The 57,671-nt window shown below is 33.1% G+C and carries 46 protein-coding genes and 7 pseudogenes (1 of these 53 only partly in view); 36 read left to right on the top strand and 17 right to left on the bottom strand.

The genetic code is table 11. The features are described 5' to 3' along the window. Positions 1-147: 147 nt before the first annotated feature. A complete protein-coding gene (locus P5P87_RS07405; RefSeq protein ID WP_278022111.1) occupies positions 148-459 on the top strand; it encodes a hypothetical protein in 312 nt (103 codons plus the stop codon). 71 nt (positions 460-530) lie between these two features. Here P5P87_RS07405 and P5P87_RS07410 read toward each other — a convergent pair. Both P5P87_RS07410 and P5P87_RS07415 read right to left on the bottom strand, forming a co-directional pair. Then, positions 531-1,572 (bottom strand): annotated as a pseudogene (locus P5P87_RS07410) (RluA family pseudouridine synthase). Continuing rightward, complete coding sequence (locus P5P87_RS07415) at positions 1,562-2,179, bottom strand: PASTA domain-containing protein (protein ID WP_198856172.1); 618 nt, start codon at positions 2,177-2,179, stop codon at positions 1,562-1,564. Before P5P87_RS07415 ends, P5P87_RS07410 begins: the two are co-directional and overlap by 11 nt. A 280-nt stretch (positions 2,180-2,459) precedes the next feature. Between P5P87_RS07415 and P5P87_RS07420 the strand changes: the two genes are divergently transcribed. The 5 genes from P5P87_RS07420 to P5P87_RS07440 all read left to right on the top strand — a co-directional run bounded on the left by P5P87_RS07420 (position 2,460) and on the right by P5P87_RS07440 (position 5,510). Next, on the top strand, positions 2,460-3,431 hold the full coding sequence (locus P5P87_RS07420) for a D-alanine--D-alanine ligase (protein ID WP_278022112.1): 972 nt from the start codon (positions 2,460-2,462) through the stop codon (positions 3,429-3,431). Positions 3,432-3,561: 130 nt separating this feature from the next. Then, positions 3,562-3,888, top strand: a complete 327-nt coding sequence (locus P5P87_RS07425) for a DUF421 domain-containing protein (RefSeq protein ID WP_278022113.1) — start codon at positions 3,562-3,564, stop codon at positions 3,886-3,888. 10 nt (positions 3,889-3,898) lie between these two features. After that, positions 3,899-4,255, top strand: a complete 357-nt coding sequence (locus tag P5P87_RS07430; protein WP_278022114.1) for a YetF domain-containing protein — start codon at positions 3,899-3,901, stop codon at positions 4,253-4,255. Positions 4,256-4,363: 108 nt separating this feature from the next. Then, positions 4,364-4,825, top strand: coding sequence for a pantetheine-phosphate adenylyltransferase (gene coaD, locus P5P87_RS07435; RefSeq protein WP_198856175.1), 462 nt, complete (start codon positions 4,364-4,366; stop codon positions 4,823-4,825). Positions 4,826-4,931: 106 nt separating this feature from the next. Then, entirely contained in the window at positions 4,932-5,510 is a 579-nt protein-coding gene (locus tag P5P87_RS07440; protein WP_278022115.1) for a PhnA domain-containing protein, read from the top strand. Positions 5,511-5,786: 276 nt separating this feature from the next. Here the strand turns inward: P5P87_RS07440 and P5P87_RS07445 are convergent, their stop codons facing one another. Next, entirely contained in the window at positions 5,787-6,230 is a 444-nt protein-coding gene (locus P5P87_RS07445) for a hypothetical protein (protein WP_198856177.1), read from the bottom strand. Positions 6,231-6,423: 193 nt separating this feature from the next. Further along, positions 6,424-7,786, bottom strand: a pseudogene (locus P5P87_RS07455) (DEAD/DEAH box helicase). A 226-nt stretch (positions 7,787-8,012) separates the two neighbouring features. On the opposite strand from P5P87_RS07455, the gene P5P87_RS07460 reads away from it, so the two are divergent. From P5P87_RS07460 to P5P87_RS07470, 3 genes are all read left to right on the top strand, one after another. Beyond that, complete coding sequence (locus P5P87_RS07460; protein ID WP_278022118.1) at positions 8,013-9,740, top strand: M14 family metallopeptidase; 1,728 nt, start codon at positions 8,013-8,015, stop codon at positions 9,738-9,740. Between the two features lie 224 nt (positions 9,741-9,964). After that, positions 9,965-10,927: a hypothetical protein gene (locus P5P87_RS07465; protein ID WP_278022119.1), complete on the top strand. Its 963-nt coding sequence runs from the start codon at positions 9,965-9,967 to the stop codon at positions 10,925-10,927. Further along, positions 10,924-11,199 carry a hypothetical protein gene (locus P5P87_RS07470; protein WP_278022120.1) on the top strand — a complete coding sequence of 92 codons (276 nt, stop codon included), beginning with the start codon at positions 10,924-10,926 and terminating at the stop codon, positions 11,197-11,199. Before P5P87_RS07465 ends, P5P87_RS07470 begins: the two co-directional genes overlap by 4 nt. 580 nt (positions 11,200-11,779) lie before the next feature. Here P5P87_RS07470 and P5P87_RS07475 read toward each other — a convergent pair. After that, positions 11,780-12,200, bottom strand: a pseudogene (locus P5P87_RS07475) (helix-turn-helix domain-containing protein). A gap of 228 nt (positions 12,201-12,428) precedes the next feature. Between P5P87_RS07475 and P5P87_RS07480 the strand changes: the two are divergent. From P5P87_RS07480 to P5P87_RS07500, 5 genes are all read left to right on the top strand, one after another. Next, on the top strand, positions 12,429-13,580 hold the full coding sequence (locus P5P87_RS07480) for a hypothetical protein (RefSeq protein WP_278022121.1): 1,152 nt from the start codon (positions 12,429-12,431) through the stop codon (positions 13,578-13,580). A 4-nt stretch (positions 13,581-13,584) separates the two neighbouring features. Beyond that, positions 13,585-13,914 carry a hypothetical protein gene (locus tag P5P87_RS07485; RefSeq protein WP_278022122.1) on the top strand — a complete coding sequence of 110 codons (330 nt, stop codon included), beginning with the start codon at positions 13,585-13,587 and terminating at the stop codon, positions 13,912-13,914. 2 nt (positions 13,915-13,916) lie between these two features. Beyond that, entirely contained in the window at positions 13,917-14,138 is a 222-nt protein-coding gene (locus P5P87_RS07490; protein ID WP_278022123.1) for a hypothetical protein, read from the top strand. A 348-nt stretch (positions 14,139-14,486) separates the two neighbouring features. Continuing rightward, entirely contained in the window at positions 14,487-14,876 is a 390-nt protein-coding gene (locus tag P5P87_RS07495) for a hypothetical protein (RefSeq protein WP_198857221.1), read from the top strand. Between the two features lie 283 nt (positions 14,877-15,159). Then, on the top strand, positions 15,160-15,675 hold the full coding sequence (locus tag P5P87_RS07500; protein WP_198857220.1) for a hypothetical protein: 516 nt from the start codon (positions 15,160-15,162) through the stop codon (positions 15,673-15,675). A 1,827-nt stretch (positions 15,676-17,502) separates the two neighbouring features. On the opposite strand, the gene P5P87_RS07505 is transcribed toward P5P87_RS07500, so the two are convergent. Further along, a complete protein-coding gene (locus tag P5P87_RS07505; RefSeq protein WP_278022124.1) occupies positions 17,503-18,174 on the bottom strand; it encodes a GLUG motif-containing protein in 672 nt (223 codons plus the stop codon). Then, a complete protein-coding gene (locus P5P87_RS07510; protein WP_278022125.1) occupies positions 18,116-19,027 on the bottom strand; it encodes a DUF5018 domain-containing protein in 912 nt (303 codons plus the stop codon). The genes P5P87_RS07505 and P5P87_RS07510 overlap by 59 nt, the downstream gene beginning before the upstream one ends. 312 nt (positions 19,028-19,339) lie before the next feature. Between P5P87_RS07510 and P5P87_RS07515 the strand changes: the two genes are divergently transcribed. Next, complete coding sequence (locus P5P87_RS07515) at positions 19,340-20,080, top strand: DUF6882 domain-containing protein (RefSeq protein WP_198857218.1); 741 nt, start codon at positions 19,340-19,342, stop codon at positions 20,078-20,080. A gap of 192 nt (positions 20,081-20,272) precedes the next feature. Here P5P87_RS07515 and P5P87_RS07520 read toward each other — a convergent pair whose 3' ends face one another. Further along, the gene (locus P5P87_RS07520; protein WP_198857217.1) at positions 20,273-20,935 is read right to left on the bottom strand and encodes an NUDIX hydrolase; all 663 of its coding nucleotides are present in this window, start codon (positions 20,933-20,935) and stop codon (positions 20,273-20,275) included. Between the two features lie 7 nt (positions 20,936-20,942). Between P5P87_RS07520 and pyrE the strand changes: the two genes are divergently transcribed. Continuing rightward, positions 20,943-21,587 carry an orotate phosphoribosyltransferase gene (gene pyrE, locus P5P87_RS07525; protein ID WP_035648398.1) on the top strand — a complete coding sequence of 215 codons (645 nt, stop codon included), beginning with the start codon at positions 20,943-20,945 and terminating at the stop codon, positions 21,585-21,587. Positions 21,588-21,680: 93 nt separating this feature from the next. Then, positions 21,681-22,073 carry an SRPBCC family protein gene (locus P5P87_RS07530; RefSeq protein ID WP_278022126.1) on the top strand — a complete coding sequence of 131 codons (393 nt, stop codon included), beginning with the start codon at positions 21,681-21,683 and terminating at the stop codon, positions 22,071-22,073. Between the two features lie 235 nt (positions 22,074-22,308). On the opposite strand, the gene P5P87_RS07535 is transcribed toward P5P87_RS07530, so the two are convergent. Continuing rightward, a complete protein-coding gene (locus P5P87_RS07535) occupies positions 22,309-23,037 on the bottom strand; it encodes a biotin--[acetyl-CoA-carboxylase] ligase (RefSeq protein WP_278022127.1) in 729 nt (242 codons plus the stop codon). A 92-nt stretch (positions 23,038-23,129) separates the two neighbouring features. On the opposite strand from P5P87_RS07535, the gene rsfS reads away from it, so the two are divergent. From rsfS to P5P87_RS07575, 8 genes and pseudogenes are all read left to right on the top strand, one after another. Next, the gene (gene rsfS, locus P5P87_RS07540) at positions 23,130-23,501 is read left to right on the top strand and encodes a ribosome silencing factor (protein WP_177210090.1); all 372 of its coding nucleotides are present in this window, start codon (positions 23,130-23,132) and stop codon (positions 23,499-23,501) included. A gap of 15 nt (positions 23,502-23,516) precedes the next feature. Continuing rightward, positions 23,517-25,443, top strand: a pseudogene (gene ftsH / locus P5P87_RS07545) (ATP-dependent zinc metalloprotease FtsH). Between the two features lie 116 nt (positions 25,444-25,559). Beyond that, a complete protein-coding gene (locus P5P87_RS07550; protein WP_198857213.1) occupies positions 25,560-26,165 on the top strand; it encodes a lactate utilization protein B/C in 606 nt (201 codons plus the stop codon). Position 26,166: 1 nt separating this feature from the next. Beyond that, positions 26,167-27,057 (top strand): phosphatidate cytidylyltransferase, encoded by an 891-nt coding sequence (locus tag P5P87_RS07555; protein WP_278022128.1) that lies wholly within the window; start codon positions 26,167-26,169, stop codon positions 27,055-27,057. Further along, entirely contained in the window at positions 27,047-27,700 is a 654-nt protein-coding gene (locus tag P5P87_RS07560; protein ID WP_198857211.1) for a phosphatidylserine decarboxylase family protein, read from the top strand. The genes P5P87_RS07555 and P5P87_RS07560 overlap by 11 nt, the downstream gene beginning before the upstream one ends. Beyond that, positions 27,701-27,970, top strand: a complete 270-nt coding sequence (locus P5P87_RS07565; protein ID WP_278022129.1) for an acyl-CoA-binding protein — start codon at positions 27,701-27,703, stop codon at positions 27,968-27,970. It abuts the gene before it with no gap. Between the two features lie 6 nt (positions 27,971-27,976). After that, a complete protein-coding gene (locus P5P87_RS07570) occupies positions 27,977-28,756 on the top strand; it encodes a superoxide dismutase (RefSeq protein ID WP_278022130.1) in 780 nt (259 codons plus the stop codon). A gap of 64 nt (positions 28,757-28,820) precedes the next feature. Then, positions 28,821-29,879 (top strand): glycoside hydrolase family 130 protein, encoded by a 1,059-nt coding sequence (locus P5P87_RS07575; RefSeq protein ID WP_278022131.1) that lies wholly within the window; start codon positions 28,821-28,823, stop codon positions 29,877-29,879. A gap of 66 nt (positions 29,880-29,945) precedes the next feature. On the opposite strand, the gene P5P87_RS07580 is transcribed toward P5P87_RS07575, so the two are convergent. Further along, the gene (locus tag P5P87_RS07580) at positions 29,946-31,817 is read right to left on the bottom strand and encodes an alpha-amylase family protein (RefSeq protein WP_278022132.1); all 1,872 of its coding nucleotides are present in this window, start codon (positions 31,815-31,817) and stop codon (positions 29,946-29,948) included. A gap of 287 nt (positions 31,818-32,104) precedes the next feature. On the opposite strand from P5P87_RS07580, the gene P5P87_RS07585 reads away from it, so the two are divergent. The 7 genes from P5P87_RS07585 to P5P87_RS07615 all read left to right on the top strand — a co-directional run bounded on the left by P5P87_RS07585 (position 32,105) and on the right by P5P87_RS07615 (position 41,325). Beyond that, positions 32,105-33,793 (top strand): OstA-like protein, encoded by a 1,689-nt coding sequence (locus P5P87_RS07585; RefSeq protein WP_278022133.1) that lies wholly within the window; start codon positions 32,105-32,107, stop codon positions 33,791-33,793. A gap of 142 nt (positions 33,794-33,935) precedes the next feature. Continuing rightward, the gene (locus P5P87_RS07590) at positions 33,936-35,129 is read left to right on the top strand and encodes an aspartate aminotransferase family protein (RefSeq protein ID WP_198857206.1); all 1,194 of its coding nucleotides are present in this window, start codon (positions 33,936-33,938) and stop codon (positions 35,127-35,129) included. Between the two features lie 263 nt (positions 35,130-35,392). Beyond that, on the top strand, positions 35,393-36,787 hold the full coding sequence (locus P5P87_RS07595; RefSeq protein ID WP_278022134.1) for a tetratricopeptide repeat protein: 1,395 nt from the start codon (positions 35,393-35,395) through the stop codon (positions 36,785-36,787). A gap of 2 nt (positions 36,788-36,789) precedes the next feature. Then, the gene (locus P5P87_RS07600) at positions 36,790-37,542 is read left to right on the top strand and encodes a shikimate dehydrogenase family protein (protein ID WP_278022135.1); all 753 of its coding nucleotides are present in this window, start codon (positions 36,790-36,792) and stop codon (positions 37,540-37,542) included. 109 nt (positions 37,543-37,651) lie between these two features. Further along, positions 37,652-38,350 carry a lipid A phosphoethanolamine transferase gene (locus P5P87_RS07605; protein WP_278022136.1) on the top strand — a complete coding sequence of 233 codons (699 nt, stop codon included), beginning with the start codon at positions 37,652-37,654 and terminating at the stop codon, positions 38,348-38,350. A gap of 251 nt (positions 38,351-38,601) precedes the next feature. Next, positions 38,602-40,575 (top strand): DUF349 domain-containing protein, encoded by a 1,974-nt coding sequence (locus tag P5P87_RS07610; RefSeq protein ID WP_278022137.1) that lies wholly within the window; start codon positions 38,602-38,604, stop codon positions 40,573-40,575. Positions 40,576-40,905: 330 nt separating this feature from the next. After that, the gene (locus P5P87_RS07615) at positions 40,906-41,325 is read left to right on the top strand and encodes an OsmC family protein (RefSeq protein WP_278022138.1); all 420 of its coding nucleotides are present in this window, start codon (positions 40,906-40,908) and stop codon (positions 41,323-41,325) included. A gap of 61 nt (positions 41,326-41,386) precedes the next feature. Here P5P87_RS07615 and P5P87_RS07620 read toward each other — a convergent pair whose 3' ends face one another. Further along, the gene (locus P5P87_RS07620) at positions 41,387-42,655 is read right to left on the bottom strand and encodes a tetratricopeptide repeat protein (protein WP_278022139.1); all 1,269 of its coding nucleotides are present in this window, start codon (positions 42,653-42,655) and stop codon (positions 41,387-41,389) included. 36 nt (positions 42,656-42,691) lie between these two features. Next, positions 42,692-45,337, bottom strand: coding sequence for a DNA gyrase subunit A (gene gyrA / locus P5P87_RS07625; RefSeq protein WP_278022140.1), 2,646 nt, complete (start codon positions 45,335-45,337; stop codon positions 42,692-42,694). A 257-nt stretch (positions 45,338-45,594) separates the two neighbouring features. Between gyrA and P5P87_RS07630 the strand changes: the two are divergent. From P5P87_RS07630 to P5P87_RS07640, 3 genes and pseudogenes are all read left to right on the top strand, one after another. Further along, a pseudogene (locus P5P87_RS07630) lies at positions 45,595-48,142 on the top strand (ATP-dependent Clp protease ATP-binding subunit). Positions 48,143-48,283: 141 nt separating this feature from the next. Beyond that, a complete protein-coding gene (gene rimK / locus P5P87_RS07635; protein WP_198857198.1) occupies positions 48,284-49,651 on the top strand; it encodes a 30S ribosomal protein S6--L-glutamate ligase in 1,368 nt (455 codons plus the stop codon). Between the two features lie 315 nt (positions 49,652-49,966). After that, positions 49,967-50,485: pseudogene (locus tag P5P87_RS07640) on the top strand (DUF421 domain-containing protein). Positions 50,486-50,488: 3 nt separating this feature from the next. Here P5P87_RS07640 and P5P87_RS07645 read toward each other — a convergent pair. The 5 genes and pseudogenes from P5P87_RS07645 to hutH form a co-directional block, all read right to left on the bottom strand. Then, entirely contained in the window at positions 50,489-51,172 is a 684-nt protein-coding gene (locus P5P87_RS07645) for a WG repeat-containing protein (protein ID WP_278022141.1), read from the bottom strand. A 98-nt stretch (positions 51,173-51,270) separates the two neighbouring features. Further along, complete coding sequence (locus tag P5P87_RS07650; RefSeq protein WP_278022142.1) at positions 51,271-51,483, bottom strand: WG repeat-containing protein; 213 nt, start codon at positions 51,481-51,483, stop codon at positions 51,271-51,273. 187 nt (positions 51,484-51,670) lie between these two features. Continuing rightward, positions 51,671-53,013: pseudogene (locus P5P87_RS07655) on the bottom strand (inorganic phosphate transporter). A 30-nt stretch (positions 53,014-53,043) separates the two neighbouring features. Then, on the bottom strand, positions 53,044-53,688 hold the full coding sequence (locus tag P5P87_RS07660) for a DUF47 domain-containing protein (protein ID WP_008462731.1): 645 nt from the start codon (positions 53,686-53,688) through the stop codon (positions 53,044-53,046). Between the two features lie 49 nt (positions 53,689-53,737). Further along, positions 53,738-55,252: a histidine ammonia-lyase gene (gene hutH, locus P5P87_RS07665; RefSeq protein WP_278022143.1), complete on the bottom strand. Its 1,515-nt coding sequence runs from the start codon at positions 55,250-55,252 to the stop codon at positions 53,738-53,740. Between the two features lie 644 nt (positions 55,253-55,896). Here hutH and thrA point away from each other — a divergent pair. Next, on the top strand, positions 55,897-57,671 hold the 5' portion of the coding sequence (gene thrA, locus P5P87_RS07670; protein ID WP_278022144.1) for a bifunctional aspartate kinase/homoserine dehydrogenase I. It continues 673 nt past the right edge of the window; 1,775 of the gene's 2,448 nt are visible here — the first part of the coding sequence; the start codon lies at positions 55,897-55,899; the stop codon falls past the right edge of the window.

The following is a 57,671-nucleotide window of genomic DNA, read 5'->3' on the forward strand; positions in this document are numbered from 1 at the left end:
GGTGATAACGAAATGACTATTTCATTTTATTTCAATAAAAAATCACTGATTGTTCCTTGGATAATTTTCTTTTCAATATTGCTATTAATTGTAAGCAAGTTAAACCCTGACCTAATCGCTGAAACCTTTATCTCAATAATCATTGCAATGTCAGCACTCACATATGTACTGTTTAATGATTATTTTGAATGGTACAAAAACAAATTTCATGTGTTTAGCATTAGAGATGAAGATTTGTATATCAATAATAAATTTCACTGCAAATTGTACAAATTACAATCTGTAAATGTAGTTTATCTCAACGGGAAATACAGTTTAGGCTGGAAAGTATACTTGGATGTTTTTCCTATTTCATCAAATGACTACATCATAAAAAAACATTTATTAGAAAAAGACGCACACGAAATAGCAGAAAAAATTTCAATATTTCTAAACAGAAATGTAAAAATAGAATCATAAAAAAAGCTCCCAAAAGGAGCTTTTTTTTATTAGTCTACATTATCTAATTTTCTAATTGACAAATTATCTAATTATTCCTCATCAACATTATGTGACTTCACATAATTCTGCCATTTTTCAATACAATCTTTAAAATCCTGAGGAAGTTCAGTATCAAAACGCATCATTTCGCCAGTAGTCGGATGAACAAAACCAAGCGTTTTAGCATGCAATGCCTGACGTGGTAACGCTTTAAAACAATTCTCTATAAACTGTTTGTATTTGGTAAAAGTAGTTCCTTTCAAAATCAAATGCCCGCCGTAACGTTCATCATTAAATAAAGGATGTCCGATGTGTTTCATATGCGCACGAATCTGATGTGTTCTTCCTGTTTCCAGTTTACAAGAAATAAGAGTTACATAACCAAAACGTTCCAAAACTTTATAATGCGTAATTGCAGGTTTACCAATTTCTGGATCATCAAAAACTGCCATTTGCATACGATCTTTTAGATGTCTTGCAAGATTTCCTTCAATTGTACCGCTATCTGCCACAACATTTCCCCAAACTAGAGCAATATACTCACGTTCGGTAGTTTTAGCTTCAAACTGCTTTGCTAGATGCGTCATAGCGGCTTCCGTTTTGGCTACAACCAAAAGACCAGAAGTATCTTTATCAATTCTATGAACCAAACCTGGACGTTCAGCTGCTATTCATTGGCAAATTATCAAAATGATGCGCCAAAGCATTTACCAAAGTTCCAGTATAGTTTCCGTGACCAGGATGCACAACCATTCCAGGCTCTTTATTAATCAATAAAAGAGCATCGTCTTCATAAACAATATTCAACGGAATATCTTCAGGAAGAATATGATTTTCAAACGGAGGATGCGACAACATTACCGTTATCACATCAAAAGGTTTTACTTTGTAATTTGATTTTACTGGAACATCATTTACAAAGATATTTCCGTTAGTTGCCGCATTCTGAATTTTATTTCGTGTGGCATTCGGAATCAAATACATTAAATATTTGTCAATACGCAAAAACGCTTGACCTTTTGGGACTTCAAATCTATAATGTTCGAATAATTCGTCTTCTAGATCTAAATTTTCTTCAATATTATTGTTCATCTGCTGGGGTTTCTACAGGCACTGCAGTACTGTCTGCCTGACTATCATCTACATAACTTGCTTTTCCGTCTCCTAAAACCAAATCAATTTTAGAAGCCTTAAGCACGCGATCTCCTACTTTTAAGTTTCTTCCTTTATAACGCATTTCCAATACCATATCTTTTCCAAGATTTGGAATATACGTAATCGTTCCTGGCTCAAGACCTAACGCTTTTAACGTTGGTACAGCTTCACGATATGTTTTCTCGATTAAATCTGGAATTTTCACAGAAGAAAAACCAGAAGCATTAATCTTGATATAAATTTTTCTACCCACTTTTACCATTGTTCCTGGCAACGGATCTTGCTCAACAACACTATATTTTGGGTATTCACTTCTGTAATCAACACTGTCCAAAAGAACGTAATCTAAATCCAACTCGTCCAGTTTTTGTTCTACTTGCTCTTCAGTCAATTTAGACAAATTCGGCACCGCAATTTCGTGTCCGTGATCTGTTGTAAAAGTTAACCAATGCATAAATAAATAACCAATAACCGCAATAATAGCTGCGGCAGCAAGCAATTGCAAGAAAAAAACTCGGCTTGTTAAATACTGACGTAAACTCATAAATTTATTTTTATTAGCGACAAAGATAAAGTATTTCGTTTCAAAAAAAATGATAATTTTGTTTAAAACAAGAAAGTGCCATTATTGTCATTCTGAGCGTCGCGATCCCGAAGCTTTAGAACCGAGAAGGATTTACATAAAGTAACATTGACAATTTTTGCGGAGCTACTTGCGGAGATTTCTCCTTTTTCGAAATGACAATATTGGGAAAAATCATTTTTATCTGCGGAAGAAACTTGAAAACATTAAACTTAAAACAATTAAAAAATAAAAATATACAATGAAAAACATTGCCATCATCATGGGCGGCTATTCTAGCGAATACAAGATTTCTTTAATCAGCGGGAATGTCGTTTATCAATATCTTGACAAAACAAAATACAACGGATTCCGTATTCACATTTTTAAAGAAAAATGGGTTTATGTAGACCAAAATGATGCCGAATTCCCAATCGATAGAAATGATTTTTCAGTTACTGTAAACGGCGAAAAAATCACATTTGATTGTGTTTTCAACGCTATTCATGGAACTCCAGGAGAAGACGGATTAATGCAAGCGTATTTCGAATTAATTGGAATGCCACAATCTTCTTGCGATTATTACCAATCTGCTCTAACATTCAATAAAAGAGATTTATTATCTGTTTTAAAACCATACGGAATCAAAACAGCGATTTCTTATTATTTAAATAAAGGAGATAAAATTAATACACAAGAAATTATAGAAAAAGTTGGACTTCCTTGTTTTGTAAAACCAAACAAAGCAGGTTCAAGTTTCGGAATCTCAAAAGTAAAAACAGAAGCCGAACTTCCAATTGCAATTGAAGTAGCTTACAAAGAAGACAACGAAATTATTATTGAAAGCTTCCTTGACGGAACTGAAGTATCTGTAGGTGTAATTAACTACCAAGGAGAAATCAAAGTACTGCCAATTACAGAAATTGTATCAGACAATGATTTCTTCGATTATGAAGCGAAATACGAAGGAAAATCACAAGAAATAACGCCAGCGAGAATCTCTGACGAAATGACTAGAAAAGTTGGAGAAACAGCAAAACGTGCTTACGAAGTTTTAAAAATGAAAGGTTTCTCAAGAAGCGAATTCATCATTGTAAACGACGAACCACATATGTTAGAAATGAATACTATTCCTGGCTTAACTACAGAAAGTTTGATTCCGCAACAAGCAAAAGTTGCAGGAATTTCTCTAGAAGATTTATTCACAAATGCAATTGAACTAGCTTTAAAATAGTTGCTAAGATTTTAAGGTGCTAAGATCCTAAGATTTTAGCACCTTATTTTTTAACCTTATTGTCAGACTGAACCAAGTCAAAGTCAACCTTTGTCACTTTTGTTACTCTGCATCTTTGAACCTCAAAAAAATGAAAGAAATCTTTGAATGGAATAGGTTATTCTACAACAATCTCCCAGAAACCTTTATTCTGGAAGTGATATTTCGTTCAACGGTAATGTTTACCATTTTACTTCTTACATTAAAGTTAGCAGGAAAAAGAGGCGTAAAACAATTATCTGTTTTTGAAACCGTAATTATCATTGCATTGGGTTCTGCCGCTGGCGATCCGATGTTTTATGAAGATGTCGGAATAATTCCTGCGAGCAATCGTATTTTTAAGCATTATAATTCTTTATCGTTCTGTTACTTGGCTCACAGGAAAAAGCAAAAAATTCGAAGAGTTCATAGAAGGTAAAACCGAATGCTTGATTAACGACGGAAAATTTTCTATATCGAGTTTTAAAAAAGAAAGTTTGGCGCAAGATGAGTTTTTTGCTGAATTACGCATCAAATCGATTGAACATTTGGGGCAAGTAAAACATGCATTTATAGAAACAAGTGGCGAAATCAGTGTTTTTTATTATGAAGACAAAGATGTTGGATACGGATTGCCGATTCTGCCTTTGCTTTTTGAGAAAAAAAATAGAAGTATCCCAGAAGACGGAGTATATTCCTGCTCTTTTTGTGGTAATACTGAAAAATTAAAAAAAGGAACTTCAACTTGTAAAGACTGCAATAAAGACGAATGGGTTCCTTCAATCAATACCAAGAGAATAACATAGAAAAAATTCCAAATTCAAAAAAAGAAAAAGAAAAAGAAAAACTAAGATTCACCACAATCCTAATAACTTAGAATCTTAGCATTTCAGAACCTTAGAACCTTAAAAGAAATGCGAAAAGCCATATTCCCAGGATCATTTGACCCAATTACATTAGGACACGAAGACATCATCAAAAGAGGAATTCCTTTATTTGACGAAATTGTAATAGCAATTGGTGTCAATGCCGAAAAAAAATACATGTTTTCATTAGAAGAAAGAAAACGTTTTATCGAGGAAACCTTCAAAGACGAACCAAAAGTTACGGTTATCACTTATGAAGGATTAACAATCGATTTGGCAAAAAAAGAAAAAGCCAACTTCATTTTGAGAGGTCTTCGCAACCCAGCCGATTTTGAGTTTGAAAAAGCCATTGCACACACGAATAGAAAACTTTCTAAAATAGAAACCGTTTTCCTATTGACAGCTGCAAGTACATCATTTATCAGTTCAAGCATTGTACGCGATGTATTGCGTCATGGTGGCGAATATGAACAATTGGTTCCAAAAGCTGTTAGGATAAAAGAAAAATAAGGCAAAAAATCAATCAACCGATTTAAAGAACATCCAAACCTTGACATAAACTTGCAATCCAAACAAATTATAAGTAATTTCGCATTTTTAAAATAAAACCCAAATAATGAGCATCGAAAGAGAATTAAGCAAAAGAAGTGGCGCTAAATGCGAACTTTGTGGAGCTGAAGAAAATTTAAAAGTTTATCAAGTCCTTCCAACTAAAAAAGGAGGTATTGATGAAGCCGTATTTGCCTGTAACACTTGTATTGACCAAATTGAAAATCCAGATAATGTAGATTTAAATCACTGGAAATGCCTTAACGACAGTATGTGGAATGAAAATATTCCGGTACAAGTTGTGGCTTGGAGAATGTTAAGCCGTATGCGCGCTGCGGGATGGCCACAAGAGTTGCTTGATATGATGTACTTAGACGAAGATACTCTAGAATGGGCAAAAGCAACGGGAGAAGGCGAAGATGATGAAAATAAATTAGTTCACCGCGACAGTAACGGCGTAGTACTACAACACGGAGATTCTGTAGTTTTAATCAAAGATCTTAAAGTAAAAGGATCTAGCATGGTTGCCAAACAAGGAACTGCCGTTAGAAACATCCGTTTAGACCACGAAAACGCTGAATACATTGAGGGAAAAGTAGACGGCCAGCAAATTGTGATTATTACACAATACGTGAAGAAAATTTAAAAAAAGGTGCTGAGGTTCTGAGATGCTAAGATTCTAAGCTTTTTTTTAGAATACTAATAATTTAACCGCAAAGCACACAAAAAAAACGCAAAGTTCGCAAAGTTTTATCCACAAAGCTTTGCGAACTTTTTACTTTTATAAAGTCTTTAAAATTAAAAAACTTAGCGTGCTTTGCGTTAAAATTAAAGACAAAGTTTATCAGCTTGAAACCTGAAACAAAAAAGCCCGTTCATAAAACTGAACGGGCTTTTTAAATATATTGTTTCTAACGAAAAATTATTTTTGGAATAATTTACTGATTTGATCTTTTACGAATGGCTCAGAAACGTTGTTTGTTGCTGCGTCTCTTTCTTTTCCAGAAACCATAAATTGAACTGTAGCTTTGTCTGGAACCACATTTCCTGTGTAGTGCAACCAAATGTAGTTGTTAGGTAACTCTAATTTGATGTCGTACAACGGAGAAGCTGTAAATCCGCCCATGATAATGTTGTATAAAGAGTTATAAGCATTATCAATGTTTTTGAATGAAAATTTTCTCAAAGTCGAATCATCATCACTTTGAACGATAGTGTAATACACAGTGTATTCGTCACCAATTTTCTGAATGTAATTATTATTTACTTTTCCTAATTTTTCTACAGGAACTGTTTCTAGTACCTTAACCTGTGCAAACGAAATAAAAGTAAAAAACAATGCGGCAAGAGTAATAATCTTTTTCATATAGTATTTGGGGTTACAATTTTACGAACACAAAAAAACATAGAAATATTGAAAAAACACCTATCAATTCGTTATTTTTTTAACATAAAATTGTAAAACTTAGTTACATAATCATAATTTACTGAATTACAAACACATAAATCATAAAAAACTCCAAAATACAAATCTAAATTAACGCTCTAAAATCTAAAATTTAATACTTTCCTCTCTTCTCCTCTTCTTCTTTCTTAATAACATTACGGGCAACTTCGATTTTAAACTTCTTGCCTTTCATTTTTTCATCTTTAACGTTTTTCAGAAGATCTTTTACTTTATTGTATTTTACTGTCGCAAACGAAACAAAATCTTTTACTTCAATTAATCCTAAATCGTCTTTTTCTAATTTTCCCTTTTGAGAAAAGAATCCTACGATATCAAATTTATTCAACTTGGTTTTCTTTCCACCGCTAATGTAAATAGTCTGAAATTGAGGCGGATTCGGAAGCGAAACTTTTCCTTCAACATCCAAAACCTTCATTTCATAATCTATATAATCCAATTGTTTTTCACTTTCGTGAATGATCACATACGCAGTTCCTGTCGCCTGCATACGCGCTGTACGTCCGTTTCTATGCGTAAACTCGTCTTCTTTTAAAGGCAGATGATAATGAATAACATGTTTCATTTCTGGAATATCCAAACCTCTTCGTCGCCAAATCGGTTGTTACCAAATACGTTACACTTCCATTTCTAAACTGAATCAAAGCACGCTCACGTTCTTCTTGATCCATTCCGCCATGATAATAAACCGAATAGATTCCTTTTTCGTTTAAAGTGTCACTAATACGCTCTGTCGCATCACGATGATTACAGAAAATAATAGCCGATTCTGATTTTAAAGAACAAATCAAGTTAAACAAACTCTGCAATTTATCTTTTGCTGGCGAAATCACCATTTTCATCGAAAGATTTGTCTTTTCTTCTTCCTCTGGAATAAAATCCAAAACAACTGGATTTATAACCCTAGTATATTTCGGAATCTCAATATCTGAAGTTGCCGAAACTAAAACATGTTTGTTTACTTTCGATAATCTTCCAATTATAAAAGACATTTGCTCATGAAAACCTAATTGCAACGATTTATCAAACTCGTCTAAAACTAAAGTCTGAATTTTATCGGTTCTAAAAGTTTCTCTCTCGATATGATCGGCAATTCTTCCAGGAGTTCCAATTAAAACCGCTGGCGGATTGCTTAAGTTTTTGATTTCAGTATCAATTGAATGTCCGCCATAACAAATATTGACTTTGTACTGCGTTCCCATTTTTTTCCAAACCTGTTCAATTTGAAGCCCTAATTCACGAGACGGAACCAAAATCAAACATTGAACAGAAAGTATTTCAGGCTGTAACAATTCTAAAATAGGAAGCAAAAACGCCAATGTTTTCCCAGATCCTGTTGGAGAAAGTAATAAAACGTTGTTTTCGTTTAAAATAGCATCGTGTGCCATTTCCTGCATTTCGTTTAGGCTCTGAATTCCTAAATTCGAAAGTATATCGTTGGAATGGTGTTTTTTCATGCTCGCAAAAGTAGGGAAAGTTTTTTAACCGCAAAGCACGCAAAGGTTTACGCAAAGTTCACAAAGTTTAAGTTCAAAGCTTTGCGAACTTTGCGTTTTTACAAAACCTGAAAGACAAAAAACTTTGCGTGCTTTGCGGTTAAAAAAACACAAAGTACATGAAACCTGAAACTTGAAACCTGAAACAAATAAAACTATTATATTTGACCATCAAAAACCCAAAACCATGAAACTTTTTACATTTCTCTTTTCACTTTTCACCATCACTATTTCCGCTCAAAACAATAAGAAATACGATACCTTTTTTGAGAAAGGAAACGGAAATCAATCGGCTTCGTATCAAGAAACTATTGCTTATTGGAAAATGCTTGTCGCCGATTTCCCTACTATTCAAATGAAAGAAATGGGACTGACAGATTCTGGCGAACCTTTACACATGATTACTTTCAATCCTGACAAGGAATTTGATTTTGATAAAATCCAGAAAACAAAAGCCGTTCTGTTTGTCAATAACGGAATCCATGCTGGAGAACCTGACGGAATAGATGCAACAATGCAATTCTATAGAGATTTAGCAACAGGAAAAATGAAAGCGCCTAAAAACACTGTTTTGGTTACCATTCCAGTTTATAATATTGGCGGTGCTTTAAACCGAAATTCGACAACTCGCGCCAACCAAGACGGGCCAGAGATTTATGGTTTTAGAGGAAATGCCAGAAACTACGATTTGAATCGTGATTTAATGAAATCGGATACTCGAAATACAAAAAGTTTTGTAGAGATTTTCCAGAAAATAAACGCCGATGTTTTTATCGATAATCACGTAAGTAACGGTTCTGATTATCAATACAAACTGACGTATATCATGACACAGCATAATAAATTGGGAACAGTTTTGGGCAATTTTATGAATAACGAAATGATGCCGGCTTTGGTAAAAGATCTTCAGAAAAAGAAAATCGAAACTACGCCTTATGTCGATTCGTTTAAAGACACGCCAGACAAAGGTTTTGGGCAGTTTGTTGATAGTCCGCGATATACAACGGGTTATACTTCGTTATTTAATACAATTGGTTTTGTAGTCGAAACGCACATGCTGAAAAAATATGCAGAACGCGTAAAAATGACGTACGAATACATGAAATCGACGATGGATTTTACCGATGCTAATTATCAAAAAATAAAAGATTTAAGAGTACAAAATTTAGAGCAATATCAGCCAAAGAAATCATACACTTTAAAATGGGAATTGGACAGTACAAAAGCAACTACTTTTTCGTTTTTAGGTTATGAAGCAGGCTACAAAAAAAGCGACGCTACAACTGGAAATCGTTTGTATTACGACCGAAGCAAACCGTATAAAAAAGACGTTCCGTACATTAAAGAATTTAAATCGGTTAAAGAAGTGGTGATTCCGACGGCTTATGTTGTTCCGAGAGGATATTGGAATATTATTGATCTTTTGAAAAACAATAATATCTCCTTTAAACAAATTAAAAACGATACCATTATAGAAGTCGAAAGTTATAGAATTGCCGATTTTAAAACCGTTCCGTCTGCTTACGAAGGGCATTATTTGCACAGAAACACAACCGTAATTTCTAAAATCGTTAAAATGGCTTTCGCTAAAGGAGATTACCTAGTTCCAACCAATCAAAAAGGCGTAAAATATATTCTAGAAGCTTTTGAACCTGAAGGTGTCGATTCGTTCTTTAATTGGAATTTCTTCGATGCAATTTTACAGCAAAAAGAGCATTACTCAGAATATATTTTTGAAGACACTGCCGCGCAGCTTTTAAAAGATACCCCAGCTTTAAAAACAGAATTGGAAACCATAAAACAAAACGACCGCGAATTTACAAAAAGCGCCGAAGCGCAACTAGACTGGATTTATAAGCATTCTGTTTATTATGAAAAAGCACATATGCAGTATCCTGTCTATCGCATTTTGTAGATTTTTTTAACCGCAAAGAGCCCCTAAGATTTTTGATTTTGATCAGATTTAGCAAATGCTAAGATCGCAAAGCTTTACATATAGAGCTCTGGCAAAGTTTGAATTAGTTTTTACCAATATAAAGAAATGTCTTATTTTAATATTTAAATATCTTTTTCAGGTAGTTGGATAGTTGACAGAAAAAATTAGTTTTAACAAACTATTAACCTTTAAATTATTTAATTATGAAAAAATTCACAAAACTAATAATGCTTTCTCTGTTTTTCGGCACTATTATCACAACTACAAGTTGCAACAATGAAGAAATTGACACAGATCAATTAACAAGTCAAGACACCAAAATTGGTAAGGCTAAAGATTGGTTTGATAGCTACAAATCAAATTCTACAACCAATAAGTCAGAAGAGGGAGAAATTAATAAAGCATTTAGAAATCTTGACTATTATTGGGAGAATGCCAAAGTAATCAAATTAGACAATAACGCTACGGGAATCAGTGTACCCGTTAAGGACAATCCCGAAAATCCTGAGTACAAAGGGCAGAAAATGTTATATTTGTATGAATCAGATTCAAAATATCAAGCTCTATTACAGGAGATATTTCTAGACTCGAAAGATAAAATTGATGATGAACAAAAAAAGCTAGGCTTTGGCGATCTAACTCTTTTTAGCGGTTACATTCTTAATTGGGATTTAAAGAAAGGCTTTTTAAAAGGTGCTAAATTAAAAGACGGAATCGTTATTGGCGATGTGCAAAATGTGATAACACTTCTTGACGAAGATATTAGAAACGGCACAGCATCAAAGATGATAGAAATGTTTGATGATAGTTCCAATTATGGTGGAGAACGTGATGATACATTACAGAAAGGCGGTACTGCGGCAATTCCGTTAAATAACGTTATCGTTGTACAGAAATCTCCTGCTCCTGCTCCTAGAGATTTTAGTATTGCTGGTGCATTTGGCGGAGATGGAGGTTCAAGTGGGTATTCTGGAACCCCTACGGGAGGAGGAAGTTCAGGCACCATAAACACAGTTACAGAAATATCTTCAATAAAAAGTGTAAATCAATTAAAAGCAACAATAAATAACACTGATATAAACGCAAAAGATCTTAAATTTGTTCAAAACAACAATGTAATTGTCTCAAGCGCTACAATAGGCCTGCTCCCTTGGCTAGATTTATGATATCTGTTACCCAAACAAAAGTTGGTCTAAAATATGTTATTAACAATGTAGTAAGCAATCCAATAGGTGTAAGTACAGGGGTTTCGTGGTCACAAACAGCTTATGGTCAAGTAACAAATGGGAACACTACAACTGTCACAATAGTTGGCCTTTTTTCAGTTAATCTTTTTGTAGAAGGTCTTGGTAGCATTGTTACAACACCTGTCTCGTATTCAGTAAATATTGATAACAGAAACGGAAAATTAATATCAGCTAAACGATTACCTTTATAAAATTTAGAATTATGAAACAAATAGGTGTAGACGATTTTAATATCATTTTATTAATTGGTCAATTAATTAATATTGTATTTTGGATAGGAATATTGTTCCTGTTGTATAAAATTTACAAAAAAGTCAAATAAATTCAGACAATATTTTAAAAAGAATAAAATATCTTGTTAACTCATTTACCCGAACCGTACCGACGGTCTTAATTGATAATCTCAAAAAATTTACGCGTATGATGTTCATACAATAGTATAACTTGATATTTATATAATTATGAAAGAAATAACAATTAATGACTTCTCAATATCATTGCTAATTTGGCAAATATTTTGTGTTTGTTTTTTGGCGACAATAGTATATTTATTGTATAAAATTTGCAAAAAAGTTAAATAAGTTTTGCTCTGTTAGCGTAAGCATCTCCCCGCCCCGCTAGCGCGAGCGTCCCGCTCGTGAACGCAATCTAACTCAAAACTAAAAGAGCACGAGCGAGACGCTCGCGCCAGCGACAATAAACCAAATTAAAAAGCCTAATAAAAAACAAATTTTATTAGGCTTTTCTATATTCCAAAAAGAATAAAAAAACTTATTTATCCTTCAATATTTTTTCTAAATACTCCACTTTATCTTTTTCAGCTTGAACCAAACGTTCGTAAAGCTTTTTATTTTCTTCGTAAGCTTCAACTAGCTTATCAAGCGGATTGAAATTACATACATTATTGGTTCCGAAATTAGTGCCATGACTTCCACTATTATCATAGAAATTATTAAAAAAATTAATTGCTTGCTTCGTCAGAAAAATTTTTAATAGCGTCAACACTTACTCCCAAAGCTTTTGCAATCTGTTTTAGCTTTTCTTCATCAATCGTTTCGCTGTTTTCTAAAATAGATATCGCCTGTTGGTTTGTTCCTAAAGCCTGAGCCAAAGCTTCTTGCTTCATATCACGAAGTTCACGAATTCGGCTAATTTTTCGCCCAATATGGCTTGGTTTTGTAAATGTGCTCATAATTCAAATATTGCTTATTAAACAAAAATACGATTTTTGAGACATGAAATTAAATAAGTTTTAAGTTTTTAGGTTTCTGAAATTCTAAAATGCTAAGTTTTGACAAAGTTAAACCAGATTTAAAAATGAAAGAAATGTCTTATTTTATTATTTAAATGTCTTTTTAGGAAGTTTAATGAAAAACATAAGGATTAGTTTTAAACATACTAACCTTATAACCATTTAATTATGAAAAGATTGAAAAAATCGCTAGTACTTTTTCTAGCGTTTGGCGCTGTCATTTTAACCAACAGTTGCAACAATGAAGAAGTTGACACAGGTCAATTAAGAACTCAAGATCCTAAAATTAATGAAGCCAAAGATTGGTTCGAAAGCTACAAATCAAATTCTACAACCAATAAATCAGAACAGGGAGAATTTACTGAGGCTTTTAGAAATCTTGATTATTATTGGGAAAATGCTCAAGTAATCAAATTGAGCAATAACGCTACAGGGATAACTGTACCCATTAAGGACAATCCCGAAGATCCTGAGTACAAAGGGCAGAAAATGTTATATTTGTATGAATCAGATTCAAAATATCAAGCATTAATTCAGGAGATTTTTCCAGAATCAGAAGATAAAATTGATGACGACCAAAAAAAGCTAGGTTTTGAGGACCTAACTTTATTTAGCGGTTATATCATCACTTGGGATTTAAAAAAAGGCTTTTTAAAAGGAGCCAAATTAAAAGATGGAATCGTTATTGGCGATGTACGAAATATAATAACGCTATATGACCAAGATGTAAAAAGTGACATGACATCAAAGATGATAGAAATGTTTGATGATAGTTCCAATTATGGCGGAGAACGTGATGATACATTACAAAGAGGTGGAACTGCGGCAATTCCGTTAAATAATGTTATTGTTGTACAAAAATCTCCTGCTCCTGCTCCTAGAGATTTTAGTATTGCTGGTGCTTTTGGAGATAGAAGTTCTAGTGGGAATTCGGGAACTCCTACGGGAGGTGGAGGAAGTGGAATAACAGCACCAACACCTGAAAAAATTATTGATGAACTTACTGGTAGGGCAAAATGTATTTTCGAAAAATTAAAAAACTCAAGCTCTGGATTTGAAAATGCAATTAAAAAATTTGACGGAGAATTTACAGTAAGCCACATGAAATTAAGTATTAATAATGCATTACCAGCAAATGTATATGGTCAAACTTTTTTACCTAATAATTTTGTAATAGAAGTTCAGATAAATAATAATCGTTTGAGCAATTTATCGGATTTAGGAAGTGCTACAGTATTTGCTCATGAAATTATTCATGCTGAGATATATCGAAAAATGTTGTCTGCTTGCTCAAATAGGAACTTTAATGCCAGACAGTAGCAATATGAATCCTCAACAACAGGTAAACTATGTTAACTCTCTAAAAAACAGCTTTCCAGGATTATACGACTATTATTACAAAAGATGGAAGCCAACATGGAATCACGAAATGATGGCTAATCATTACAGAAGTACTATTGCAAGTATTATTAAGCAATTTGACAACAATCGATTGCCCCTATCTACATATGAATCGATAGCGTGGCTTGGTTTAGGAAAACTAGATACAAATATTACCACAATTGCTTGGGATAATTTATCTTCAGAACAAAAAGCAATGACTACAAAATTAATCAATGAATATATTTATAAAGGTCCTTCAAATTGTAACTGATTATGAAAAAAACTATTTATCTCTTAGCATTTCTAACAATTAGTTTTATAAATGCGCAAACAAAAGAAAGTGATTATTTTACTATATACAAAGGAGGAGAAAAATATTTAAAGCCTTTAAAATATATCTTATTTGATGAAGTAAGAAATAGTGAATTTGAAAAAAAGAAAATAAAAATAAAATTTACTTTAACACAGAAGGAGAAAGTTTCATTTTTGATATAAAAAAACACAAAAAAGATACTTGCTCTATTGATATTTTAAAAAAACTTACACTTGAAAACACAACTAATTTAAAAAATGAGGCTTGCAAATTTTTCAAAAAGAAAAAAGAAGAAGTAGAAAAGAAAAAAAATATTACATTAATTTATCCTCCAGCGGGTTGCCAGTATTGCTTTAAGGTTTATATATTAGAAAAGATAGGCAATAATAAATTAATTAAGTATGAGGTAGAATGGGCGCATTCAAATTTATAAGAAACTCCAAACAAAACTATTTCTTGTTCCTAAATTGATTATTTCTTTAATAATAATTTATTGCTTATAAAAACCATACTATCCTTAAATCTTAATTATGAAAATAAATTTGTTATTAATATTTTTCTTGGTTGTTAATTTACAAGCTCAAGAAAAGCTGAAAGACACATTCTTTTTTAAATTGGACAACTCATATATTTATGAGTCAAAATCTATTGCCAATAAGTTTTTACTTAAAGACAAAAATAGTGACGAAGAGTTTTACTTTAAAGGGGTTGGAACCTTGAATAATTTAAAACCGAAAAAAATACTTTGTCTTAAAGACTTTATAAGAACTCCAAAATATTATAATAAAAGCAAGAAGCAAAAATTAAACAATTCCGAATTGGTAAACTTTTTTAGTTCTATAAAAGTCTATTTGGTTAAAAAAAAGGATACTGAAAACGAATACATTGAAGTAAATCCAATTCTTGTGTTCTATGATTAATACTTTCTAGAACTATCTAGCTCAATTTCAATATAAAACATAATCCAACACTTTAAAACTTCCAATTATCCATAACAAATTTGTAAATATTACTATTGACGATCTTTCTGAGAACTTTTCAGAAATAAGTGATTGTTTAAAGAAGTACTATCCAATAGGAATAACAAGAGAAGATAAAAATTACTTTTCTTACCCAGGAATTGCGGCATTAAATGAAATAATAAAGAAAAATAGTAAAAAAGATTATTATGAAAAAGAATGGAATATTGGTCTTTTAGAAAAATTGAAATTAGATTTTCATGACATATCTGGGAGCACAGCTGGATTAGTGCCAAATTTTTCGGGAGTTATAAGACTAAAAAATACGATAGAGAGTCGAACAGAGTTACACTTTTATAAAAGCTTGATTGGTAATTATTTTACAATTGAGATTTTAGAAAATATTCATCTTAAGGAAATTTCACATCCTGTTTTTGGCAAACGAAAATCTTGGGCTATTGAAAATATAATTGTTTCACCTGTTGGAGAATATGAAGAAGTTTTCCTTAAAGTATATCAATCAATTACCACAAAATATAAGGGAGTAAAATTTCTCCCTTATGTTTTTGATTTGTATAGAATAACCAATTTAGATGTCCCTTACAAGTCAAATAGCGAACAAGTAACAATTGCTGGAGCATTTTTTCAAAAATTTTCTTCTTACGATAAATCAATCACAATAATAGGAGATATTAATTATGAAATTGATAGATTAAAAAAAGATAGTGATAATGTTCAAAATGACGGCAAGTTCAGATAGAAATACTAGGTAGAAAGCAGAGATAGTAATTAGCAATTTGAGAGTCATTGTGCTCACTGCTCTACCTTGTATTCGTGCTTGATTTGGTTTAATCCAAAGACAGATCAAATAACACTTAAAACAAATAAATCATGTTCATAAATTTACGAGTTTCAAAGTTTATTGCAGTACTATCTTTTTTATTAACTTATGGCGTTCAAGAGAATGGAGTACCAAATTTTATTCTTTTAATTATATATTTCAGTCAGTTTTTGCACGACCTCTTTAATAACACGTCGTCAATACTTTGGCAAGGATTAATAGCCATTCCTATATCTGGTCTGCTTGTTTTATTTTTAAGAAGCAGAAATTATAAAATTTTGCTGAGCTGTTTTGTAATTTTATTGTTTATAATGTTTTACATTACAGGGCTAGTATACAATTATAAGAGAATAAATGATGCATTTACAATTCCAGCAATTTTATTCCTGATATCTTCCGTTTATACTATAACATTAGCAAAAAAAAGTAGTCGCTTAATATCAGATCTTCCTGAAAAAATAAAATGAAGAAGTTTTGTATTATAATATTCCTAGTTAGTTTTCAGGCCTTTTCTCAAAATCATCAAAATTTTGTTTTTGAATTTGATAAAAAAACAGATGAAATCGTTTTTAGAAAAAACATTGAAAAGAAAGAAATATCAGGTTTTAAGATTTTGACAAACAAAAGGAAAATGTTTTTTAGTTCAAACTCAATTGGCAACAATTCTAAATTAGAGATAAATACTAGCAGAGAACAGTTAAATACTATTTTGCAAAATGACAATGCAAATCAAACGTATCATTTTTTTGTTTATTTAAAAGACAAAAATAAATACTATTCTGTTGACCACATTGTTCGAAAAATTAGTTGCCAATAAGATAACCATGTCATTGATTATAGAATTATTATAAATGTTTAATGTTTTTTTAATAATCAAAATATATGAAAAAACTAACTAGAAATTATTTGTTCTTTTTTGCAATCTGTATTGTAATGCTTGTCTATTTTTACTTTGTTCAATACTTTTTTACAATTAATATTTACGATACTTATTACGTTGTAAGTTATTTTTATTTGATACCATTAATATTAATTATTGGCTCTCTTATTTATATTCAACAGATACTTGTTAAGAAATTGGAAAAAAGATAAAGAAATCCTCAGATAGTCGTCGTTTAAAATGGCTACTATATATTTTGTCACCGAATTCATACTTTAAACTAAACACATTAACTAGAAACTATTTAGCTTTTTTTATAGTCTGTTTTTGCTCGTGTATTTATTTATATGCGACCGAATGTTTTTATTTAGCAAATTTTAATGGTTCTTTTCAAATTATTAATTACTACTATTTTGTATTGCCTTTATTTGCAACTGGTAGTATTTATTACTGGAAAGTATCTCGAAAACTTAAGAAGTAATATAATGCTTTTTTAACGACAATAAAATTCAGATAATTATGGACATGATTGTAAAAGACTACAATTATTCGTTAATGGCTTGGCAAATTTTTTGCTTACTTTTCGGTTTATTTTTTTTGATCACAATATTTTATTTGCTGTACAAAATTTATAAAAAGTAAAATAAAATGCTTCCACGAGCAAAAACTCGAAATTTGAAACAAATTCATAACAATGTTTTGCTCTGTGTGAGGGATAGAGCCAAGCTACCGAAGTAGCGGCGAAAGCCCGACTGCAATTAAAAAAAGACCCAATGAACGCAACTTTCGTTGCCAAAGATATGTCGTAACAAAAAAACCTCGTAAGCAAATGTCTTACGAGGTTTTTTATTTATAGCTAATAATTTTTATTGACCGCCAAGTCCCACTAAAGTAGGATATTTTCCGCTTGTAAATTTCCAATTAGCAGAAGTCCAAGTGCTACTGTAAGGAGTTGCTGTTTTCATTTCGGCCGTTGTTTTTCCAACTGCTTTACCACCATCATCAGAAGTTGTTTGTCCTGTTGTCTCGATATCCCAAAAACAATCTGGCGCTGAACTCCAGTTAAAGTTGTAGCCAACTAGTCCGCCTCCAGTTTTAAGATTTCCTGTAGCATAACAATTAACGATTTCATATGCGTTTTTCCCCATAAGAGCTCCAGCATATTTATATGTACCAGATATTGAACCTGTCGCATAACAATTTTGCACATCGCACTCGTAATTATATCCTACTAACCCTCCAATTACCGAGTTAGATACTCCTGTAACATTAACTTTACTATAGCTATTTAAAAGTTTACCTGGCTTACCGTTAGCATCATTATTAATTCCTACCAAACCGCCAATTTCTGCCGAAAATCCTGTAGAACTAACAGAACCTGTAGTGTAACAATGAGAAATTGTTCCTCCTTGATTATTTCCAACCAAAGCACCAACAGTGCCTCCAGTAGTAATATTTACTGAGGTAAATCCAATATTCTTAACAACTGCTTTTGCCCCCATTATAGAAATAAATCCAACATAATCTGTGCTTGCCACCTTTAATGGTCAAATTTTTAACAACATGACCATCGCCATCTATAATTCCTTCGAAAGTATAAAAATCTCCAATAGGAGTCCAACCTCGAGTTGCATAGTTTTCACCAATTGGGTAATCGGTACCATTTACTTCTGGCATTGTAATATCATTCATCAATTTAAAACTTTCAGTAAGTTTTAAGGCTGGCGTTGCAAGCTGCTCTGGAGTGTAAATACCATAAGGATTTGTATTCTTGTCATAAGCAGGTATTTTAATGGTATAGGTCTTTTTTGTTTTACCATCTGCAGCTGTAATAGTAAAAGTAAAACCTGTAGAGTTATAATCGCTTTCTTGGTTATCTCCAGATTGTGTCATTTCTGCTCCAGCTGGTAAGATCGGAAATCCGCTAACAAAATCAAGATTAGCAGGAGCATTATTAAAAATATTTTCTCCTTCTTTAAGTGCAGGTAATTCCCAATATACATCAGAGAAACCTCCTTCAAAAGCAAAGCCAAGTACATCAGCCGAATTAGGAGGTGCAATTGTATAATTTTGAGTACTTCCATCCTCTGCAGTAACTGTATATGTTATAGCCTTACTAAAATCGTTTTTGGTAGTTCCGCTAACTTGTGTAACAGAACCTACGGTAACTTTTGCTCCCGTTGTAGTAAAAGTAGTCGCTAAACTAGTTAAGTCAACATCAGCAGGAAATACGATAGTTATTGTATGTTCTTTTTCATTAATTGTACCTGTTATTGCAGGATTAACAAAAGAGAATGCAGTAATTTCTTTAGAACTGCTAGTCGCTGGTCCTTCACCTATTGGTTCATCACTAGAACATGAATACCCAACGGCAATAAATAATGCAAGCATACTCACATATTTACAAAACGATACAGTCGATTTTCTTTTTTTTAGCATTTTAAATTAAGTTAGATTTATAGAAATATTTCTGTTTTTGGTTTATTATAATTAATCGATATGTTGTTAAAATATTGCCAAAATTATTTAATTGGTTTGTATTATACTTACGGCTTTCCTCATTTCACGCTGGTTTTTACATTTATTTTTTTCAAATCAGTTTTTACCTCTCACTAAAAAGACGCTATAAATTATTTTCTTACTTATTTTATAAAAATCATATATTTGAAACAATACTATTTGCAACACTAAAAGCCAAAAGAAATGGGAATATTCAATAATCTATTTAAGAAGAAAGAAAAAGAAACAGCTTCAACAAATACTCAAACTAATCAAAAGATCAGTTTTACTTCTGAAAATGATTTTTTAGAAAAATTTGGAGCTCTTGCTTTAGAAAAACAAAGAAATCTATATGAAGTTACAGGCGGACTTTCTTGGAATGTTAATATGGATAATGAAGAAATTACTTTTGGAGACCATCTAACTTTTCCAATGCAGGTTTTGGGTTCATTTTCTCATTCTTCAGAAACTTGGCTTTGGCTTTGGGATAATAAAGCAGGCGGCTACGCTGAGTCTGTAATGAAACAAGCGCTTTCATTAAAGAAATATGGCGAAGAAAATAACATCGAATTATTAAGTATTGGAAAATTTGATGCTGTTCAGAACGATTTACATCTTATTGGAATGGTTGCCACAACAATGTTTAATTTAAGTGGTTATTATCTCGGAAATTATGGTCAAGGAACAATGGTTGTTACCATTAAAGACGATTCGATTGATAATATTGAAAGTGAAGAATTCTCTAGAATTATCACTGTTTTTCCAGAATTGATTTCGACTTTTGAAATTCAAAACCACAAAAATGCTTTTTCAAATTATCTTTCTCAAAAAGGTTATGAATTAACTGTAAATGGTAATGAAGTTAAAGCGCAAAAGAATGATAAAGTAATTACTGCGACCTTTAATGAAAACAATCTTTTGATTAATTTAAATGGTAATTCTTAAGATTATTTAAATCAAAAACTTGAAACTTGAAATAACAACAAAGCATATATTCGCGTGAGAGATAGAGCCAATCCGCCGCGGCGAAGGCGAAAGCCAGACAGCAATAAAAAAAAGACCCAATGAACACAAAGTTGATTGGGTCTTTTTTTTATTGGTGGCACGCCCAAATAATTGATTTCTAATTTAAAAACTTTAAATATCTTTTATTTTGGAATCTGGTCCAGATCGATAAGCAATTGGCGCGGCCATTTTTTCTATTGGTTTCTTTTCTTCTTCAAACAATAATTTAATATTCTCGTAAGAATTTTTAAGTGCTTCTTTAATTTGTTCGGGGTTTAACCACGCTACTTTTTCGATTCCTTCTTCGATTTGTCCGTGTGGTGTTCCTTCAAAATCGGAAAACATTTCGAACCAATGCGTGATTTTAAGTTTGTATTTTCCGTTGCGTTTAAAGATGTGATAGGTTTTTTGAAGTTTATTCGTAATACGAAGCTGGTTTACCCCTGTCTCCTCCTCTACCTCACGCATAGCCGTCGCTTCAATGTCTTCCCCTTTCTCGATTCCGCCTTTTGGCAGGTCCCATTTTCCGTTTCTAAAGATAAACAAGACTTCGCCTTTCTTATTGTAGACAAAGCCTCCGCCTGCTTTATTCACGGGAATCTTGGCTTTAAGGGTTTTCATTATCTCACTTTCGTCGGGATGATATAGAATGGCTTTTTGAATTTTATTTTGAAAAATTTTTATAATAAGCTGTTCGATATCAATACTCTCCAACAAGAACAATTGGAAATCTGTTTCACGCGAGATTTCATTTGTCAAAAAAAGTGGTTTGTCGTTTACAAAAACTTTATACATTTGTACTATGATTTTTAATAAAGATACTGCCGAAAAAACAGCCGAATTGCTTTTGCAAATAAATGCAATTAAATTGAATCCCGAAAATCCTTTTACATGGGCTTCTGGTTGGAAATCTCCTATTTACTGCGATAATAGGTTAATTCTTTCATTTCCGAGCATCAGAAACTATGTTCGTGATGAGTTTGCTAAAAACATCGAAAAACAATTTGGAAAACCTGATGTGATTGCTGGTGTTGCTACTGGAGCCATTGGGGTTGGAATTTTGGTTGCCGAAAGTTTAGGACTTCCGTTCGTATATGTGCGTCCAGAACCTAAAAAACACGGTAGACAAAACCAAGTGGAAGGTTTTTTACAAAAAGGACAAAATGTTGTGGTTGTTGAGGATTTAATTAGTACCGGAAAAAGCAGTTTAATGGCTGTAGAAGCTTTAAGAAGCGAAGGCGCTAATATTAAAGGTATGGCCGCTATTTTCACATATGGTTTTGGAGTTGCAGAAGAGAATTTTAAAGAAGCTAACATTGATTTATTCACTTTAAGCAACTATGAAAATCTTTTAGATTTAGCAGTTCAAAAACAATACATCACAGAAGATCAACAATCGACTCTGTTGGAATGGAACGCAAGTCCATCAACTTGGGGACAAGAGTAAGATTTTAGATTTGCGAACTTTGTGTTTTTCAAAACTTAGCATATAAAAAAACTTAGCGCGCTTTGCGTTAAAAAAACAAAAACAAAAAACAATATGAACTTAGAAAGTCCAAAAGTTACAGTTCAGAAATCAGCTCAGGATTTATTTGATCAACTGACTGACGTAAAGAATTTCGAAAAATTAATGCCAGACAACATTGCTAAATTTGAAGTGACTGGCGAAGACGCTTTTATTTTTGGATTGAAAGGGATGCCTGAAATCAAATTAAAAATGAAAGACAAAATAGCTCCAAACAAAATTGTTTTGGGTGCTGCAAGTGATAAACTTCCGTTTACACTAACTTCAAACATTGACACTATTTCTGATTCAGAAAGCGCTGTTCAATTATTTTTTGAAGGCGAATTCAACGCTATGATGGCAATGATGGTTAAAGGTCCAATTAGTAAGTTTATTGAAACTTTAGCAAACAATATGAACAAGCTTTAATAATGGTAAATTATTAATTGTAAATTATAAATTAAAAGTCCAATCTAACGATTGGACTTTTTTGTTTTTGTCATTTCGAGGAACGAGAAATCACACTAGTAGCTCGACAAAGTATTCCCTTATCTATGCGGAATCCCGCGTGTGATTTCTCGTTCCTCGAAATGACAAATAGTACGGTTTATTCACTTGGAAGAAAAAAAACTTAGAATCTTAGCATCTTAGAACCTTAGTAGCTTTAATAAAGCATTTTAACTTCTTTGATCTCAAACTCTGCAATAGAATCGTCTTCTAGCAAAACCTGCAGTTTTCCAACAGGAGAAACGCCTTGAATGATTCCCATAAAATCTTGTTCATTATTGTCTCTAAACGCTGTTGGAACGCCTTTTTTGAATAAAAAATTAAAGTACTCGTTCCAGAAATTTTGAGATTCAGTTTTCCAAGACTGAATCTTTTCTTTTAGCTTTTCAACAATTAAAATTGCTATTTCTTCTTTGTCAAAAGGTTCTCCCGAAATTACTGCCAGTGAAGAAGCGTTAGGCAATTCGTCAAAATCGGTTTGATTGACATTGATTCCAATTCCGACAACTGACACAATTCTGCCATCGCTTTTTAAGGTATTTTCGATTAATATGCCAACAAGTTTCTTATTGTATGACAGAATGTCGTTTGGCCATTTAATACAGATATCAGGAATATTTAACGATTTTAAAACCTCTGCAATCGACAAAGCGACCAAGACACTTAAATTGAAAACTTCTTCATTACTAAAGAGAAAATCCTTCACCAAAACGCTCATAGTTAGATTTTTACCCGCTTGAGTCTTCCATACACCACCTACTTGACCTTTTCCTTTTGTCTGATTTTCAGCTGTTACCACAGTGAAATTCTCCAGTTCATCCTGACTTGCTAATGATTTTAGAAAGTCGTTTGTAGAATCTATGGCATCGAGTTTGATTAGTTTCATTAAATAATTTAAATATCTTAGTTTAATATTTTGTTAAGGTTCAAAAATAATCACAAAATTTGGTAACTTTACAAATTCATATAAAATAATTCATGGCGAAAAAGACTGTTAATAATGATGTTCTACTGGCGAACATAATCAAAGGGATTGAGGAAGTAAAAGGAAATGATATCGATATTCTTGACTTAAGAGAAATAGATACAGCTGTATGCGACTATTTTGTTATTTGCAACGGTAGCTCAAACACCCAAGTAAACGCCATCGTAAACTCAATTCAAAAAATTGTATCAAAAGACTTAAAAGATAAACCTTGGCATGTAGAAGGAACCGATAATGCAGAATGGGTTTTAATGGACTATGTACATATTGTAGTACACGTTTTCCAGAAACACATTCGCGAATATTACAACATCGAAAGCCTTTGGGGCGATGCCAAAATAACTTCAATCGAGAACAAATACTAAAGAAACTTTCATTAAATGGCTAAAGATAATAATCCAAATCCGAATAAATTTAAAATAAGTCCTTGGTTAATATACACCGCAATACTTTTAGTTTTTTTATTCATAAGTTTTGCCACAGGAGGATCAAGCTTAAGCGAACCTGCCCAATTAACTTCTTCTAAATTCAACACCCTTCTAGAAAAAGGACAAATTGAAAAAGTAATTGTTTACAACAAAGCAGAAGCTGAGGTATATTTGAATGCTGCGGCTCTTAAAGACCCAGCAAACAAAAAAGTTGCTGAAGATATTTTCAAACAGCCAAACAAAGGTCCACATTATACGTTGGAAATTGGTAATGATCAAATCTTTCAGACTAAATTAGAAAAAGCAGTTAGCGAAGGAAAACTGAAAGACTTCAACTTTCTTCAAAAAAATAACTGGAGCGATATTTTAATTAGCTTACTTCCTATCATCATTATTGTTGGTGTATGGATTTTCATTATGCGTAAAATGTCTGGCGGAGGCGCTGGCGGAGGCGGACAGATTTTCAATATCGGAAAATCTAAAGCTAAATTGTTTGATGAAAAAACAGATATCAAAACTACATTTAAAGATGTTGCAGGTTTAGAAGGTGCTAAAGAAGAAATTCAAGAAATTGTTGAATTCCTTAAAAACCCTGAAAAATACACGAATCTTGGAGGTAAAATTCCAAAAGGAGCCTTATTGGTAGGGCCTCCAGGAACTGGTAAAACATTATTGGCAAAAGCAGTTGCTGGTGAGGCTCAAGTACCTTTCTTTTCTTTATCTGGTTCAGATTTCGTAGAAATGTTCGTAGGAGTTGGTGCTTCACGTGTACGTGACTTATTCAAACAAGCTAAAGAAAAATCTCCTGCTATCATTTTCATTGATGAGATCGATGCTGTTGGTAGAGCGAGAGGAAAAAGCAATATGTCTGGCGGAAACGACGAAAGAGAAAACACTTTGAACCAATTACTAACAGAAATGGACGGTTTTGGTACAAACTCTAACGTAATTGTTCTAGTCGCAACAAATAGAGCTGACGTTTTAGACAAAGCTTTAATGCGTGCAGGACGTTTTGACAGACAAATTTTTGTTGACTTACCAGACATTCGCGAAAGAGCTGAAATCTTCAAAGTACACTTAGCTCCTATTAAAAAAGTTGAAGGTCTAGATTTAGATTTCTTAGCAAAACAAACTCCAGGTTTCTCTGGTGCTGATATTGCCAATGTTTGTAACGAAGTCTGCTCTTATTGCTGCTCGTAACAACAAAGCTGCAGTTGACAGACAAGATTTCCTTGATGCCGTTGATAGAATTATTGGTGGTCTTGAAAAGAAAAACAAAATCATTACTCCAGACGAAAAAAGAGCAATTGCAATTCACGAAGCTGGTCACGCTACTGTAAGCTGGATGTTAGAGCATGCTGCCCCACTTATTAAAGTAACAATTGTTCCTCGTGGGCAAAGTTTAGGAGCTGCTTGGTACTTGCCAGAAGAGAGACAAATCGTGAGAACAGACCAAATGTTAGACGAAATGTGTGCTACTATGGGCGGTAGAGTTGCTGAAAAAGTAACTTTTGACAGAATTTCGACTGGCGCATTAAGCGACTTAGAAAAAGTAACTCGTCAAGCTCGTGCTATGGTAACTATTTACGGATTGAATGATAAAATCGGTAATGTTACGTATTACGATTCAAGCGGACAAAGCGAATACAACTTCTCTAAACCGTATTCTGATGAAACTGCAAAAATTATTGACAAAGAAATTTCAGAGTTAATCGAAGGTCAATATCAGAGAGCAATTCAAATTTTAGAAGAAAACAAAGATAAGTTAAACCAACTTGCTGATATTCTGATTGAAAAAGAAGTAATCTTTAAAGATGACTTAGAAAACATATTCGGAAAACGTACTTTTGACAAAAATTTAGAAGAAGTAGTTTCATAAGTAATTACGAAATACGTAATAATTTTTTAAAATCTTAATTCAAAATACCCTTTTGAATTAAGATTTTTTTATCTTTGAACGTTTTCAATTAACATGTAAAGCATTTCATATAAAAAATGAATTTTTTCAAAAAAATATTTGGCTCTAGTGAAGCCGCTTCTGACGAAGAGAACGAAAGCGAATATGCGGGAACTTCTGCGCAGAACAGTCATTTATCTTTAGACGAGCAATTTATTTTCAATTTCAAAAAAAATGGAGGTAAATTTTTGTACTGCGAAAACATGGAAGAAGTTAACGAGCAGTTTGAAAACATTTTAGAAGAAAACGATTGGTTTGAAAATGAAGTTTTATGTTATGAACCTGCCCTTTTTAGCTTACTAGAAGAAAATAAATTATTTTATATCGCGCCAACAAAACCAAGATTCTTATTGGCAAGTTGTGAAAACCTTATAGCTGATGAAGGATCAGTTTTATTTTCATCAAGACAAATCAGACAGAATAAACCAAACGAATTGCCCGCAAACATTGTTATTATAGCAACCACAAGCCAAATCCTTCCCATGAAAAGTGACGGATTGAGCGCTATAAAACGTAAATACGAACGAGACTATCCTACTAATATCACTACAATAAAATATTTCGAAAAAGCGAAAGACGAAGATTTTACACAATACGGAAGTGTTGCTAAAAACCTTTATTTATTGCTTCTAGAAGATCTTTAAGATGAACGAAACACTGAAGAGGGCCATTTCTGGTGCTGTTTATATCGCTTTATTACTAACTTCTATATTGTTTTCTACAGAAAGCTTCATTACCCTTTTTGGCGTTTTCTTGATTATCACGATATATGAATTTTCTAATATTGTAAACTTAAACAAAGTATTTTCTATTCTTTTTGGAACTTTAGTTTATTCTACAATTATCCTTGTAAGCCATTATAACAAGCAAACAACTAAATTTTTAAACGATTCATTTAATACTAATATTAGTTTAGAAACCAATATCAAACAGTTGGATTTAATTCTTCTAGCTATTACAATTGTAGTTTCTATAAAATGCATCATATTCTTATTTTACGATTCGGTTCAAAAAATAAGCACTTCTTCAAAATATTTGTATCTGCTTGGATACATTACACTTCCTTTTGTATTTATTGTAAAAATATCTTTTGGAACTAACGATTATAATCCGAAAATCATTTTAGGATTATTTGTATTAATCTGGACTAATGACACTTTTGCTTATTTAGTCGGGAAATCAATGGGAAAACACAAATTATTCGAGAGAGTTTCTCCTAAAAAAACAATCGAAGGTTTTCTTGGCGGTGTCGTTTTTGCCGCATTTGCTGGTTTCTTGATTTCTAAACTCTACATCCAGCCTAAACCTGAATTTAGTAGCACATCGATTTTAATCTGGACTATTATCGCATTAATCGTAAGTATTTTTGGAACTATTGGAGACTTGATAGAATCCAAATTTAAACGAATTGCAGGCATAAAAGACAGTGGTTCGATAATGCCTGGTCATGGAGGTATTTTAGATCGATTAGATAGTGTTATATTTGTAGCACCAATTATATTTTTATTTTATCAAATTTTATATTATGTTTCATAAAGAAGGAGGCCCGTCCATTTTATTAGGTACTGTATTTACTGTAGCTGTACTTTTAATTGCTGAAAGATTTATTGATATCAATTGGCTTAGAATGCTTGTTCAAATTGCGGCGCTTGTAATTTTGATCATTATTTTACAATTCTTCAGAAATCCGAAGAGAATTGCAGTTAGAAACAGTGATCACATCCTAGCTCCAGTTGATGGAAAAGTGGTGGTTATTGAAGAAGTTTATGAAGGAGAATATTTCAAAGACAAACGTTTACAGGTTTCTATTTTTATGTCGCCAATCAATGTTCACGTAACACGTTACGCAATGGATGGTATCATTAAATTTAGCAAATACCACCCTGGAAAATTCCTTGTTGCTTGGCATCCAAAAGCAAGTGAAGAAAATGAAAGAACTACAGTTGTAATCGAAAATGAAACTTTTGGCGCTATTTTATACAGACAAATTGCTGGTGCATTGGCTCGTAGAATTGTAAATTACGCTAAAGAAGGAATGCAAGTTGTTCAAGGAACTGATGCTGGTTTCATTAAATTTGGATCGAGAGTAGATTTATTTTTACCTTTAGGTACGCCTATTAATGTTGAGTTAAATCAAAAAGCAATTGGAGGTAAAACAATTATTGCTACAAAAGCATAAATGACTGATAAAGATTTAGATATTCGCTTTGCTAAAGCTGTAGAAGTTGCAATGACAATGACTCAAGCCTCACTTCCACAAGATGTGCAGTTAAGGCTTTACGCTTTTTACAAACAAGCTACTTTTGGAACAGCTGTCTATAATCAATCTGAAAATTTTGATTTAAGAGACGCTTTTAAAACGAATGCATGGATGCAGATTAGCCATATGTCTGTTGATGAAGCAAAGGAAAACTATATCGAGATCATCAATTCATTAACATCAAAATAAAATATTATGAAGAAAAACGTTGTTTTTTTCAGCACTTTAGCTTCATTTTTACTATTATTTTCCTGTAAAGAAGATAAACTGGTTGAAGTAGTCGAAGTTCCTCTTCCAACAAAAGAAGAGAAAATAACTATTGGTTCACCAAATGATGTTAAAGCCGATCCTGGATCTTTTGAAATGATGAAATTGCCATTTAATTATGATGCACTTTCACCTGATATTAGAACTTTGACTTTAGAAACTCATTATTCTAAGCATTATTTATCATACACAAACAATTTCAACAAAGAGATTGTTTCCACTGAATATGAAAATATGCCGATTGAGGATATTTTAAAAAAGTTAGATTTAAATAATGCCAAACTTCGTCAGAATGCAGGCGGATATTACAATCATACGCTTTATTTTAATATTTTAACTCCAAAAGAGCAGACTCCTAAAGATACGCTTTCGGGTTCAATTAATAAAGAATTTGGCTCTTTTACCAATTTAACGAACCAATTTAAAGCGCAATCTGAAAAGCAGTTTGGTTCTGGATGGGTTTGGCTTGTTGTTGACAGATATGGTAAATTACAAATTACTACAACTGACAATCAAGACAATCCATTAATGAAAAACGCTTTAATTCCAGGAACCCCAATTATGGGAATTGATCTTTGGGAACATGCTTATTACTTGGATTATCAAAACCGAAAAGGCAGTTATATTGATGCTTTTTACAGTCATATCAATTGGGAAAAAGTAAATGAATATTACGTTGAAGCCCTCAAAAAGGTTAAAAAAGTATAGAAAAAAAGCTGATGCAATTAAGTATCAGCTTTTTTTATACCTTTTAGGTACTTAAACGAAAATCATGAAAGACATTGCCAATCGTTTCGTAGAAAACCCTTTACTATCTCCATCAGATTTACCACCAAGCAGAGAAGGTCTTGAAATCACTTGCTTATTAAATCCTGGTGTATTTCAATTTCAAAACAAAATCTGGTTGGCTGTACGAGTAGCTGAAAGACCAAAACAAATTGAGAATATCATTTCATTCCCGATTCTGACTGAAGCAGGAACAATTCAAATTATTGAAATTTTAAAAGATCATCCTGAACTTATAGCAACAGATGCACGTGTAATTAACTATCAAGGCGTTGATTATTTAACCACTTTGTCACATATTCGTTTATTATGCGGCGAAGATGGAAAACACTTTTATGAACCAGAAGGCTATCCGCATTTGGTTGGCGAAGGAATACTAGAAACTTTTGGAATTGAAGACTGTCGCGTCTCTTTAATTGAAGGAAAATATTACCTCACTTTTACTTCTGTTTCGCCAAGTGGTGTAGGCGTTGGTTTAAGAACTACTACTGATTGGAAAAATTTTAAGAAACATGGACTGATATTTCCTCCGCACAATAAAGACTGTGCTATTTTTGAAGAAAAAATTAATGGATTATTTTATGCCTTACATCGCCCAAGCAGTGTAGATATTGGCGGAAATTATATCTGGATTGCTTCTTCTCCTGATGGAATTCATTGGGGAAATCATAAATGCATTATAAAAACTAGGAAAGAAAGCTGGGACAGCAAAAGAGTTGGTGCTGGTGCCGCACCAATAAAAACAGATTTAGGCTGGCTCGAAATTTATCATGGAGCCAACGAATTTCATCAATATTGTTTAGGTGCTTTTTTATTGGACTTAAAAGATCCAGCAAGAGTGATTTCAAGAACCGAAACTCCAATTATGTTTCCTAAAACAAATTATGAGCTAAGTGGTTTCTTTGGAAATGTCGTTTTCACCAATGGTCATATTATCGAACCAGATGGCGATACATTAACATTATATTACGGCGCTTCAGACGAATTTGTTTGTGGTGCTCAATTTTCAATTAGAGAGATTCTTTCGTTACTTAAAAAGCTTTAAAACAAAAAAAAAAACTTGCTTAGATGTTTCTCTAAACAAGTTTTCTCTTTTTATAATCTAAAACTTTTATTTTAACTCTAAAATTAAAGATTCTGAAGGTTGGATTGAAATTTTTGCCTCTCCTTCTCCATTCTGAACTTTTAATACAAATGTTTTATTTTGATATAATTGTTCTTTCAATTGATATTCTCCATTTTTTAAATTCCATTTTGAAATAACCGATGAAGGAACTTTTAAATTAAATTCGCTTCCTTTCTCAGAAGAGAAATTAGCAATTACAATCAGTTTTTGATTTTCTGACCAACGTGCATAAGAGTACAATAACGCATCGTAACCTTCATTACTTTGTCTGTTTGCTGATTGAATTTCTTCAAAACTTCCCATCAAAGCACTGCTTTTGATTGTAAAATTCAATAAACGTTTGTAAAAATCACGCAATTCTTTTTCTGAAGCAGAAAGTTGTCCACCATCAAATTTACCATCATTCATCCAACGCTGATGATTTGGAACTCCGATATAATCAAAAATGGATGTTCTTGAGCGTTTTCCAAAACCTGCATCTTCATTTCCAGCCTCTCCTACTTCTTGTCCGAAATAAATCATTGTTGGAGAAGTGCTAATTGTTGCCGAAACAACCATCAGAGGTTTACCTCTTTCTGGCGTTCCTGCAAATTCTGGACTTGCTAAACGCTGTTCATCATGATTATCTAAAAAATGAAGCATATGATGTTCAATATCTGCCATTCCGTTTTGGATTTTTGTTAATTCATCAGGTGAAGATTTTCCTCGAATAACATCTTTCAGTTTATCATACGTTTCTACTTTATCGTACAAATAGTCCATTTTTCCTAAACGAATATAGTTTCGATATTCATTCGGATTATAAACTTCGGCCAATAAAAAAGCATTCGGATTTTTCATTTTAATTGATGAGTTCATATAACTCCAAAATTCATACGGAACCATTTCTGCCATATCATAACGAAATCCATCTACACCTTTTGCTGTCCAGTATAGTGCGATATCTCTAAACTTTTTCCAAGAATCTGGAACGTCTTTATCTTGCCAAAAAGCAAAATGTTCTTGATAGTTTTTTTGGTCAAAACCACTAGGAAGTTCAGAGAAATCTTTAATTCCGTCTGGACGCACTCCGTAATTTACTTTTACCGTTTCGTACCAATCGTTTTGGTCTGGCTTGAATTTTCTAGAACCATTTCCAGTCCATTTTGCTGGATTTTCATCAAATTTTCCATCAATTAATGGATTTTTTTCTCCATTTAAAGGAATATCTCCGTCCGGAATTTCAAAATGCTCTTTCGGAATATAATAGAAATTATTATCTCGTTTGTACTCAACAGAAACATCATCATCTGCACCAAAATCCCTTACGCCTGCAGGATTCGATTTCCCTTCATACTTTCTCGCAATATGATTCGGAACAATATCGATAATCACTTTCAAACCTGCGTTATGAGTACGTTTTATTAAAGCTTCAAACTCTTCTAAACGTTTTGCAGGATTTACAGCCAAATCTGGATTTACGTTGTAGTAATCTTTGACTGCATAAGGAGAACCTGCACGGCCTTTTACCACTTCTGGATCATCATTAGAAATTCCGTAAGCCGTATAATCATTTACCAAAGCGTGATGAGGAACTCCAGTATACCAAATATAAGTAACACCAAGATCTTTTATTTCATGAAGTGCTTTATCTGTAAAGTCATTAAACTTACCGACACCATTTTCTTCAATAGTTCCCCATGGTTTATTGGTTGTGTTTTTATTTCCAAATAGGCGCGTAAAAACTTGATAAACTACCACTTTCTTTTCTGCTGGAGTTTGCTCTTTTACTGTATTCATTTTTAAATCTTTTGTTTTACAAGCTGAAAATAGTATCGTTAATGTAATTCGGTACGCAATTATTTTTTTACTTATCATATATTTTTTGGGCTATACTTAACTTCGTTTTTAATTTTAATCTGGCTAAAAGCATTAAAACTAGTTTCTAAATGTAGCTCATTTTTTAAAATTTAGGATAACATCTGTTTAAAATGGTATCTTTAAAATCTAAAATACGGCAACTACAACGTGAGAGTTGGATGTTTTGTTGAAAAAATAATTAACATAGAACTTTTGGGTCGAATGTTGGCGAGTATTGATAAATTAATCCTAATATGAACCATTGGTTCTAACCTTTTTTATAAATTTGACAAAAATTTAATCAGTTGAAGAAATCACTATTTTTCATATTTTGTTGTCTGTTACTTAGTGTACAATTTATTTCTGCGCAGGCCAAAAAAACCACACAAGCTCCTAAAACTATCGTCATTGAGAATGCCGACTTTTCTGACGTGGATCAAGTTAATGTACCAGATGCGCTTTTACTTACCGGAAATGTAAAAGTTAATCATGACGGTGTTGTATTGACTTGCAATAAAGCTTATTTTTTTCAAAAAGAAAACTATCTAAAAGCATTTGGAAATGTACAATTAGTACAGGGAGATACTTTATTCTTAAATAGTAAATATGCAGAATATAGCGGAAATGAAAAGAAAGCTTTTGCTACAGGAAATGCCGTTTTAACTTCTCCAGATGCTACTTTGCAGACTGATACGATTAATTTTGATAGAAATGTTCAGGAGGCATTTTACAATACAAAGGGTACTATAGTAAATAAAGATAATACTCTGGTAAGTAAATCGGGAAGATATTTTGTAAAGGAAAAGAAGTTCCAGTTTTTGACTGAAGTTACGATTACAAATCCGAAATATGTGATTAAATCGAATCATTTGGATTATTACAGTAATTCTGGACATACTTATCTTCTTGGCCCTTCAACTATTACAAGTAAAGCCAACTATATTTATACTGAAAAAGGCTTTTACGATACGAAAAAAAACTTAGCTCATTTTCTTCGAAGATCTTATATAAAATATGACGACAGGCTTATAGAGGGCGATAGTTTGTATTATAATCGAAATATTGAATTTGCATCGGCAACACGGAATGTAAAAATTACCGATTCTATTAATAAAGGAATTGTAAAAGGCCATTATGCAGAGCTTTATAAGCTTAAAGATTCAATGTTTGTAACCAAACGAGCGGTTGCTATTAATTTGGTTGAAAATGATTCCGTTTACATTCATGGAAAGAAATTACTGGTAACGGGAAAAGAGGGAGAAAGAATTTTGCGTGCTTTTAATAATGTTCGTTTTTATAAAACAGATATGAGTGGCAAATGTGATTCTATACACTCAAATTCTAAAACAGCCCTAACTAAGCTTATTGGAAATCCGATTCTTTGGAATGGCGACAACCAAATTACAGGAGATATAATGCACTTGATTGGCGACAATAAAACAAGAAAAATTGATTCTCTAAAAGTATTAAATAACACATTTGTCCTCTCCAAGGATACTCTCGGAACCGGTTACAATCAGGTCAAGGGAATTAATTTGTTTGGGAAATTTCGGGATGGGAAACTACATGATGTTGATGTTATAAAAAACACTGAAGTCGTTTATTATATGCGAAACGATGCCAATGAACTAATTGGAATCAATAAAAATGTGAGCAGTAAGATCAATATGATCTTAGAAAATAATGCTGTTGAAACGATTACATTCTTCAATAAAGTTGATGGAGATATATACCCCGAAGACGAACTTCCTGAAAATGCTAGAAAACTTCGAGGAATGAATTGGCGAGGCGATGAAAGAATAAAATCGAAAGATGATATTTTTACCGCAGAAGAAAATGAAATGAATGAAAAACTGATTAAAGAAGGGAAAGAACAGGAAGAAAAAGGTAAAAACGTTCCGATGAAAGTTAGAAAAGAAACTTTGGATTACGACAAGAAGAATCCAAAACCTCCTATCAAAACAGAACCTCAGACTAAAGATAAAGATAAGTAATTTTATTTAGGACAGTCTCAGTAATGTTTACAGCTTCTTTGCGAATTATTATTTCGCAAAAATTAACCTAAAAAGTTAACCTAAGCGTAAAGCTAAAAAACCTTAGAACCTCAGTACCTTTGCTACTTTGAACCTCAAAAAAATGAATCCAGATTTTATAAAATACCAAGCGCAGACTTCTCCTTATCCACTCGGAATGGAAGTTTCACATGCCATTGGATCTTACATATACGACACAAACGATAAAAAATATTTAGATTTTGTTGCCGGAGTTTCGGCTTGTACTTTAGGACATCAGCATCCTAGAGTAAATCAAGCTATAAAAGATCAGTTGGACAAATATTCTCATGTAATGGTTTACGGAGAATATTCTCAAAGTCCTGCGGTTCAGTATTGCAAATTAATGGCTTCTCTCCTGCCTGAATCTTTAAACAAGACCTATTTGGTAAATTCGGGTACAGAAGCAATTGAAGGCTCTTTAAAACTCGCAAAACGAGTTACAGGCCGCAGCCAGCTTATTTCTTGCCACAATGCTTATCATGGAAACACGATGGGTTCTATGAGTGTTATGGGATTCGAGGAGCGAAAACAAGCTTTTAGACCTTTACTTCCAGATGTTGATTTTATTACTTTCAATAACGAAGAAGATTTACAAAAAATAACAACCCGAACAGCCGCTATTCTTTTAGAAACCATTCAAGGTGGAGCTGGTTTTATTCAGCCAGAAAATAACTTTCTTGAAAAAGTTCGTAAACGCTGTGATGAGGTTGGAGCTTTGATGATTGTTGACGAAATTCAGCCAGGTTTTGGAAGAACAGGAAAACTTTTTGGTTTCCAAAATTATGATGTTGTTCCAGATATCGTGGTTATGGGTAAAGGAATGGGTGGCGGAATGCCAGTTGGCGCATTCACCGCTTCTGCCGAAAAAATGGATCTTTTAACTGAAAATCCAAAATTAGGACATATCACCACTTTTGGAGGTCACCCTGTCATTGCGTCAGCTTGTTTGGCTACTTTGCAAGAATTAACTGAAACAAATTTAATGGCAGAAACGCTGGAGAAGGAAAAACTCTTCAGATCGCTTTTGGTACATCCTTTGATTACAGAAGTTAGAGGAAAAGGATTAATGCTTGCCGCAATGACAGAATCGGCAGACATTACAAACGAAGTCATTTTAACCTGTCAAGACAGAGGTCTTATTTTATTCTGGCTTTTATTTGAAGGATGCGCAATACGAATTACACCTCCTTTGACTATTTCTGAAGATGAAATTAGAGAAGGCTGTGCTATTATTTTAGACGTTATGGACGGAATAATAAAAAAGAATAACAATTAAAAACAAAATTATTTGAGTGCTGTTTTTAATAAAAATAACAGAACTTAATACTCAATTTGTATTTCGGTTAAATCTTTTAGTACAAATAAAAAAATGACAAAACCGAAGCTAATCCCCTAATAATAAAGGAGATTTCTTCCCAAAATAGAATAAAAAACGCTATATATTGTTAATTAAATTGTTCAAAACAATTAATTTCTTATCCTTACAACAACTATATGGTTGCCTAAATTTATATCAGGCTAATTTCAAATATACGAAGTATGCAATTAAGCAACGAAGAAGAAGATTATAACCTATCCCTATCCAAATTTGAGTCGATGTTAAAAACCAACAAAGTACTCTTTTTTGATTCTGAAGAATTCGAAGAAATCATTCTTCATTATTTAGACATAGGTAAGGCTAATTTAGCAAAGAAGGCCTTAAAACTTGCTTTAGACCAGCATCCAAAATCTACAGGCTTAAAATTAGTACAAGTAGAAATGCTAGTCTATGATGATAAACTTGAGATCGCTGAAAAGCTTTTGAATGAGTTATACGCAATTGAACCTAACAACGAGGAAATCTATATCCAGAAAGCCAATATCTGTTCCAAAAGAGACCAGCACGAAAAAGCAGTAGAGCTTTTAAAAATTGCGCTTCAATACACTGATGATTATGCAGATGTGTACAATTTGATTGGAATGGAATATCTTTTTATGGATAATCTCGAAATGGCAAAAGACAGTTTCATCAAATGTCTTGAAGAAGACTTAGAAGATCAATCTGCTCTCTATAACGTAGTGTATTGTTTTGAATTTTTAGATCAAAACCAAGAAGCTATTGTATATCTTAACGAATATATCAACAGAAATCCGTACAGCGAAATTGCATGGCATCAGCTTGGACGTTTGCATTATGGCGTAAAAGAATATGAAAATGCTATTCGAGCATTTGATTATGCAACACTGATTGATGATGAATTTTTGGGTGCTTTTATGGAAAAAGCAAAAGCTTATGAGCGCCTAAAAAAATACAACGAAGCAATCGAAAGTTATAACAGAACTATCGAATTGGACGATGCGACTTCGTATGCTCTTCTTCGAATTGGTAAATGTTATGAAAAACTTGGAAATTTAGCGAAGGCAATCCAATATTATAACCAAACTGTACACGAAGATCCGCTTTTAGATAAAGGTTGGATTGCGATTACAGATTTTCATCTTCGTCAAAAAAACTATCAAAAAGCATTATTTTTTGTAAATAAAGCTTTGGCGATTGACAATCAGAATCGTTTGTATTGGAAAAGATACGCAACAATCAACAAACAAATGAATTTCTTTGAAGAAGCCGAATTTGGCTTTAGAAAAGCAGTAGAGTTTGGCGATTATGCATTAGACACTTGGTTATACTGGGTTGATATTCTTCAGTTTTTAGGAGAATTTGAAACTGCAATTCAAACCTTATTGCAAGCTTCCGAATATTTCCCTGAAGAAAATGAAATCGAATATCGTTTGGCTGGATTGTATTTTATGATTCAAGACAATACAAAAGCTAAATTCCATTTAAGCAATGGTTTACGCCTAAACTTTGACAATTATATCTTGATCGAAGATTTGTTTCCTGTGGTTTGGACAAAAAAAACAGTAAAAAATTATATAGAAAAACATCGTAAATAAGAATGGTTGATATTTTATTAAGAAGACGTTTTGGATTATTAGGACGCAACATAAGCTACTCTTTTTCAAAAGGTTATTTTACAGAAAAATTTAATAATGAAGTTTTTGCTGGTAACAGCTATGAGAATTTTGACATTTCGGAGATTAATTACTTTACAGAATTAATTAAGAACAATCCTGATTTAAAGGGTTTAAATGTTACCATTCCGTACAAAGAACAAGTTATTCCATTCTTAGATAAATTATCAAAAAAAGTAGCTTTAATTGGCGCTGTAAACACCATTAAGTTTACCAAAAATGGTAAATTAAAAGGCTACAACACCGATTATTACGGATTTAAGAAATCTCTAAAACCATTACTAGAGCCACATCATAAAAAAGCACTTATTTTAGGAACAGGTGGTGCTTCTAAAGGTGTCGCTTTTGCTTTGGATGAATTGAATATTCCCTACACTTTTGTCTCTAGAGAAGCAAAAGAAAACATTATTGATTATGATTTAATCAATGCTACTACTTTTGATAATTTTCAAATCATAATCAATTGCACGCCAGTTGGAACGAGTCCAAATATTGATGCTTGTCCAAATTTACCTTACGAGTTTTTTACAGAAAAACATATTGCATACGATTTAATCTACAATCCAGCAGAAACCACTTTCTTGAGAAAAGCAAAAGAAATGGGAGCTGTAATAAAAAATGGACATGATATGCTTATTTTTCAAGCCGAAAAAGCTTGGAAAATCTGGAACAAATAAAAAATTAAAATGTTAAAGTAATTTTCGTAAATTAGTCTACTCATTTGCAGACAGTTATGGAAAAACAACTACTTTACTTTAGCATTTTTTTCTTATTACATTTCTTGCAGTGGCTCAAGACGAGGACATCGACAGAAGCAATAGTCCATTTGCCGAACCTCGTTATCATTACTTTCTGCAAACCATTTTACTGTACAACGAATACTTAGACACTAAGAACGGTTCGTATAATACCACAAATTTGCGTGTTTTACAGCCAATAGGCAACAAAGCTTGGAATCTGAGATTTGATTTACCTTTAATTTCGACCAACTCCAATTCTATCAATCAAACTGGACTTGGCGACGTAGGTGCTGGAGTAAGTTTTATTCCTTATTTTAAGAAAAATAACGGAATTGGACTTAGAACCCGTGTCATCTCAAATTCTGCCGCAGATCCAAGTTTTGGCACCGGAAAATGGGTTGTTATCCCTGCCGGTATTTTTGCAAAATACTTCAATCACAAAAGATTTTTATGGTTTGCAACTTTGGAACATTCTCAAAGTTTTGCAGGATCCAGTAACCGAAGCGACATAAGCGTAACCTTACTAGAGAATAACTTGTTATGGTTCTTTGGCAAAAATTGGATTGCTACAGATGTAGCTTTTAGATACAATTACATTCTAGAAGGATTTCAAAATAATGCTTTTATGGAATTTGGTCGAAAAATAACCCCAACAAACTTAGTTTATGTACACCCAAGCGTAGCTTTTGGTGGCGAAAAATCGTATAATTTTGGTATGGAAGTCGGTATGCTAATTTTGTTTTAATTAGGAACAAACTGCTAATTAAGCTTTACTTTTATGATTTATTTATTTTTTTTATTTAAAAATCTCAAAAAGTATTATTTCAATCTTATCAATTAAAACACCAAAAATTAATATATCATACTGCTCAATTGAATTAAACAATAAGAATTTTGTCGCAAATTAGCGTATAAACAAAGGATTTATTTTGTAGTTAGAAACACCTTTACTATCTTTCGCTCTGTTTAAAATAAAAACCTTAAACATTTTTAAAGATGTTAGAAGAAAAGAATGATAACCTGCATGAAGCAGACGGAAAATCTGGAATCGAAATAAATGATTCTGTAACAAATGAAGCAATCGAAATATCAGATTCTGAAAATTTGACCGAAGATTTGGTCTCAGGAACTGAATTGGGACAACAGGAAAATGCTCATCAAGAAGCATTGGATGTTATTACAAATTCAAATGCTGCTGAAGGCGAAGACGAAACTTTGAAGGAACGTCATGACATTCCTATGCAAGATTACAACACGTTTTCTCTAGACGCTCTTGTTGATGAATTAAAAAAACTGGTTAATACAGATAAAGTGATGTCTGTAAAAGATCATATTGAAGAAATCAAAAAGGCTTTCTTATTACAATACAATCACCTTATTGAGGAGAAAAAAGAAGAATTTTTAGCTTCTAATCCAGATCCTAATGAAGAATTTGAATATCATCTTCCTTTAAAATCAAAATTTGATGAATATTATAATGTTTTTAGAGAGAAAAGAAATGCTCACTTTAAACATTTACAAACTAATCTAAAAACCAATTTAGATGCTCGTTTGGCTATTGTTGAAGAATTGAAAGAATTAATTAATCCGCAGGAAAACATTAAAGACACTCTTAAACATTTTAATGAATTAAGAGAAAGATGGAAAAATGCAGGAGCGATTCCGAAAGACAAGTACAATCACGTTTGGAATAATTACCATTTTCACGTTGAAAACTTCTATGATTATCTTCACTTAGATCGTGAGGCTAGAGATTTAGATTTTAAACACAACTTAGAATTAAAGCAAAAAATCATAGCTCGCGTTGAAGAATTGGTTAACGATACCGATGTGAGCAAATCTTTCCGTGAATTACAAGATTTACACAGAATCTGGAAAGAAGAAATTGGACCAGTTTCTAAAGAACATCGTGATGTAATCTGGAATCAATTTAGCGAATTGACTAAAAAAATACACGATAAAAGAGAACTTTTATTTGAAAGCCAAAGAGCAAATGAGCAGAAAAATCTGGAAGTAAAAAAAGAGATTATTGCTAAAATTGAAGCGCTTGGCGGCGAAAAAGTAAATTCTCACTCACAGTGGCTTGTTCAAATTCAGAAAGTAGAAGATTTAAGAAATGAGTTTTTCGTTGCAGGAAAAGTACCTTCTGAAGTAAATGAGGAAACTTGGGCAGCTTTTAAAACTGCAGTTAGAAATTTTAACGCTTTCAAAAACTCTTTCTATAAGGATATCAAAAAAGATCAGAACGATAATCTTAATAAAAAACTGGCTCTTGTTGCTAAAGCCAAAGAATTACAGGAAAGCACCGATTTTCAAGCTACTACACCTGTAATGAAACAAATCCAGGAAGAATGGAAGCAAATTGGCCATGTTCCTAAAAAGTATTCAGACAAAATCTGGAAAGAATTTAAAGATGCCTGCAACCATTATTTTGATAAATTAAAAGAGCATAAGTCTGAAGAAAATAGTGATGAAGTCGCTGCTTTTGACAATAAAAAAGCATATCTAGATACTTTACGAGCTTTTCAATTAACAGGAGAACACAAAACAGATTTAGATGCCATAAAAGCACATATTGAGACTTGGAAAGGCTTTGGAAAAGTCCCTTTTTCAAGAAGACATATTGAAGGAAAGTTCAATAAAATATTAGATGCTCTTTTTGAAAAACTAAGCTTAAGCAAAAAAGAATCTGAAATGATGCGTTTTGCAAACCGCATTGACTCACTAACCGACAGCAACGATACGCGTAAACTAGACAATGAAAAAATCTTTATTATGCGTAAAATTGAAGAAGTTCAAAATGAAATTTTCCAATTAGAAAATAACATTCAGTTCTTTACTAACACCAAAAATGCTAAAAAGGAGAATTCAATTGTTACAGAGGTTCGCAAAAACATTGCAATTCACAAAGAAAGCCTTGAAGTTTGGAAAGATAAATTGAAACAACTTCGAAACTTAGGACAAGAGTAATTCTAGTCGAATTCTAAAAATAATAAAGTGTAACAAGCAATTGTTACACTTTTTTTTGCACTTATTTTTTAGCGCCAATCCGCAAAAATTTTTAAATATATAAGGTTTTATAAAAGCACAAAGTTCGCAAAGCTTTATTTAAAAACTTTGCGAACTTTACGTAAATCTTTGTGCGCTTTGCAGTTAAATCGTCATTCCAAAACCTAAAACTTAACAATCTCATTAAATTTCATAAAACTATTCTTCAAAATATTGATTATATTTGAGTTACCACTATTCATTAACATCAAACGAATAACATTTAATACTAATTTTTAAATAATTAAGAATATGAAATTTACAAGAAAAGCACACGCCAACTGGAAAGGAACCGGTATGGAAGGAAAAGGAACAATAAGCACGCAAAGTACAACTCTAGATAACGCACAACTGTCTTTTAAGACAAGATTTGCTGATGGCGTAGGAACGAATCCAGAAGAATTGGTTGCAGCAGCGCATTCGGGCTGTTTTACAATGCAGTTAAGCTTTTTACTTAATGAAGCTGGCTTTACAGCAGATGACTTAACCACAGAAGCCACAGTAACTTTTGAAGATGGATCAATCACTTTAATTCATTTAGATTTAAAGGGGAAAGTTCCTTCAATTTCTGCAGAAGAATTTGCTTCTACTGCGGCAAAAGCAAAAGAAATCTGTCCAATTTCAAAACTATTGAATACTACAATCACTTTATCAGCTGAGTTAATCGGCTAAAAGCATAAAAAAAACCATTCACCGCGGTGAATGGTTTTTTTTATTTTTAAAAAGCGACGAATTACATTTTTGCTTTCAAAGCTTTAGCTTCTGCAGTCATTTCAAGAGCGTTATAAACTCCCAATAATGTTTTAGAAACATCCTCGTTTTTAGGATCTAATTCGTTAGCTTTTTTAAGGTAAGGAATAACTCCTTTGAAAATAGTTTCTCTTTGAGCTTTTAAAACATCGTAACGTTTCATGTCTTTAGCCGAAGTTCCCAATTTATTCATTTCATCAATGATTGGTTTTTCAGCTTCTAATTTTAAAGCGACAAGGTTTAAGTAAGCATTTGTATATTCAGGATTGATTTCAATTGCTTTTAAGTAATATTTCTCTGCATCAGCATTATTCTTAGCTCCAGCGCTAATAACTCCTAAATTAAATACTAAGTCAGCATTTTTAGGATCTTTCTCTAAAGCTTCGTTAACTAATTTTTTATACATATCGTAGTCTTTAGACTCTAAGTATAAATTAGCTTCTGTTAAGATTAAAGAACTATCATCTGGATTTGCTTTTCTAGCATCAGCGATTGCTTTTTTAGCATCTTCTGTACGTCCTTTTTGAACCAAGATTAATGCTAAGTTTTTGTAGATCTCACCTCTTTTAGAAGGAATAGCTTCAGTTTTAGGTTTTTCGTGAGTTCCTAATTTAACAGCCAAATCTCTTTCTTTAGCATTAGCAAAGTTATCTTCATTACCATTAGCTTTATTCATAGCTAAGTATAAAGTTCCTTTTCCAGAAAAGTTTAATTTTTTCAACTCTTCATACATTGGTAAAGCAAGATCAAAATCTTGTGAATTCACAGCTGTAGAAGCCGCATAATACAAGTTAACTGTATCTTTTTTATCTAATTCGTATGCTTCGTACAATTTTTTAGCACCATCAGCATGCTTGTTAGCTTGAGTATCAGCAATTGCAGAATTAATCAATAATCCTTTAATGTTAGTAATTGACGCTGCTGCTTGTGTAGAATATTTTTGTTTTCCAGAAGCTTTTTCTACATCAATTAATTTTTTGTAGCTGTCTGCAGCTGCCAATAGGTTTTTACCTTCGTCAACCTTTTTATTTGCAAGGTCAAGAAAAGCATTTCCTTGAATGAAATAATATTGTGCCTGCTCTGTATCTTTAGCATTTGCAATTAAGCTTTCTGCATCTTTTAATTGTGTAAGAGCTCCTTGTGCATCTCCTCCTTTTAATGCTTTTTCAGCATTCTTAATTTGATCTTTTTGAGCAAACGTAGCTACAGAGATCAGTAATGCTGATGCAAGTATTACATATTTACTTTTCATAATGGTATTTGTTTGTATTTAATTTTTTGTTTGTACTTATTCTTCAGATTCTTCGTCCTCTGCGTCAGCATCGTCCTCATCTTCTATTTCTTCATCATCAGAGTCATCGTCATCTTCTGCAGCTCCGTCATCTTCAAGAACCTCTAGATCTGGCTTCACTCTTTCAATTACAGTTTCGATAACATTACCATCTTCATCGACAATAACTTCTTCGGCGTCGTCTTTCATTACAGTTGTTACAGCAGCGATAGAATCTTTCCCTTTAAGGTTAATCAATCTAACACCTTGAGTAGCACGTCCCATAACACGTAAATCTTCAATTGCCATTCTAATGGTTAATCCCGATTTATTGATGATCATTAAATCGTCAGCATCTGTAACAGCGTTAATAGAAATCAGTTTACCTGTTTTTTCTGTAATGTTAAGCGTTTTAACTCCTTTACCTCCACGGTTTGTAATTCTGTACACATCTTCTCCGTCTTCATCAACCAATTTAGTACGTTTTCCGTATCCATTTTCGGTTACAACTAAAATCTGAGATTCTGTAATATCATTTTTATCAACAGTAACCATTCCAATTACTTCATCCGTTTCATCTTTCAAAGTAATACCACGAACTCCAGAAGCTGTTCTTCCCATCGGACGTGTTTTAGTTTCTTCAAAACGAACTAATTTACCAGACTTAACCGCTAAGATAATTTGGCTCTCTCCGTTTGTTAACTGAGCACCAAGTAACTCATCACCTTCTTTAATTGTAATAGCCGCAACTCCATTTGCTCTTGGTTTAGAATATTTCTCTAAAGAAGTTTTCTTCACCTGACCTTGTTTTGTTACCATTACAAGATTATGCGTATTGATATAATCTTTGTCTTTTAAGTCTTGTGTACAAATGAAAGCTTTAACTTTATCATCGCTTTCAATGTTTACCAAGTTCTGAATTGCTCTACCTTTTGCGGTTTTACTTCCTTCTGGAATTTCATAAACACGCATCCAGAAACATTTTCCTTTTTGGGTAAAGAACATCATATATTGGTGGTTTGTTGCCACGAACATGTGCTCTAAGAAATCTTGATCTCTTGTTCCTGCACTCTTCTGTCCAACTCCTCCTCTATTTTGCGTTTTATATTCTGTAAGGTTTGTACGTTTGATGTAACCTGCATGAGAAATGGTAATAACTACATTTTCGTCAGCAATTAAATCTTCAATACTTACATCTCCTCCAGAATATTCAATTTGAGAACGTCTTTCGTCACCATATTTATCACGAATTTCAGTTAACTCTTCTTTAATCAAATCTGTTCTCAAATTAATATCTGCTAGTAAAGCTTTCAAATGCTCAATTAACTTCATTAATTCTTCAAACTCAGCTCTTAATTTATCTTGCTCCAGACCTGTTAACTGACGCAAACGCATCTCAACAATAGCACGAGCTTGAATATCTGATAGTTTAAATCTTTCGATTAATTTTTCTCTAGCTTCATCTGTATTTTTAGATCCTCTGATTAACGCAATTACTTCATCGATATTGTCAGAAGCAATAATTAATCCTTCTAAAATATGCGCTCTTTCTTCAGCTTTACGCAATTCAAATTGCGTTCTTCTTACTACTACTTCATGGCGGTGCTCAATAAAATAATGAATCATATCTTTTAGATTCAGCATTTGAGGACGGCCTTTTACTAATGCAATGTTATTTACACTAAAAGAAGACTGTAATGAAGTATATTTATACAAAGTATTTAAAACCACGTTTGGTGTAGCATCACGTTTCAAGATATAAACGATACGCATACCATTTCTATCCGACTCGTCACGAATATTGGCAATACCTTCAATTTTTTTCTCGTTAACCAAATCAGCTGTACGTTTGATCATTTCAGCTTTGTTAACCTGGTATGGAATCTCAGTAACGATGATACATTCTCTTCCATCAACTTCTTCAAAACCAACTTTCGCACGCATTACAATACGTCCTCTACCTGTTTTAAAAGCTTCGCGAACACCTTCGTAACCATATATTACACCACCAGTTGGAAAATCTGGTGCTTTAATATGCGTCATCAATTCGTCAACTTCAATATCATTATTATCTAAGTATGCTAGAGTACCATTGATAACTTCAGTTAAATTGTGTGGTGGCATATTTGTCGCCATACCAACTGCAATACCTGTTGCTCCATTTACTAATAAAGTAGGAACTTTTGTAGGCATTACTTTTGGTTCATATAATGTATCGTCAAAGTTTAATTGAAAATCAACTGTTTCTTTTTCGATATCGGCCATAATCTCTTCAGAGATTTTACGCATTCTGGCCTCAGTATAACGCATTGCTGCAGGACTGTCTCCATCGACAGATCCAAAATTACCCTGTCCATCAACTAATAAATAACGCATACTCCATTCCTGTGCCATACGCACCATTGCATCATAAACAGAGGTATCACCGTGTGGGTGATACTTACCCAGAACCTCCCCTACAATTCTCGCAGACTTTTTGTGGGCAGATCTTGATGTTACACCTAAATCATACATTCCGTAAAGAACTCTTCGGTGCACTGGTTTCAAGCCATCTCTAACATCAGGAAGTGCTCTCGATACAATTACTGACATCGAATAATCGATGTAAGCTGACTTCATTTCATCCTCTATGTTAATAGGAATTAACTTTTCTCCTTCAGACATAAGTTGTTATATTAAATAATTATATTAGTTATCAAAGCGTGCCAAGATACGTTTTTTTAAAATTTTTTCAGCTATTTCCTTACACTTATTTGAACGATTTATTAACAACTTTATTTTGGCTTTTAGTTAATAAATTAAGCGTTTTTTAACTCTTTTATTATCTTTTTTTTCGTCTATTAGCTGACAGTAGTTCTAGAAGGTACGGTTTTTGTTTTTAAAACAGTAATTCACTAAATTTACAATACCAATTATATATTATGGATGATAATTTTTCACCAAGAGTAAAAGATGTAATTACGTACAGTAAGGAAGAAGCTCTTCGTCTAGGGCACGACTTTATTGGTACTGAACATCTTATGCTAGGTATTTTAAGAGATGGTAACGGAAAAGCTATTCATATACTTAATAACCTAGCTGTCGATTTAGATCATTTACGCAGAAAAGTAGAAGTACTTAGCCCTGCCAACCTGAGCGTTGAAGTAAATGCAGAAAAGAAAAACCTTCATCTTACCCGACAGGCCGAAAGAGCCCTGAAGACCACTTTTCTTGAAGCAAAAGTATTTCAAAGTTCATCGATTAGCACGGCACATTTGCTGTTATGTATCTTGAGAAACGAAAACGATCCAACAACCAAGCTATTGAATAAACTAAAAATAGATTATGACGTAGCTAAAGAACAGTACTTAAATATGACTCCAAACGAAGAAGAATTCTTAGAAAACTTGCCAAGAAACGAATCATATAATGATGATTCAGGACAAGATGACAGTCTAAAAGAAAGCAGTTTTAATAATCCCGCCAATAAGTCAAACAAAAAATCTAAAACCCCAGTTCTAGACAATTTTGGGAGAGATTTAACAGAAATGGCTGAGGAAGGAAAATTAGACCCTGTTGTAGGACGAGAAAAAGAAATTGAGCGTGTATCGCAAATTTTAAGCCGTAGAAAAAAGAACAATCCGCTTCTTATTGGAGAGCCTGGAGTTGGTAAATCTGCTATTGCAGAAGGACTTGCTTTACGTATTATTCAAAAGAAAGTATCTCGTATTCTTTTCAATAAACGTGTTGTAACTCTTGATTTAGCAAGTTTAGTTGCTGGAACAAAATACAGAGGACAATTTGAGGAAAGAATGAAAGCCGTGATGAACGAACTTGAGAAAAATGACGACATTATTCTTTTTATTGATGAAATCCATACTATCGTAGGTGCTGGTGGAGCAACAGGTTCGCTTGACGCTTCAAATATGTTCAAACCTGCTTTAGCAAGAGGCGAAATTCAATGTATTGGTGCTACTACTCTAGACGAATACAGACAATATATTGAGAAAGATGGCGCATTAGAAAGACGTTTTCAAAAAGTAATTGTTGAGCCAACTTCTGTTGAAGAAACAATCGCTATTTTGAATAACGTAAAAGACAAATACGAAGATCACCACAATGTAACATATACACCAGAAGCTATTGAAGCTTGTGTTAAACTTACAGATCGCTATATGTCTGAGCGTTTCTTACCAGACAAAGCTATTGATGCTCTTGACGAAGCTGGATCTCGCGTACACATTACCAACATTGATGTTCCGAAACAAATTTTGGATTTAGAGCGTCAACTGGAAGAAGTTCGCGAAATGAAAAATATGGTAGTTAAAAAACAAAAATACGAAGAGGTCGCCAAACTTCGCGATGACGAAAAACGTATCGAAAAAGATCTTGCTTTAGCACAAGAACAATGGGAAGAAGATTCTAAAAACAACAGAATTGAAGTTACAGAAGATAATGTAGCCGATGTTGTTTCTATGATGACTGGAATTCCTGTAAACAGAATTGCACAAACAGAAAGCAACAAATTGGCTCAATTGCCTGAATTGATTCAGAATAAAGTAATTGGTCAAAATGAAGCCGTTCTTAAAATTGCACGTTCTATTCAACGTAACAGAGCTGGACTTAAAGATCCAAACAAACCAATTGGTTCGTTCATTTTCTTAGGTCAGACTGGGGTTGGTAAAACGCAATTGGCTAAAGTTTTAGCAAAAGAATTATTTGATTCTGAAGATGCTTTAGTTCGTATCGATATGAGTGAATACATGGAGAAATTTGCGATCTCTCGTTTAGTTGGAGCGCCTCCAGGATATGTTGGATACGAAGAAGGAGGTCAATTGACTGAAAAAGTTCGTAGAAAACCATATTGTGTTGTTCTTTTAGATGAGATCGAAAAAGCGCATCCAGATGTATTTAATATGATGCTTCAAGTTTTAGATGACGGATATTTGACAGATAGTTTAGGTCGTAAAATTGACTTTAAAAACACTATCATCATCATGACATCTAACGTTGGTGCACGTCAGCTAAAAGATTTCGGACAAGGTGTTGGATTCGGAACTGCTTGCAAGAACAGCACAAGCCGACGAAAATTCGAAAAGCATTATCGAAAATGCTTTGAAAAAAACTTTTGCTCCTGAGTTCTTAAACAGAATTGATGACGTAATTGTATTTAATGCATTAGAAAAAGCTGATATTGATTTGATTATCGAAATCGAATTGAAAAAACTTTATTCTCGTATTGCAGAGTTAGGTTACAAATTAAGCTTAACCGACAAAGCAAAAGCATTTATTGCCGAAAAAGGTTTCGACAAACAATTTGGAGCGCGTCCTTTAAAAAGAGCAATTCAGAAATATGTCGAAGATTTGTTAGCAGAAGAAATCATCACCTCTAAAATTCATTCTGGCGATGAAATCATGATGGATTTAAAAGATGATTCTCAAGAATTATCAGTCGAAATTCACAAAGCAGAAGAACCGACTAATCAATAAATTAGTCAAAAATTATAACACATATAACATGCCCGTTACGTTTTCATAACTTAACGGGTATTTTTTTTATTAAAAATCACTATCTTTAGTAAAAGCAAATAGCTATTTTTGAATTTAAATTCTATAATAAAAAAACAAAATATGCTTCAAAACAAAGTCATTTTAGGTAGCGAAGAATGGTGCGCATTTCCAGAATTAGGAATCCCGACAATTAAGGCTCGTGTAGATTCTGGCGCCAAAACTTCGGCAATGCACGCTTTAAACATAGCTCCTTTTATAAAAAATGATGCCAATTGGGTTAAATTTGATATTAATCCAATTCAGAATAATATTAAAACCGTTATTCACTGCGAAGCGCCACTGGTAGACAAAAGGATCGTTAAAAGCTCAAGTGGTTTTAGAGAACACCGTTATGTTATTCAAACTAGTCTAAAAATTGGCGATACAAAATGGCCAATTGAAATGACCTTGACTAATCGCGATTCTATGGGCTTTAGAATGCTTTTGGGCCGTGAAGCTATGAGCGGAAGAGTTTTAGTCGATCCAGAACAAAAATACCTTTTAGGACAGCCTACGGCAGAATCTTTAAAAGAATTATATCAAAATTCTGAAAAAGCAAAAACCGGCTTGCGAATTGGTCTTTTAGCCAGCAATCCTGAATTATACAGCAATAAAAGAATCATGGAAGCCGGCGAAATGCGCGGTCACGAAATGCATTTCCTAAACATCAAGGAATGTTACATGAAATTGGATGCCAAAAAACCTGAAATCCACTACAGAGGCGGAACAATCTTAAATGAATTTGATGCTATTATTCCAAGAATTCGTCCGAGTATCACCTTTTACGGCTGCGCTTTAACACGTCAGTTTGAGGCTTTGAAAGTCTTTGTTTTAAATTCATCAACAGCGATCACACAATCCAGAGATAAATTATATTCTTTACAATTGCTTTTAAATAGCGGAATCGATATTCCAACTACTGGTTTTGCCAATTCTCCGCTTGACACAGACAACTTAATCAAAATGGTTGGCGGATCACCTTTAATTGTAAAATTATTAGAAGGAACACAAGGAAAAGGGGTTGTTTTGGCCGAAACCAAAAAAGCCGCAGAAAGTGTTATCAACGCTTTTAAAAGTTTAAATGCTAATATCTTAGTTCAAGAATTCATTAAGGAAGCTAACGGAAAAGATATTCGTTGTTTTGTAATCGACGGAAAAGTGGTTGCCGCAATTCAGCGTGAAGCAATGCCAGGTGAATTTAGAGCAAACATTCATTTGGGCGGAACTGCATCTGTCATAAAAGTAACTGCCGAAGAAAAAAAGATTGCAATTAAAGCGGCAAAAGCAATGGATTTAAAAGTTGCTGGTGTTGATATTATCCGATCTTCTAAAGGACCATTATTACTTGAAGTAAACTCTTCTCCAGGTCTTGAAGGAATTGAAGGTGCAACCAACAAAGATGTAGCTGGAGAGATGATTAGAGCTATTGAAAAGAATTTTAAACTATAATTAAGTTCAGTTCATTTAAACTTAATTTCTCATAAATAATTTAGTCGCTTTGCCAAAGCTTAAAACCGAAGGCATAAGAAACTTTCATAAAAAAATAAATCATAAAATTGTTTTGCGCATTTTTGTCATTTCGACGAAGGAGAAATCTCTGTTAGAAGCTCGACAAAGATTGGCCTTTCGTTACGGAGTTACTTGTGGAGATTTCTCCTTCGTCGAAATGACAAGATTGTGGTTACTTTTGTAATATTAAAGTTCCTTAGCCTCTTGTTTAGAACCTTTGGCAAAGCTTTTTTATTTAACTTTAAAATAAAAAACATGACTTTTCCTTATTTAGACATAATCATACGAAGTGTTGCAGTTTACTTTTTCATGACAATTGCTCTTCGCGTTTTTGGAAAAAAGAACTTTCACAATTAAACACTGCCGACATCATTCTAATTTTATTGATCAGTAACTCCGTTCAAAATGCAATGGTTGGTCCTGACACCAGTCTTATTGGAGGTCTAGTTGCGGCTTTGGTTTTGTTTACCATAAACTTCGCTATTAAGAAGCTGACAAAGAGATTCAAAACTCTTGGAGATTTGTTGCTTGACAAACCTGAAATCTTAATTCACGATGGCATATTAGATTTTAAAACTTTGAGCCGATTAGACGTTTCGCACGAGGAACTAAAAGAAGCAGACACGTGAACACGGTTTAGAACACCTTACAGATATTAAACTCGCTATGCTTGAAATTGACGGAACTATTAGTATTATTTCGAAAGATCAGAAACAGCTTAAGCAGACGCATTATAAACGAAAACACAATCATAAAAACCTTCAAAAGTTTTGATTTTTATTTTCCGACTTGAATTCTAACAGCGCCTAAACCATCTTTAAAATCATCTGCTTTTTCATATTTAGGCACGACGATTTCTTTTCCTTCTTTATCAATAAAACCATATTTTCCATCCAATTTTATCACGGCAATTCCGTCTTTAAAAGATTCAATTACATCATATTTAATTGGAGTAATTTCTTTTCCTATTTTATCAATCAATCCGTATTTATCGCCTATTTTCACTTGAATTAAGTCATCATTTAAAACCATAAAATCGTATTTTATTGGAACGATTTCTTTTCCGTCGTTATCCAAAATACCATATTTATTTTCCTGTTTTACAATAGATACATTATCCTTAAAATAAAAATCCATATCGTACTTAATAGGAACTACAATTTTCCCTTCTTCACTAATTACCCCAAACTTATTATTGGACTCTACTACTGCGAAACCTTCTTTAAAATTTTGAACTTGATCATAAATTGGAGGAACAACCTCTTTCCCAATCTGATCCACAATACCAAATTTGCCATTTAATTTCACAACAGCAAACCTATCTGCAAAGTCAATTATTTCGTCATATTTCGGAGTTATTTCTTCTCCAATTACATCTATAAAACCCCATTTATTATTTAGTTTTACAGCTGTAATTTCTAGAGATAAAGTTTTTGCATCATCGTATTTTTTAGTGAGCAAAACATCTGAAGACTTGATTAAAAATTGAGTTTTAACATTTTTATTGCTTACAATTACCCAATTCTGCTTATTAATTATTTCATCATAAATACAGCGAATTACTTCTTTCCGGTTTTATCAACTACCCCGCTTTTGCCTTTTAATTGCACAACAGCAAACCCATTTTCAAAAGCAGTAATACCGTCGTATTTGCAAGGAACTATCTCTTTTCCTGTCTGATCAACAAAACCATATTTAAAAGTTTTGTCATTTGCCTGAGCAAAACCAGTTTTTACAATCAGCATCAAAACCAACAAAATTATTCTCTTCATTATTTTAAATATTAATGTATTTACAAAACTCAGCAAAATCGGTTTTATCTATAACCTACAAAAGTTTTTATTCTTTCACTTTAAAACAAATTAAAACAAAAAAAACCGATTTCAGATTTGAAATCGGTTTTCTATATTAACAAAATGTGATTAACTTTTCACATTTTACAAAATTCATTTTCTCAGATTAAATAAACACGCTTAGAATAAAATAAACCAAACCTGCTAATAAAGCTGAAATTGGAATAGTTAAGATCCAAGCCCAAATTAAACTTACTGTAACTCCCCATCTAACGGCAGAAACACGTTTTGTTAATCCAACTCCAATAATAGATCCTGTAATAGTGTGTGTTGTACTTACTGGAATTTTTAAGTGTTCTGTAAAGTAAAGTGTCAAAGCTCCTGCAGTTTCTGCTTGCAACACCTTCAAACGAGCTTACTTTGGTAATTTTAGAACCCATTGTTTTTACAATTTTCCATCCACCACTCAAAGTTCCTGCGAGCAATAGCAGAATAACACGCTAGAGGAATCCAGCTTGGCATTACACCTTTAATTCCTGCGTCATCATTTGGAAGCACAACATCTAACCAAGCATCCATGTGAACTCCAGGGTTTGTATTAATATATACCGCTACAGCAGCGGCAATAATACCCATTACTTTTTGAGAATCGTTTCCTCCGTGACCCAAACTAAATGCCGCAGAAGATAATAATTGCATTTTCTTTAAGGCTGCATCAGCTTGATGAAGATTTAAACTGCTGAATATTAAACAGAATGCACTTACTGTCAGGATAATAAAAGCAACTAAAAACCATTTAATATTGTGAGAATCAAAAACTACACTCCAAAAATGGGATTCGAAACGAGGTTTTCCATGTTCTACAATTTCTTCATAAGAAACCATCTGAACGTAAACAAACCAAATCGTTGCAAGCATTAAAGCTATAGTAAAGATTTTTGGTCCAAGACTTTTACGTGAAGCATTTAACAGCCAAATAGAAATCAAATAAGATGCTATAGCACCTATTAATGGAGCTAAAACGATAAATGCAATAATAATGATGACTCCCGAGGGCATTCCACCATCTTTACCGGCCTTATACCAGCTTACGATTTCGTACCAGTAGTGAGTTGCTCCGTCTTCTCCAACATATCCAGAGAAACCATGAACTGCAATAGCGTGTGCTACAGCTGCTCCTGCGAAACCTCCAATTAAGGTATGTGAAGAACTTGAAGGGATTCCTAACCACCAAGTCAATAAATTCCAACAAATTCTTGCAATTACTCCGGCTAGGATAACAACAAGGTTAATTTCCATTGTGTGCGCTGTTTTAGCAACAGTATCTGCAACACCAAATCCAAAAACCCAATAAGCCAGAAAGTTAAAAAATGCTGCCCAGACAACCGCCTGAAAAGGTGTCAAAACCTTTGTTGCAACAACAGTCGCTATAGCATTTGCCGCATCATGAAAACCATTGATGTAATCAAAAATTAAGGCTAATACTATAATTAATATAAGTAGCGTCATAAAATTATAACTTCAGATTGAAAAATTGAATTAAGAATGTTTTACAGAAATAGATTCTAGTATGTTCGCAACACTCTTACATTTGTCTGTTGCTGATTCTAAAACAGATAACACCTCTTTATATTTAATAATATTTTTAGCGTCTGTTTCGTTTTCAAAAATTTCAAAAACTGCTTTGTTATATACGTTATCAGACTTGTTTTCTAGTTTGTTGATTCTAGCACAAGCATCTTTAATAACTTTAAAGTTTTGTAAGTTTCTCAACTCTTTTACAGCACTATCAATGTTTTGACAAGCTTCAAGGTTGATTTCTGTCATCTTTCTGATAGATTTTGTAATCTTATCAACTTGATACAATCTCATACGGCTAGATGCACCGTGAAGGTAATCTGCAACGTTGTCAATTGAAGTAATTAACGTGTGAATGTCTTCTCTATCAAATGGAGTAATAAAGTTTCTGCTTAACTCAAGGTTAGTCTGACGTGTAATGTCTTCTCCTTTTTGTTCTAATTCGTCAATCTTTTGAAAAAGAATTTCTCTTTCTTTTAATGGTAAATTTACAGCTTCGTGTAAGTTAGAAGCTAATTCAATTAAATTGCTAGAAGCCTCTTCAAAAAGTGGAAAGAATTTTTTGTCTTTCGGCACTAAAAATTGGAAAATACTGTTTATTGACATTGTTTTATTTTTGATAGCGCAAAATTACCTTCAATAACACGTTTCAGTGTTAAGCCATTGTTAACAAATCGTTTTCAATTTGAAAACTCTCAAGGAATAACACCGTGTTTTCTATGTCATTATGTAAGATTCTGTCTTCTTTTACCAAAGGCACAACTTCTCTGTAGCTGTTTAAGAACATTTCGATAAAATCACTTGATTTTAAAGGCTCTCTGTAGGCTATTGCCTGAGAAGCATTTAATAATTCGATTGCCAAAATACGCTCTAAATTATCTAAAATACGTAAGGCTTTTGTAGCTCCGTTTGCTCCCATGCTCACGTGATCTTCCTGACCATTGCTCGACACAATGCTATCAATACTAGAAGGTGTTGCCAATTGCTTGTTTTGACTTGCAATACTTGCCGCAGTGTATTGTGGAATCATGAAACCTGAATTTAATCCTGGATTATCTACCAAAAATGCTGGAAGATTACGCAGTCCCGAAATTAACTGATAGGTTCTTCTTTCAGAAATACTTCCTAATTCGGCCAAAGCAATTGCCATAAAATCTAAAGCTAAAGCTAAAGGCTGTCCGTGGAAATTTCCTCCAGAAATAATCTGATCGGCTTCTATAAATATATTAGGATTATCTGTAACTGAGTTGATTTCTGTTTTGAATACTTTTCGAACATAATCAATTGCATCTTTTGAAGCTCCGTGAACCTGTGGCATACAACGGAAAGAATACGGGTCCTGAACGTGTTTCTTTTCTTGAGTGATAATTTCACTTCCGTCTAAGAATTCAGTAATTCTTTGTGCGGTTACGATTTGTCCTTTGTGCGGACGAATATAATGTATCAATTCGTTGAATGGCTCGATTCTTCCATCAAAACCTTCCAAAGAAATAGTTCCGATTAAATCTGCCAAATACGAATATTTATAAGCTTTAATTAAAATATGAGCTCCATAAGCACTCATAAACTGAGTTCCGTTTAATAAAGCCAAACCTTCTTTTGACTGTAAAACGATAGGTTCCCAATTAAAATGTTTTAAAACTTCTGCAGAAGCTACCTTTTTTCCTTCAAATAACACAATTCCTTCTCCAATTAAAGGCAAAGACAAATGTGCCAAAGGAGCTAAATCTCCGGAAGCTCCAAGTGAACCTTGAGTATATATTATTGGAAGAATATCATTATTGTAAAAATCAACCAAACGCTGTAATGTGATTAACTGAATCCCAGAATGTCCATAACTCAAAGATTGGATTTTCAACAGAAGCATCATCTTCACAATTTCGGCAGGAACTTCCTCTCCTGTTCCGCAGGCATGAGATTTTACTAAGTTTTCTTGAAGCTTAGATAAGTTTTCATTAGATATTTTCACACTATATAAAGACCCAAAACCTGTATTGATACCGTAAATTGGAGCAGTATGCGATGCCATTTTCTTATCTAAATAATCGCGGCATTTCTGAACATTTACTTTAGCTTCCTCAGATAATTCAAGAATTTTATTCTGACTTAAAATTTCTTGTAATGTTTCTAAAGTAATCGTTTCTGAACTTATATAATGGATCTCTCTCATGATGATTGTAAATTTTAAACGCCAAAATTCAACAAATCAATATTAAAAAGCAACATTTTATCACAATAATTAAGATTTCTTTAAAAGCGGTTTAACTATTCCAAATCGCTTTTCAGATCAAAATATACAGCTACATCCCATTTTTAAGGTCTTTTTGAGTTAAACACCAATCATTTGCACGGACTAAATCTCAAAAAAAGCTATCCAAAATATATCAAAACATCAATTTAGCATATTCAATTTTAACAAATACTCAATATTGATTTATAGAGATTTGAATTATTAAAATATTCGTAAAAAAGCCTTTTAAGTTTTTAACTCATATAAAAAGCTGTACTTTTGAAAAATCAAAAATGAAAAGTAACAGCATAAAATATCAATCTACAATTATTACAGCTCCAACAGGAGTTGCAATTGCTTGCTACCATTATTACTACTACAACAACTACTACCCCTTAGGGGTATACATTTTTACATATAATCCTAGGTTACCTATACTTTTTTCTTGAAAGAAGAGAGTTATTGGATACATAAAAAACATTTACAAAAAAAATAGTCGCAGTTTTCGGTTTCAGTTCACAGTCGATAATCTTTGAACCTTTGTCACTCAAAATCTTTGCACCTTATTAAAAAATATCACTAAAATGAAAGTATTAAAATTTGGCGGAACTTCGGTTGCCAATGCTCAAAATATAAAACTCGTTCTCGACATTGTAAACCAAAAAGCAAAACAGGATCAACTCGTTGTAGTAGTTTCTGCTCTTAGTAAAGTAACTGATTTACTGCAATTGGCGGCGGCAAAAGCAGCGGCAAACGATGAAAGCTTTAGAGAAGTTGTTGCTGAAATCGAGAAAAAGCACCTTGACACACTAAAAGAACTGATTCCGGTAAGCGAACAAAGTAGTCTTTTAAGCCATGTAAAAAGAATCATCAATCATTTAGAAACTTTACTAGACGGATGTTTCTTACTTGGCGAATTATCTCCTAGAACTGCCGATACTATTTTAAGTTTCGGTGAATTGCTTTCTTCATTTATCATCGCTCAAGCTTATCAGCAAATCAGCAAAGATGCAGTTTATAAAGAAAGCCGAGAATTAATTAAAACAGATAATAACTTCGGAAAAGCAGCCGTTAACTTCGAAGTTTCAAATAAATTGATTCAGGAATATTTTGGTTCGAATGAATCGAAAATCAATATCATGCCTGGATTTATTGCGCAGACTCTTGACGGAATCACTTCGACTTTAGGTCGCGGTGGATCTGATTATACTGCAGCCATTATCGCTGGAGCAATCAATGCGGAACAATTGGAAATCTGGACTGACGTAAACGGAATGTTTACTGCAAACCCGAAAATTGTAAAACAAGCACAGCCAATTGCCACTATCTCTTATCAAGAAGCAATGGAATTGTCGCACTTTGGTGCAAAAGTGTTGTATCCGCCAACAATTCAGCCAGTTTTAAGAAAAAACATTCCAATTTTAATCAAAAATACTTTTGAGCCAGAAGCTGAGGGAACTTTAATTTCCAATCAAGTTTCATCAAAAGATACTGTTGTAAAAGGAATTAGCCATATCGATCATATTTCGCTTTTAACTCTTGAAGGTCCGGGAATGATTGGAGTTGCAGGTTCTTCAAGAAGATTATTCGAAGTATTGTCTCAAGAAAAAATCAACGTAATTTTTATTACTCAGGCTTCTTCTGAGCATTCAATTTGTATCGGAATCTTGAATTCGGATGCTGATAATGCCGAAGCTGCAATTAACAGCGCTTTTGAAATCGAAATTTCGCAGAACAAAATCGATCCTTGTTATGTAGAAAAAGACCTTTGCATTATTGCTTTGGTAGGCGAAAACATGAAAAATCACCAAGGTTTAAGCGGTAGAATGTTCAGCACTTTAGGAAAAAACAACGTAAACATTCGTGCGATTGCGCAAGGTGCTTCTGAAAGAAATATCTCGACTGTAATTAACGAAAGAGACGTTAAAAAAGCATTGAATACTTTGCACGAGAATTTCTTCGAAGAAAACACAAAACAGCTGAACCTATTTGTAATGGGAGTTGGAAATGTGGGAGAAAAATTCATCGAGCAGATTCACAACCAAAGAAAGTTCTTAAAAGATAATTTAAAGATCAACGTTCGCGTAATTGCTTTGTCTAACTCAAGAAAAATGATTTTTGATGAAGACGGAATTTCTTTAAAAAATTGGGATGCCGCTTTAAGCGAAGGCGAACCAGCAAGCATTGAAGAATTCATTAAAAAAGCAAAAGAACTGAATTTACGTAACAGTATTTTCGTAGACATCACTGCAAACGCAACGGTTTCAGAAGCGTACGAGAAATTCTTAAAAGAAAGTATTGCGGTTGTAACTTGTAATAAAATTGCTTGTTCTTCTGCTTACGACAACTATAAAAAACT

Origin of the sequence: Flavobacterium ginsengisoli, assembly GCF_029625315.1 — a bacterium.
GTDB lineage: Bacteria > Bacteroidota > Bacteroidia > Flavobacteriales > Flavobacteriaceae > Flavobacterium > Flavobacterium ginsengisoli.

Excerpts from the sequence above, each read along its gene's own strand:
- P5P87_RS07405 (WP_278022111.1), top strand. The coding sequence starts at position 148 with ATGTCAGCACTCACATATGTACTGTTTAATGATTATTTTGAATGGTAC.
- P5P87_RS07415 (WP_198856172.1), bottom strand. The coding sequence starts at position 2,179 with ATGAGTTTACGTCAGTATTTAACAAGCCGAGTTTTTTTCTTGCAATTG.
- P5P87_RS07420 (WP_278022112.1), top strand. The coding sequence starts at position 2,460 with ATGAAAAACATTGCCATCATCATGGGCGGCTATTCTAGCGAATACAAG.
- P5P87_RS07425 (WP_278022113.1), top strand. The coding sequence starts at position 3,562 with ATGAAAGAAATCTTTGAATGGAATAGGTTATTCTACAACAATCTCCCA.
- coaD (WP_198856175.1), top strand. The coding sequence starts at position 4,364 with ATGCGAAAAGCCATATTCCCAGGATCATTTGACCCAATTACATTAGGA.
- P5P87_RS07440 (WP_278022115.1), top strand. The coding sequence starts at position 4,932 with ATGAGCATCGAAAGAGAATTAAGCAAAAGAAGTGGCGCTAAATGCGAA.
- P5P87_RS07445 (WP_198856177.1), bottom strand. The coding sequence starts at position 6,230 with ATGAAAAAGATTATTACTCTTGCCGCATTGTTTTTTACTTTTATTTCG.
- P5P87_RS07460 (WP_278022118.1), top strand. The coding sequence starts at position 8,013 with ATGAAACTTTTTACATTTCTCTTTTCACTTTTCACCATCACTATTTCC.
- P5P87_RS07465 (WP_278022119.1), top strand. The coding sequence starts at position 9,965 with ATGAAAAAATTCACAAAACTAATAATGCTTTCTCTGTTTTTCGGCACT.
- P5P87_RS07470 (WP_278022120.1), top strand. The coding sequence starts at position 10,924 with ATGATATCTGTTACCCAAACAAAAGTTGGTCTAAAATATGTTATTAAC.
- P5P87_RS07480 (WP_278022121.1), top strand. The coding sequence starts at position 12,429 with ATGAAAAGATTGAAAAAATCGCTAGTACTTTTTCTAGCGTTTGGCGCT.
- P5P87_RS07485 (WP_278022122.1), top strand. The coding sequence starts at position 13,585 with ATGAATCCTCAACAACAGGTAAACTATGTTAACTCTCTAAAAAACAGC.
- P5P87_RS07490 (WP_278022123.1), top strand. The coding sequence starts at position 13,917 with ATGAAAAAAACTATTTATCTCTTAGCATTTCTAACAATTAGTTTTATA.
- P5P87_RS07495 (WP_198857221.1), top strand. The coding sequence starts at position 14,487 with ATGAAAATAAATTTGTTATTAATATTTTTCTTGGTTGTTAATTTACAA.
- P5P87_RS07510 (WP_278022125.1), bottom strand. The coding sequence starts at position 19,027 with ATGCTTGCATTATTTATTGCCGTTGGGTATTCATGTTCTAGTGATGAA.
- P5P87_RS07515 (WP_198857218.1), top strand. The coding sequence starts at position 19,340 with ATGGGAATATTCAATAATCTATTTAAGAAGAAAGAAAAAGAAACAGCT.
- P5P87_RS07520 (WP_198857217.1), bottom strand. The coding sequence starts at position 20,935 with ATGTATAAAGTTTTTGTAAACGACAAACCACTTTTTTTGACAAATGAA.
- pyrE (WP_035648398.1), top strand. The coding sequence starts at position 20,943 with ATGATTTTTAATAAAGATACTGCCGAAAAAACAGCCGAATTGCTTTTG.
- P5P87_RS07530 (WP_278022126.1), top strand. The coding sequence starts at position 21,681 with ATGAACTTAGAAAGTCCAAAAGTTACAGTTCAGAAATCAGCTCAGGAT.
- P5P87_RS07535 (WP_278022127.1), bottom strand. The coding sequence starts at position 23,037 with ATGAAACTAATCAAACTCGATGCCATAGATTCTACAAACGACTTTCTA.
- rsfS (WP_177210090.1), top strand. The coding sequence starts at position 23,130 with ATGGCGAAAAAGACTGTTAATAATGATGTTCTACTGGCGAACATAATC.
- P5P87_RS07550 (WP_198857213.1), top strand. The coding sequence starts at position 25,560 with ATGAATTTTTTCAAAAAAATATTTGGCTCTAGTGAAGCCGCTTCTGAC.
- P5P87_RS07555 (WP_278022128.1), top strand. The coding sequence starts at position 26,167 with ATGAACGAAACACTGAAGAGGGCCATTTCTGGTGCTGTTTATATCGCT.
- P5P87_RS07560 (WP_198857211.1), top strand. The coding sequence starts at position 27,047 with ATGTTTCATAAAGAAGGAGGCCCGTCCATTTTATTAGGTACTGTATTT.
- P5P87_RS07565 (WP_278022129.1), top strand. The coding sequence starts at position 27,701 with ATGACTGATAAAGATTTAGATATTCGCTTTGCTAAAGCTGTAGAAGTT.
- P5P87_RS07570 (WP_278022130.1), top strand. The coding sequence starts at position 27,977 with ATGAAGAAAAACGTTGTTTTTTTCAGCACTTTAGCTTCATTTTTACTA.
- P5P87_RS07575 (WP_278022131.1), top strand. The coding sequence starts at position 28,821 with ATGAAAGACATTGCCAATCGTTTCGTAGAAAACCCTTTACTATCTCCA.
- P5P87_RS07580 (WP_278022132.1), bottom strand. The coding sequence starts at position 31,817 with ATGATAAGTAAAAAAATAATTGCGTACCGAATTACATTAACGATACTA.
- P5P87_RS07590 (WP_198857206.1), top strand. The coding sequence starts at position 33,936 with ATGAATCCAGATTTTATAAAATACCAAGCGCAGACTTCTCCTTATCCA.
- P5P87_RS07595 (WP_278022134.1), top strand. The coding sequence starts at position 35,393 with ATGCAATTAAGCAACGAAGAAGAAGATTATAACCTATCCCTATCCAAA.
- P5P87_RS07600 (WP_278022135.1), top strand. The coding sequence starts at position 36,790 with ATGGTTGATATTTTATTAAGAAGACGTTTTGGATTATTAGGACGCAAC.
- P5P87_RS07610 (WP_278022137.1), top strand. The coding sequence starts at position 38,602 with ATGTTAGAAGAAAAGAATGATAACCTGCATGAAGCAGACGGAAAATCT.
- P5P87_RS07615 (WP_278022138.1), top strand. The coding sequence starts at position 40,906 with ATGAAATTTACAAGAAAAGCACACGCCAACTGGAAAGGAACCGGTATG.
- P5P87_RS07620 (WP_278022139.1), bottom strand. The coding sequence starts at position 42,655 with ATGAAAAGTAAATATGTAATACTTGCATCAGCATTACTGATCTCTGTA.
- gyrA (WP_278022140.1), bottom strand. The coding sequence starts at position 45,337 with ATGTCTGAAGGAGAAAAGTTAATTCCTATTAACATAGAGGATGAAATG.
- rimK (WP_198857198.1), top strand. The coding sequence starts at position 48,284 with ATGCTTCAAAACAAAGTCATTTTAGGTAGCGAAGAATGGTGCGCATTT.
- P5P87_RS07650 (WP_278022142.1), bottom strand. The coding sequence starts at position 51,483 with ATGAAGAGAATAATTTTGTTGGTTTTGATGCTGATTGTAAAAACTGGT.
- P5P87_RS07660 (WP_008462731.1), bottom strand. The coding sequence starts at position 53,688 with ATGTCAATAAACAGTATTTTCCAATTTTTAGTGCCGAAAGACAAAAAA.
- hutH (WP_278022143.1), bottom strand. The coding sequence starts at position 55,252 with ATGAGAGAGATCCATTATATAAGTTCAGAAACGATTACTTTAGAAACA.